The 43,228-nt window shown below is 42.6% G+C and carries 30 protein-coding genes (1 of these 30 cut by a window edge); 18 read left to right on the forward strand and 12 right to left on the reverse strand.

Annotated features, from left to right (window positions below; genetic code table 11):
• Positions 1-274: the beginning of a hypothetical protein gene (locus AC19MX_RS13765; RefSeq protein ID WP_498298780.1), read on the reverse strand. The gene continues 965 nt to the left of window position 1, outside the view; 274 of the gene's 1,239 nt are visible here — the first part of the coding sequence; its start codon is at positions 272-274; the stop codon falls past the left edge of the window.
• 261 nt (positions 275-535) lie between these two features.
• The gene (locus AC19MX_RS13770) at positions 536-1,360 is read right to left on the reverse strand and encodes a FimV/HubP family polar landmark protein (protein WP_498298781.1); all 825 of its coding nucleotides are present in this window, start codon (positions 1,358-1,360) and stop codon (positions 536-538) included.
• An 81-nt stretch (positions 1,361-1,441) separates the two neighbouring features.
• Here AC19MX_RS13770 and priA point away from each other — a divergent pair, with 81 nt between their 5' ends.
• From priA to AC19MX_RS13810, 8 genes are all read left to right on the forward strand, one after another.
• Positions 1,442-3,643: a primosomal protein N' gene (priA, locus tag AC19MX_RS13775; RefSeq protein ID WP_498298783.1), complete on the forward strand. Its 2,202-nt coding sequence runs from the start codon at positions 1,442-1,444 to the stop codon at positions 3,641-3,643.
• 189 nt (positions 3,644-3,832) lie between these two features.
• Positions 3,833-5,578, forward strand: coding sequence for an arginine--tRNA ligase (gene argS, locus AC19MX_RS13780; RefSeq protein ID WP_498298785.1), 1,746 nt, complete (start codon positions 3,833-3,835; stop codon positions 5,576-5,578).
• A gap of 2 nt (positions 5,579-5,580) precedes the next feature.
• On the forward strand, positions 5,581-6,201 hold the full coding sequence (locus AC19MX_RS13785; RefSeq protein ID WP_498298787.1) for an SPOR domain-containing protein: 621 nt from the start codon (positions 5,581-5,583) through the stop codon (positions 6,199-6,201).
• A 158-nt stretch (positions 6,202-6,359) separates the two neighbouring features.
• Positions 6,360-6,884, forward strand: coding sequence for an ATP-dependent protease subunit HslV (gene hslV / locus AC19MX_RS13790; protein ID WP_432400813.1), 525 nt, complete (start codon positions 6,360-6,362; stop codon positions 6,882-6,884).
• A gap of 25 nt (positions 6,885-6,909) precedes the next feature.
• Positions 6,910-8,235, forward strand: coding sequence for an ATP-dependent protease ATPase subunit HslU (gene hslU, locus AC19MX_RS13795; RefSeq protein WP_432400811.1), 1,326 nt, complete (start codon positions 6,910-6,912; stop codon positions 8,233-8,235).
• A gap of 171 nt (positions 8,236-8,406) precedes the next feature.
• Positions 8,407-8,793: a gamma-butyrobetaine hydroxylase family protein gene (locus tag AC19MX_RS13800; RefSeq protein ID WP_432400809.1), complete on the forward strand. Its 387-nt coding sequence runs from the start codon at positions 8,407-8,409 to the stop codon at positions 8,791-8,793.
• Positions 8,794-8,920: 127 nt separating this feature from the next.
• Positions 8,921-9,142 carry a hypothetical protein gene (locus AC19MX_RS13805; RefSeq protein ID WP_498298789.1) on the forward strand — a complete coding sequence of 74 codons (222 nt, stop codon included), beginning with the start codon at positions 8,921-8,923 and terminating at the stop codon, positions 9,140-9,142.
• Positions 9,143-9,629: 487 nt separating this feature from the next.
• Positions 9,630-10,694, forward strand: coding sequence for an AlbA family DNA-binding domain-containing protein (locus AC19MX_RS13810; RefSeq protein ID WP_498298790.1), 1,065 nt, complete (start codon positions 9,630-9,632; stop codon positions 10,692-10,694).
• Positions 10,695-10,838: 144 nt separating this feature from the next.
• Here AC19MX_RS13810 and acnB read toward each other — a convergent pair whose 3' ends face one another.
• Positions 10,839-13,436, reverse strand: coding sequence for a bifunctional aconitate hydratase 2/2-methylisocitrate dehydratase (gene acnB, locus AC19MX_RS13815; RefSeq protein WP_432400803.1), 2,598 nt, complete (start codon positions 13,434-13,436; stop codon positions 10,839-10,841).
• A gap of 404 nt (positions 13,437-13,840) precedes the next feature.
• Between acnB and hxpB the strand changes: the two genes are divergently transcribed.
• Positions 13,841-14,497, forward strand: coding sequence for a hexitol phosphatase HxpB (gene hxpB / locus AC19MX_RS13820; RefSeq protein ID WP_498298791.1), 657 nt, complete (start codon positions 13,841-13,843; stop codon positions 14,495-14,497).
• Positions 14,498-14,653: 156 nt separating this feature from the next.
• Here the strand turns inward: hxpB and AC19MX_RS13825 are convergent, their stop codons facing one another.
• From AC19MX_RS13825 to ampD, 8 genes are all read right to left on the reverse strand, one after another.
• Positions 14,654-16,918, reverse strand: a complete 2,265-nt coding sequence (locus AC19MX_RS13825) for a patatin-like phospholipase family protein (RefSeq protein ID WP_498298793.1) — start codon at positions 16,916-16,918, stop codon at positions 14,654-14,656.
• Positions 16,919-17,036: 118 nt separating this feature from the next.
• The gene (locus AC19MX_RS13830; RefSeq protein WP_498298795.1) at positions 17,037-21,476 is read right to left on the reverse strand and encodes an EAL domain-containing protein; all 4,440 of its coding nucleotides are present in this window, start codon (positions 21,474-21,476) and stop codon (positions 17,037-17,039) included.
• 595 nt (positions 21,477-22,071) lie between these two features.
• Entirely contained in the window at positions 22,072-23,502 is a 1,431-nt protein-coding gene (gene lpdA, locus AC19MX_RS13835) for a dihydrolipoyl dehydrogenase (protein ID WP_498298797.1), read from the reverse strand.
• Between the two features lie 173 nt (positions 23,503-23,675).
• Positions 23,676-25,664: a dihydrolipoyllysine-residue acetyltransferase gene (gene aceF / locus AC19MX_RS13840; protein WP_498298798.1), complete on the reverse strand. Its 1,989-nt coding sequence runs from the start codon at positions 25,662-25,664 to the stop codon at positions 23,676-23,678.
• A gap of 11 nt (positions 25,665-25,675) precedes the next feature.
• Positions 25,676-28,342, reverse strand: coding sequence for a pyruvate dehydrogenase (acetyl-transferring), homodimeric type (aceE, locus tag AC19MX_RS13845; protein WP_432400791.1), 2,667 nt, complete (start codon positions 28,340-28,342; stop codon positions 25,676-25,678).
• 91 nt (positions 28,343-28,433) lie between these two features.
• The gene (gene pdhR, locus AC19MX_RS13850; protein WP_498298800.1) at positions 28,434-29,186 is read right to left on the reverse strand and encodes a pyruvate dehydrogenase complex transcriptional repressor PdhR; all 753 of its coding nucleotides are present in this window, start codon (positions 29,184-29,186) and stop codon (positions 28,434-28,436) included.
• A 650-nt stretch (positions 29,187-29,836) separates the two neighbouring features.
• Positions 29,837-30,688, reverse strand: coding sequence for a beta-lactamase regulator AmpE (gene ampE / locus AC19MX_RS13855; RefSeq protein WP_498298802.1), 852 nt, complete (start codon positions 30,686-30,688; stop codon positions 29,837-29,839).
• Between the two features lie 110 nt (positions 30,689-30,798).
• On the reverse strand, positions 30,799-31,359 hold the full coding sequence (ampD, locus tag AC19MX_RS13860) for a 1,6-anhydro-N-acetylmuramyl-L-alanine amidase AmpD (RefSeq protein ID WP_498298804.1): 561 nt from the start codon (positions 31,357-31,359) through the stop codon (positions 30,799-30,801).
• A 453-nt stretch (positions 31,360-31,812) separates the two neighbouring features.
• On the opposite strand from ampD, the gene nadC reads away from it, so the two are divergent.
• Positions 31,813-32,691 (forward strand): carboxylating nicotinate-nucleotide diphosphorylase, encoded by an 879-nt coding sequence (nadC, locus tag AC19MX_RS13865; RefSeq protein ID WP_432400782.1) that lies wholly within the window; start codon positions 31,813-31,815, stop codon positions 32,689-32,691.
• A 1,319-nt stretch (positions 32,692-34,010) separates the two neighbouring features.
• Positions 34,011-34,451, forward strand: a complete 441-nt coding sequence (locus tag AC19MX_RS13870; protein ID WP_498298806.1) for a pilin — start codon at positions 34,011-34,013, stop codon at positions 34,449-34,451.
• 604 nt (positions 34,452-35,055) lie between these two features.
• Here the strand turns inward: AC19MX_RS13870 and AC19MX_RS13875 are convergent.
• Positions 35,056-36,423, reverse strand: a complete 1,368-nt coding sequence (locus AC19MX_RS13875) for an O-antigen ligase family protein (RefSeq protein WP_498298808.1) — start codon at positions 36,421-36,423, stop codon at positions 35,056-35,058.
• A 382-nt stretch (positions 36,424-36,805) separates the two neighbouring features.
• Here AC19MX_RS13875 and pilB point away from each other — a divergent pair, with 382 nt between their 5' ends.
• From pilB to mutT, 7 genes are all read left to right on the forward strand, one after another.
• On the forward strand, positions 36,806-38,512 hold the full coding sequence (pilB, locus tag AC19MX_RS13880) for a type IV-A pilus assembly ATPase PilB (RefSeq protein WP_498298810.1): 1,707 nt from the start codon (positions 36,806-36,808) through the stop codon (positions 38,510-38,512).
• Between the two features lie 105 nt (positions 38,513-38,617).
• Entirely contained in the window at positions 38,618-39,883 is a 1,266-nt protein-coding gene (locus AC19MX_RS13885) for a type II secretion system F family protein (protein WP_498298812.1), read from the forward strand.
• Between the two features lie 20 nt (positions 39,884-39,903).
• The gene (locus tag AC19MX_RS13890; protein ID WP_498298814.1) at positions 39,904-40,830 is read left to right on the forward strand and encodes a prepilin peptidase; all 927 of its coding nucleotides are present in this window, start codon (positions 39,904-39,906) and stop codon (positions 40,828-40,830) included.
• Positions 40,827-41,456 (forward strand): dephospho-CoA kinase, encoded by a 630-nt coding sequence (gene coaE / locus AC19MX_RS13895; RefSeq protein WP_498298816.1) that lies wholly within the window; start codon positions 40,827-40,829, stop codon positions 41,454-41,456. Before AC19MX_RS13890 ends, coaE begins: the two co-directional genes overlap by 4 nt.
• A complete protein-coding gene (zapD, locus tag AC19MX_RS13900; protein ID WP_498298817.1) occupies positions 41,449-42,183 on the forward strand; it encodes a cell division protein ZapD in 735 nt (244 codons plus the stop codon). The genes coaE and zapD overlap by 8 nt, the downstream gene beginning before the upstream one ends.
• A gap of 77 nt (positions 42,184-42,260) precedes the next feature.
• Positions 42,261-42,470: a DNA gyrase inhibitor YacG gene (gene yacG / locus AC19MX_RS13905; protein WP_432400770.1), complete on the forward strand. Its 210-nt coding sequence runs from the start codon at positions 42,261-42,263 to the stop codon at positions 42,468-42,470.
• 22 nt (positions 42,471-42,492) lie between these two features.
• Positions 42,493-42,888 (forward strand): 8-oxo-dGTP diphosphatase MutT, encoded by a 396-nt coding sequence (gene mutT, locus AC19MX_RS13910; protein ID WP_498298818.1) that lies wholly within the window; start codon positions 42,493-42,495, stop codon positions 42,886-42,888.
• The last annotated feature ends 340 nt before the right edge of the window (positions 42,889-43,228 follow it).

Here is a 43,228-nt window from a genome sequence, read left to right on the forward strand (position 1 = left end):
GCTGTTCTTTACCCGACAAAATAAACACGTCGTTACCTTGGCGTTCTACATCGAGCTTTTCTAATACAATATTATCTTGATAAATCTGGCGTAAATAAAACGTTAGTCGAGACAAATCATGATGTTCAGTCACAACATTAACGGTTAATGTGGGTAATTGACCTTGTTCAAAGGCGGCGGTATCAATACTAATATGGCTGACTTCTGCAATGGCTGCAGGAATATAACCCACAGCGAGTAATGCCATTATGGCTAGCACCTTTACGCCTTTCATCAAATCAATCCCTTACTTAAAACGGCTTCAAAACAACGCAACTGACGTTGTAAATTTACTTAATACAGTCTTTATTATTGTTTATCACTCTCGAGATAATATTGTTGAATTATTTGCACATGGGCTTATTTTTGCTTAAATAACCTGTATTAACGCAAACAACTATATAAATTAACACCCGCGGCTGCAACCAATTACTGACCAATAAGAGTAATTACTCAACACTTTGTGTACCTTAATCACAGTTACAGATTAAATAAGCTATCTCGCAGCATGTTTAGCTTCTATCACTTCAAATACTTTTTTATCGACCGCTTTATTATCGTATTGCGCCAATATTTCTGTCGACGGGCACACTAATAGCGCATCTTTAAGCAATAAATGAATTTTTTGTTTAGAAAAAGCCAACATGTTGGCCTCGAAAATCGCTAGCATTGCACCGTAAACACTGGTGTTCCATTGCTCTTTATAACGATCGGCAATACGCCACAATGTATCTGAATTATCTTTGACAATTTGGCAATTATCGGATGTTCTTGGCTGTAACACGGGTTCGCTAACAGTATTCGTCTTAACCGCTTTTACCGCATTGTTTTTAACCACAGTAACCGCGACGTGATTTGTCACATCTGCTTCTACTGGCCTAGGTGCGTTGGTTGGTTGATTACTCGAACTCGGTAACGGCTGAGCCTCAATAAATGCAGCACTCGTAAATGAAAGTGGCGCATCAAATAAAGCTAATACCGCTAATAATACCGCTTTGTTTTGCTGGTTTTCAGTAATCACTAACTGCGCATAACGGTCTGTGACGAGCTTTTTGCCATTGAGTTGCACTAAAAAACGATTAATCGGTTGTATCGATAACCTTTGTTGTTGCATGTCTCCATCAACTTGTTGGCGTATATAAAAACTAAGTTGTGACAAATCATCATTTTGTGCCACAACATTCACTTTTAATCGCGGTTGCTGGTTCAACTCTGACTGACGACTATTAATGCTGACATGATTGACTTGCGCTAACGCTTGTTGAGCATTAACACATAATCCGAATACCAAGAATAAGACCCTATAAAGTCTTTTACGCATAACACTTACCCTATCTCTTTGATGACACTTAGAGGTAAACTGATCCACAATCCCTAATAGAATTGAAAAATGTGAAACCCTATGCCCGTGTTTGTTGAAGTCGCCTTACCCGTCCCATTACGCCAAAATTTTAGTTACCGCGTAAAAGACGAACAGCAAACAACACTGCAAATTGGGTTGCGCGTTAAAGTGCCGTTTGGGCGCCAACAACTCATAGGGTTAATCACCGCAATCACCGACACTTGTGATTTAGCACCGCAACAAATTAAATCTGTTACAACCGTGCTAGATGATGCCCCATTACTGCCCGACTCGCTATATAAATTAACGCTTTGGGCGGCAAGATATTACTTTACTTCGCAAGGTCAAATGCTCAGCCAGGCCCTTCCCGTCGCCCTGCGTAAAGGCCTCGATGCTACACCACAAGCCATGGTTGAATATCATTTAAGCGAACAAGGTCGCCAAGCAGACTCAAGTGTTCTTAAACGCGCTCCAGCACAAAAAAAACTGTTCGATTTATTGCTGGAAAACCCGCTAACTCAAGATGAATTTACCACCCAAGCATTAAGTAAATCTGCGCTTAAAGCATTGCAAGATAAGCAATGGATTGAACAAAAAAGTGCAGTCATTACTCACGACTTAAGCTGGCGTCAGCACCTCATCATGAACGAGTCGCCACACAAATTAAATAAACAGCAAGCCGTAGCGGTTTCTGTACTCACACAACAACAACAACAAGGGTTTCATTGCACCTTACTAGAAGGGATTACGGGATCAGGTAAAACCGAAGTCTATTTAACCTTACTCGAAACCATTTTAAAACAAGGCAAACAAGCGCTTATTTTAGTGCCCGAAATCGGCTTAACCCCACAAACTATCAATCGCTTTAAACGCCGGTTTGAAGTCAAAGTGGCGGTGATTCATTCAGGATTGACCGACAATCAACGGCTTGAAGCCTGGCGACAAGCACGCGTTGGTGAAGCGGCGATAATTATTGGCACTCGTTCGGCGTTGTTCACCCCCATGGCGTTTCCTGGTCTTATTATTTTAGACGAAGAACACGACAGCAGCTTTAAGCAGCAAGAAGGTGTGCGCTACCACGCCCGAGATCTAGCCGTAATGCGCGGGCATTTAGAAGATATTCAAGTGGTGCTTGGTTCTGCTACACCCTCACTTGAAACCCTACAAAATGCGTTGTCTGGCCGTTATCATCACCTTGAATTAAGCGAGCGCGCGGGAGCTGCACAAAAAGTCAAACAAGGCATCATCGACATTACCTCGCAGCCCTTAAAAGCCGGCATGTCAGCCTCGTTAATTAACGAAATGCGCATGCACCTTGATGCAGGCAACCAAGTATTACTGTTTTTAAACCGTCGCGGCTTTGCCCCTGCGTTGTTGTGCCACGAATGCGGCCATTTACATGAATGTGACCGTTGCGATGCTTTTTTTACTGTGCATCAAGGTTTAAACGAAATTTGCTGTCACCACTGCGGTAATCAATATGCTATCCCTAAACAATGTCACGAATGCGGTAGCACCATGTTAATGGGACATGGTTTAGGCACTGAACAACTCGAGCAAGAGTTAATTAAGCTTTTTCCTAAACATCCGGTTGTGCGTATCGACCGCGACACCACTCGGCGCAAAGGCTCCCTTGAGCAACAATTACAAGGGATTTACATGGGAAAATATAAAATTCTGGTTGGCACCCAAATGCTGGCTAAAGGGCATCACTTTCCCGATGTGACTTTAGTGGGGTTATTGGATGTTGACGGTGCGTTATTCAGTGCCGATTTTCGGGCGCCTGAGCGTTTTGGTCAGCTATACACTCAAGTATCTGGCCGTGCTGGTCGCGCCGACAAGCCTGGCAAAGTCCTGCTGCAAACCCACCAAAGTGACAACCCTATTTTGCGCGATTTGCTACAACGGGGTTACGGCGAATTTGCCCGAAGCCAGTTAACTGAGCGCCAACAAGCACTATTGCCACCCGCATGGCACATGGTGTTAATTAGAGCGGAAGCGCATTTAGCACAAGACGCGGACGCTTTTTTAGCCCAAATAAGTCAACTTATTCCGCAAGATAAAGATCTTGAAATTATAGGCCCCATACCTGCACCATTAGATCGTAAAGCAGGAAAATATCGACGCCAATTAATGCTACAAGCCAAAAGCAGGAATCGATTACAAAGCGTATTTGAACATGTATTAACTCAAATTGAACAACTACCTGAGGGTAAACGCTGCCGCTGGACCATAGATAGAGATCCGCAAGATTTAATGTAAACCACGTTATAACTGGCAATCGACTACACGAATATGGGTAATACACTTCAGATAAATTGCTATTCAAGTTTAATTAAACAAAAAAACCAATATTTCCGCTAAAGCAGATAGCAATTTCACCCCATAAACGGCTAAAATACGCGGTTCCGTCATGTCATTCATTTAACGAATTAGTGCAAGCAAACGCCCATGAAATCACATATTGAATCTTTACTAGAACAAACCCTCGAATCTTTTAAACAGCAAGGTATTGTGCCTGCTGATTTTCAAGCGCGCATTCAGGTCGATCGCACTAAAGATAAAAGTCATGGTGACTTAGCGACTAACCTTGCAATGATGCTGACCAAAGTCGCGAAGAAAAACCCACGCGAATTAGCCCAACTGATTATCGACACCTTACCTGCATCATCTCACGTTGCTAAAGTCGAAATTGCTGGCCCAGGGTTTATTAACTTTTTTATCGACGACAATGCATTAGCAGATCAGCTACAACAAGCATTAAACGATGACCACTTAGGCGTGACCTTACCGACTAAGCAAACTATTGTTGTCGATTATTCATCGCCAAACCTAGCTAAAGAAATGCACGTAGGTCACTTACGCTCAACCATTATTGGTGACAGCGTGGTCCGTGCACTTGAGTTTTTAGGCCATCACGTGATCCGTCAAAATCACGTTGGCGACTGGGGCACGCAATTCGGTATGCTATTGGCATACATGGAAGAGTTACGCGCAGCCAATGGCGAACAAGCCAAAATGGAATTGTCTGACCTAGAAAGTTTTTACCGTGCAGCCAAAGTACGCTTTGACGAATCGACAGAATTTGCCACCCGTTCACGTCAGTTAGTGGTTGCCTTGCAATCGGGCGATGAATACTGCAATAAGCTTTGGCGTGAGTTTAACGACATTTCACTCAACCACTGTCATGATGTCTATAAGCGTTTAGGTGTGAGTCTAACTCGCGCTGATGTTCACGGCGAAAGTGCTTATAACGCAGACCTTGCTCAAGTGGTTAAAGATTTAGATGCCCAAGGTTTATTAACCGAAAGTAACGGCGCTAAAGTGGTATTCCAGGAAGAGTTTCGCACCAAAGAAGGCGAGCCATTACCGGTTATTATTCAAAAAGCAGACGGCGGCTACTTATATGCCACCTCTGATTTAGCCGCCATGCGTTACCGCTCAAACGTACTTAAAGCCGACCGCGCGCTGTACTTTGTCGACTTACGCCAGGCGCTGCATTTCCAACAAGTATTTAATCTTGCCAAACTCGCTAAATTTGTACGTGCAGACATGTCACTAGAGCACACTGGCTTTGGCACTATGAACGGCGAAGATGGTCGTCCATTTAAAACCCGTTCAGGCGGTGTCGTTAAACTAGTCGACTTATTAGATGAAGCTAATGTGCGTGCACTTGAACTTGTTCGCAGCAAAAATCCAGACATGGACGAAGCTACACTCACTGAAATCGCCCGCGTAGTCGGGATCAGCGCAGTTAAATACGCTGATTTATCTAAAAACCGCACCAGCGATTACATTTTCAGCTTTGAGCAAATGCTAAGCTTTGAAGGCAATACCGCCCCATACCTACTGTATGCGTATACTCGCGTAGCCGGTATTTTTAAACGTGCTGAAGACATCGATTTAAGCCAGGCTAAAATCGTTCTTGAACACGAAAAAGAAAAAGATTTAGGCACCAAGTTAGCCCAGTTTGGTGAAGTGCTTACCCGCATGACAGACAAAGGCTTACCACATGTACTGTGTGGTTACCTGTATGAACTTGCGAGCGAGTTTTCAAGCTTTTACGAAGCCTGCCCAGTTTTAGCGGCAGACACGGAAGCGCAAAAACAAAGCCGTTTATTGTTATCGCAATTAACCGCTAATACGCTAAAAACCGGCTTGTCATTGCTTGGCATTGAAACTTTAGAGCGGATGTAATCATGAGTCGCGACTACGCAAACCGCAAACCCAGAGCAAGTAAACCGAACAAAAGCCGTGCGCCAAAGCGTAAAAAAGCACCTGCGCGTAGCTTTCCGTATTTGCCTGTATTTGTTGTGTTAGCGCTTGTTGCCGGCTTTGGCTATTTTTTATGGTCGATAAATGGCAGCTCAGAAACTCAAGTCACTGAACCTGCACAGCAACCAAAAAAGAAAATCGTACAAGCTGAAACTAAAACTAAAGCTGCGCCAACACCGGCAGCCAAAAAAGTGGTTAAGCCAGATCCAAATGCATTACCGCCTAAGCCACAAGAGAAATGGACCTACCTTGAAGAGCTAGAAAACAAAGAAGTTGAAATTGATCTGCCCTCAACCGGTGTGGTGTCCAGTGGTATTTATCAAATGCAGTGCGGCTCGTTTAGACAAGAGTCACAGGCCAATCAAATGAAAGCCCGTATTGCCTTTCAAGGTATGGAAGCACAAGTTCGTCGCAGTGAAGGCACTAATGGTATTTGGTACCGCGTAGTATTAGGTCCGTTCCCGAACAAACGCGAAGCTGAAACCAACCGCCATAAAATGCAAAAGTCAGGCATTAACACCTGCCAAATTTGGTTATGGCAATAGCACTAATCAGGCTCTAAACGCGATAAACATTCATCAGCCCTGTTCACTCGAACGGGGCTTTTTTTATACTGTCCTTGATATCTATCATTTTGACCCCATATCCAATTTAATCATGAATCAACAATTGCATTCGTTGATGCATTTAAAGAGGATTTACCGTGACTACTATCGTATCCGTACGCCGCAACAATCAAGTTGTCATCGCTGGTGATGGCCAAGTTTCTTTAGGCAATACCGTCATGAAAGGCAACGCGCGTAAAGTGCGTCGTTTGTATCATAATAAGGTATTAGCCGGTTTTGCTGGCGGTACTGCCGATGCATTTACTCTTTTTGAGCGCTTTGAAGCCAAGCTCGAAATGCATCAAGGCCATTTATTAAAATCAGCCGTAGAGCTTGCCAAAGATTGGCGCAGTGACAAAATGCTCCGCAAACTCGAAGCGATGTTGGTGGTAGCTGACACTGAATCATCATTAATTATTACCGGTAACGGTGATGTGGTTCAGCCAGAACATGACCTTATTGCCATTGGCTCTGGCGGAAACTATGCCCATGCAGCTGCCTTAGCATTGCTGCAAAATACCGAGTTAAGTGCAGAAGATATTGCCGAAAAATCGTTAACGATTGCTGGCGATATATGTGTGTTTACCAACCAATTTAAAACCATCGAAAAGTTAGACTACTAATTCGAGCGTAAATAAAGGAACCGTTATGTCTGAGATGACACCTCGTGAAATTGTTCACGAACTAGATGCACATATTATCGGCCAACAAAATGCTAAACGCTCGGTTGCAGTCGCACTTCGTAATAGATGGCGTCGTATGCAATTAGAACCTGCACTTCGCCAAGAAGTCACCCCAAAAAATATTTTAATGATTGGCCCAACCGGTGTCGGTAAAACCGAAATTGCCCGTCGTTTAGCTAAGCTAGCGAACGCGCCTTTCATTAAAGTCGAAGCGACTAAATTTACCGAAGTGGGCTATGTCGGTAAAGAAGTTGAGCAAATCATCCGTGATTTAACAGACTCTGCGGTTAAAATGACCCGCGAGCTGCAAATGAAAAAATGCCGTCATCGTGCAGAAGAAATGGCCGAAGAGCGCATTTTAGATGCCTTATTGCCTAAGGTAAAAGATGACTGGGAAACAGAGAAAAAAGATGAGTCGAACACCCGCCAAATTTTCCGTAAAAAACTACGTGAAGGTCAGCTAGACGACAAAGAAATCGAAATTGATATTGCGGCACCGCAAATTGGCGTTGAAATCATGGCTCCTCCAGGCATGGAAGAAATGACCAATCAGCTACAAGGGTTATTCCAAAATTTAGGCCAAAGCACGTCTAAACGCAAAAAGCTTAAAATTAAAGATGCCTACAAGCAGTTAGTTGAAGACGAAGCCGCAAAGCTGGTCAATCAAGAAGACCTAAAAGAGCAAGCTATCGAATTAGTTGAACAAAATGGCATTGTGTTTTTAGACGAAATCGACAAAATCTGTAAGCGCGGCGAAAGCTCAGGCCCAGATGTGTCACGTGAAGGTGTACAACGTGATTTACTGCCTTTAGTTGAAGGTTGTACTGTTACCACTAAACACGGCATGGTAAAAACTGACCATATTTTGTTTATTGCTTCTGGTGCATTCCAGATGTCTAAACCGTCTGATTTAATCCCCGAGCTTCAAGGTCGTTTACCGATCCGTGTTGAATTAGACGCCCTTACAGCAGCCGACTTTAAACGTATTCTAACAGAGCCATTTGCATCACTCACTGAACAGAGTATTGCATTAATGAACACTGAAGGTGTAACCATAGAGTTTACAGAATCTGGCATTGATCGCATTGCAGAAGCCGCATGGCAGGTTAACGAGCGCACTGAAAACATCGGTGCACGTCGTTTACATACTGTGATGGAAAAGCTGATGGAAGAGATTTCTTACGATGCCTCTGAAAAATCAGGCTCTACCTTTGTCATTGACGCACAATACGTTAACGACCACCTTGATACCTTGGTACAAGATGAAGATTTAAGCCGCTTTATTTTATAAGCACGCGGTAAACGGGTGACACTTGTCGGTTTGTTACCAACGAGGGTAACGTGAATGTGTTGATACGAATCGACATCACGAATGCAGGTTCAAACAATAGGATTAACAGCAAAGTCGCGTATGATGATAATCTGCGATTTAGCGTTAATCCTTTTTTTTATAGGTATTCCCATGACCCAATCAACGCCTACTGTTAGCGGCATTAAACTGAAGCGTCAATCTAAGTTATTAGAAGTCACTTTTGATAACGGCCAAACCTACAACATCAGTTGTGAAATGCTCCGCGTATTCTCCCCGTCTGCTGAAGTACAGCGTCATGGTGACCCAATATTGGTCACTCATAAGAAAGCCGTTAATATCAAGGCTCTTGAACCTGTTGGACATTATGCGGTAAAAATCACTTTTGATGATGGCCATGATACAGGTTTATATTCTTGGCAGGTGCTATATAACTTATGCAGTAATCAAACTGAATTATGGCAACAGTATTTAGCCAGATTGCGGGCAGAGAAAGGTTCACGAGAACCACTGATTGATATGAATATTAAGTATTCGTGATGACGGTACGTTTTAACGATAGACGTTTATTTCAACACTATATTTGCATAAATTTACTCATCGCGATCAGCAATTGACACTCAAACGATTATGCTTAGTCATCGTCTTCACTCGTATCGAGGTGTGTATGAAACAGTCAATTCAATTTCCGATGATTAAAGTTATATTGATCGGATTAGCAATTATAAGCTTGAGTGCTTGTGCACCACGAGCTCATCATGGACACGCAAAAGCGCCTACTAATAAAACGACGGTAACTAAAGTGGTCGTTGTTAAACCAGCGGCATATCGCGTCGTTAATGTTAATAACGTTCATCAAAAGGATGTTGTTATCATTCTAAAGCGTTAAATTACTCGACTATAAGTGCCAGCTATTTTGCTGGCATTGTTGAATGATGGGTATGGTTAATTATCGATGAATATTTTTAACAATGGCCTGCGGCCACTAACGTCGTGGCGCTTCGCCCACACCAGACTAAGAGGAAACCAACGGCTGTTCCCTCTTAGAACTCCCAGCCGCCCCGCAACATTTTCAAACTGCGAAAAGGTCGCAATGGGGATTTATCTAACTTTTAACGTCGTTTGTAATCGGCTTCGGCCTTATTCGAAAATGCTAACGCTTCCGATGGTACATCCTGTACCGCGAAAGCTAGCCTGACGTCCTGTCAGGCTCACGCTATTTTCTTCAACGTCCTCAAGTTCAGAGTTGAATTTGTATATTTTCAGTTAAACAAACTCATTTCAACGCCAAAGCTTGTTATCTCTAATTGCCAATATCATAATATATTTAATGATTTAACTCATTGATAGCTTAAAACGGTATTGAAAGGTGTGTTATGGAAACAATGTTAACTAAGGCAGCAAAAAATTTCCTGTCGAAATTCGAAGAATTAATATCAACAAGTAATTGGCCTTATTTTTACTATGAATGGGCGATACTTTTGCGCATCAGGGATAAACAGTTCATTCAATCCAAAATTCATGATGAATCACATAACTACCCAAAGGTGCATCAAATTCTGCAGGCTATAAAAACGTCGATAGAACAACCAAATGAAAAACTCTACCCAGAAGTACTGCAAGAGTGGATCAATGATATGTCTAAGCTTTGTCTTGAGGTTCGAAATAGAAATAATGAGTTTAATATTAAACACTTGATGAAACGGTTAGAGGAAGGAGGACACTACAGTCAAGATGTCCCAAAATACTATCAACTATGTGTGGAGGGGTTCAGAAAGGTGGGTCGTATTTGCGAGATGTATCCGTCAGGATCTTCAATCATAATCAAAGCTGCTGACTTCGGTTCCCACCTATCCGCCAGAGGGGGAATGAGCGATTCACAATACCTACAAAAATTACTTGATATGGATGTAGAAAATCTCACAAAGAAAGCTATTCAGCTCATTCACCTCGCAGCAAATCAAAAAGAGAGTAAGACATTAGAGTTCAAGTCTTCCTTCGTTTATGACATAAAGGAAAATCGACAGAATAAATTACTAAAAAAGGAATGCACCAAGACTATAGCGAGCTTCCTCAACTCACTCGGAGGTATATTGCTCGTGGGTGTCGACGACAAAGGAAAAATACTTGGACTAGCGAAAGACATAGAATACTCGAATAATAATGACGATGAATTTATTCTAAGCTTCAAAGACGCTGTGAAGAATTCTTTAGGTGTTAGTGTGTCAAATAATGTTGATTGGTCATTAGAGGATGTTGGTGGGTGTAAAAAAGTACTTATAGTAGAAGTAAAACCAGCGACCTTCCCCTGCTGGCATGGCAAGGAATTTTTCGTAAGAAATAATCCTTCAAGTGATAGAGTTTTGTCAGAACAAGATTTTAACAAATACACAAGTAGCAGATTTGATAGTTCTAGTGAGTACTTCGGAGTGCTAGATTAAAAAAATCTTTTTACACCATTGCCATATTAATATTTTTTCTTAACGTTTACTCTCCAAAACAAGCTCCCAACTACCTGATTTAATAAAACAAAAATGCCAGCATCTCTGCTGGCATTTTTAATTCAACGATTAACTAGTTCAAGCTTATAGCGCGGTTTGGAAAATCACGCTGTCGGCTTTCTTAGTGTAAGAGTCGATTTGATCGAAGTTCAAGTAACGGTAAGTGTCAGCTGCAGTTGCATCTAACTCTTTAGCGTAGTTTTGATACTCTTCCACTGAAGGTAAACGACCTAACAAGGCTGCTACAGCGGCTAGCTCAGCTGATGCTAAGTAGACGTTTGCGCCAGTACCTAAACGGTTAGGGAAGTTACGTGTTGAAGTAGAAACAACCGTAGCACCTTCAGCAACACGTGCTTGGTTACCCATACATAGAGAACAACCAGGGATCTCGATACGAGCACCGACACGGCCGAAGATTGAATAGTAACCTTCTTCCGTTAACTGGTCGCGGTCCATCTTAGTCGGTGGCGCAATCCATAAACGTGTTGGCAGTGTTTTAGCAAACTTGTCTAACATCTTACCGGTGGCACGGAAGTGACCGATGTTTGTCATACAAGAACCCACGAACACTTCGTCAATCTTAGTTTGAGCAACGCTTGATAATAGTACTGCATCATCAGGATCGTTTGGTGCACAAAGGATTGGCTCTTTGATATCGTTTAAGTCAATTTCGATAATTTCAGCATATTCTGCATCTTTATCGGCTTCCATCAACTCAGGGTTAGCAATCCACTCTTGCATAGCGGTAATACGACGTTCAATCGTACGACGATCGCCATAACCTTCACTGATCATCCACTTTAACATCACGATGTTAGAGTTTAAGTATTCAATGATTGGCTCTTTGTCTAGCTTAATAGTACAGCCAGCTGCGCTACGTTCTGCTGATGCGTCAGACAGTTCGAATGCTTGCTCAACTTTCAGTTTTTCAAGACCTTCGATTTCTAATACGCGACCAGAGAAAGCATTGATTTTGCCTTTTTTCTCAACGGTCAATAAGCCAAGTTCGATAGCTTTAAGCGGAATAGCATGTACAAGATCACGCAAGGTGATGCCTGGCTGCATTGTGCCTTTAAAGCGAACCAAAATTGACTCTGGCATATCAAGAGGCATTACACCTGTTGCAGCAGCAAATGCCACTAGACCAGAACCCGCTGGGAACGAAATACCAATTGGGAAACGAGTATGCGAGTCACCACCAGTACCTACGGTATCAGGCAGTAGCATACGGTTTAACCAAGAGTGAATAACACCATCACCTGGACGTAATGCTACGCCGCCACGGTTCATGATGAAGTCTGGTAATGTGTGGTGCGTGTCAACGTCAACTGGCTTTGGATAAGCCGCTGTGTGACAGAATGACTGCATGGTTAAATCAGCACTAAACCCTAAACAGGCTAAGTCTTTTAACTCATCACGTGTCATTGGACCGGTAGTATCTTGCGAGCCCACTGAGGTCATCTTAGGTTCGCAGTACTGGCCAGGACGAATACCTTTCACGCCACATGCTTTACCCACCATTTTCTGTGCAAGGGTAAAGCCCTTGTTAGTCACAACAACATCTTGTGGACGTACGAATACGTCTGACGCTGGTAACCCTAAGGTTTCACGTGCACGGTCAGTTAAGCCACGACCGATGATCAATGGAATACGACCACCAGCACGAACTTCGTCTAACAATACGTCAGTTTTTAGTTCGAACGTAGAGATAACTTCGTCAGTACCGCCACGCTTAACTTCGCCAGTGTATGGATAAATGTCAATGACATCGCCCATTTCCATTTTATCAACGTTTAGCTCAATCGGTAATGCACCGGCATCTTCCATGGTGTTGAAGAAAATCGGTGCAATTTTATTACCTAAACAGAAACCACCCGCACGCTTGTTAGGCACATTAGGGATATCATCGCCCATGAACCACAATACAGAGTTAGTCGCTGATTTACGTGAAGAACCGGTACCAACAACGTCACCCACGTAAACTAATGGATGACCTTTAGTTTTAAGCGCTTCGATTTCTTTAATTGGACCCACTTCGCCAGACACGTCAGGTACGATACCGTCACGGGCGTTTTTCAGCATAGCAAGTGCATGCAATGGGATATCTGGACGAGACCATGCATCTGGTGCAGGTGACAGGTCATCAGTGTTGGTTTCGCCAGCCACTTTAAATACCGTTAACGTCACTTTGTCAGCAAGCTTTGGACGGTTTAAGAACCAATCTGCATTTGCCCAAGCTTCAACAACTTGTTTAGCCGACTCATTGCCAGCTTGCATTTTCTCTACCACGTCGTGGTAAGAATCAAACATCAACAACGTGTTTGATAATGCTTTTACTGATAAGGCTGCTAATGCTGGGTTGTCTAACTGAGCGATTAACGGCTCGATGTTATAACCGCCCTGCATAGTACCGAGTAATTCAACGGCACGTTCAGCTGATAATATAGGTGATTTTACAGTGCCTTTGGCCACTGCATCTAAGAATGCCGCTTTCACGTAGGCAGCTTCATCAACACCTGGTGGAATACGGTTTTCTAATAAGTCGAGGATTAACGCCTCTTCACCCGCAGGTGGAGTCTCAACTAATTTTACTAATTCAGCCACTTGTTGTGCATCTAATGGCTTAGGGACTACACCCTCTGCAGCACGCTCTGCGACGTGTTTACGATATGCTTCTAGCACGGCAACATTCCTCTTTGTTTGACGCCTGACGGCGAAACTCAACGCACACACTGTTACGCTGATAATTCCACAGGTTCGGGCTTGAAATCCGACATTCAGTATACTACAGCTTTATAAAAGTATGAATCAGCTCACACTGTTAGAGGCATGAAATCAACTCGATTTATCTAGCTAACAATCAATTTAATCGCTTCGTGAATAAATTTAAATTAGACAATAGTTTGAAACGAGCTAAAAAACATTTTAATACATCATGTTATGCCACACCCACCGATTAAACTGTGAGCAAAAAAATATCGACTTTTTATGATGAAATATTTTTTAAAAAGTCTGTTTTGATTGTACCTAAACACTAACATCGCGATAATTAGCCGCAAAGTGAATACCTTTAAGGAGTCAATGCAGTGTCTACCCAAATAAAAGCGGTTATTTTTGATATGGATGGAATTTTAATCGATTCTGAACCCGCTTGGCAGTTAGCCGAACAAACGGTATTAAACAGCTTTGGACTTAACTTGACCCTTGAAGAGGTTGAGCAAACCACAGGACTGCGGATTGACCAGGTTGTAAGTTATTGGTACCAGCGTTATCCATGGCCAAATTATGATAATACTGCCGCAGCAAATAAAATTGTTAATGAAGTCATTGCGCAGATCAATACCACAGGCAAACCAATGCAAGGCGTGATTGAGTCACTCGAAGCGTGCAAACGACTTGGCCTTAAAATCGGTTTAGCAACATCGTCGTCATCGCGAATTATTCACGCCGTGCTCGATAAGCTCGCCATTGGCCATTATTTTGAAGCTCTCGAATCTGCTGAAAATTTAGCTTACGGTAAGCCGCATCCTGAAGTGTATTTAAATTGTGCTAACGCGCTCGGTATTGCGCCAAGCCAATGCATTGCCATTGAAGACTCGTTTAATGGCTTAATTGCAGCCCGAGCAGCAACGATGCAAACCGTTGCTATTCCGGCGCCACATACGGTTAACCAAGCAAAATGGGTAATTGCCCATCATAAGCTAGCTCACGCAGGATTATTACCCGCGCTGCTAGGGGCCTAGGCCGCTTCGCGGAGAGTGCACTTCGCTTCTAGGGCGGACTTCGTCCTGCTAGGAACAACTTCGCTGCTAAGATTTTATAGCCTCTAGCAGCGAAGCGCTCTAGCCACTAGGCTTTTTAGCTCGTAAGCCTCTAGGCTTTTGGCTTAGATAGACAGCTTAAAAGTTTTTGCCTAAAAACAGATAAAATGCGGTATCACCTCGGTCTGACACCCCTAAACCAAGTGCTGCCGGGCCCCAATCAGTATCCGTTCCTAAATACAGACTGCTGGCATAAATAAGATCGTTTATATTCATTTCACTGCGTTCAAACCACACATTACCGCCTTCTAAACTGGCACCTAAATACAAAGGTAAATCGGTAATCAGTACATCACGGCCTAGGTCATATTGGTAAATAACGGCACTGAATATTTTATGCGCGCCCACCAGCGTGTCTTTACGGTAACCCGATAAATTTAAAAAACCACCGAGTTCAGCAACGTGTAGAGTGAAGTTACCGTCATTTTGGGTGGTTGCCAGTTCAATTTTACCCACAATGGCATGATTACCCAGCTTTAACGCGCCTTTCCAGTCGGCTTCAAATTGCCAGGCCAAATCGTCACTAAAAGTATTATCTGAACTTGTAGCGCCACTATACGACTCATCCCTTAGGTAACTGGTAAAGGTAAAGCGATTACCATCTGTAGGGAAACTAATACTGTTTAACGTATCATAAGTGACTTTTAAGTAGGCACCGGTTGAATGGTAATTGATTGAGTTTTGCGCGCCAACTTCACTTTTTACCTGACCATTTTCACCGACAAAACCTAACTCTATCACGCCATCAGAATCATAATTATAACCAAGACCCAGCTCTAATTGAGCCACGTTATTTTCCAGTAATAAATAGCTGCTGTCTTGATCCACTAAGTCCCAGTCACGCATTTGATATTGTAAGCGTGACAGGCTATAAAATGTTTGGTCTCGATCAAGTGGTTGATAAAACTCAGTGGCCACTAACTTACGGTAGCCTAGCTCAATTTCATTACGCCATTCTCCCCCCATTTGGGTTAAATCGGTCATGGTGTAAGCTAAACTCAGAGTAATGGCGGAATCTAAACTAAAGTCATCTTCCCAGTTAAAACCGGCTTGAAAATAATTAGGCCCCCACGACTTGGCGCGAGTAGTAATGGTGATAATCCGGCCTTTTTCAACGTCTTCAAATTCTGCATCAACACGTTCAAATTTATTTAAGGCATAGACTCGATTTAGGGCGGCAGTTAAATCATCTTTAGTCAGTACATCGCCTTTTTTAATGTCTAGACGCTCACGCAATAGTTTTTCACTAACTTTAGATTGGTTATCAAAAGCAATTTTATAAATCGGCTTTTTAAGCGGGTCACGCCACAATAAACTTTGTTGCTGTTTATTGGTTTGATAAGCTAAATATGCGGGTTCTTTTATGCCCAGCGTCTTGAGTTTTTCAAGTTGAATATTGGCAGCATCTTCGCCCAATTTTAATGCTAATGGCATAATTGAAAAATCAGTAGTGCTTAATACATCAATGGCTGGACGAATTAAAATATCACGCTCTGTTAATAAGGTTTTTTGGCGGGCTGTGCTGGCTTGAGTCAAAATGGTCGAGAGTTGTTCTAACACCGCAACGGTACTGTCTAATCTATCTTGGCCAACTAAGGGTGAACCAATATCAACAGCAATGACAATATCAGCGCCCATAGCTTTGACCACATCAACCGGCATGTTGTTTGCGATGCCACCATCAACCAATAAACGACCATCAATAATGGCCGGTTGAAGCGCACCTGGTACGGTTGCCGAGGCTTGCATCGCTTGCACCACACTGCCACTGGATAATACTACCGCCTCGCTTGTGGCTAAGTCGGTTGCCACTGCACGGTAGGGAATAGCGAGATCGTCAAAGTCACCAAATTGTTCCACTAAGTCAGTTGAATGCCTTAACAATAACGACATACTTTGGCCACGCAATAAGCCGCTTGGCGAGGTTAAGCTGTTGTCGTTATAACCCACCGTTAATGGAATATTGAATTGGTCGCGTTGTTGCTTATCGCGGTAGCTTAAACTCTCTCGAGGAATGGTGTCAGAATAGCCTTTTGACCATTCGCCGTTAAGCATGATTTTTTCTATTTGGTCTGCGCTATAGCCTAATGCATACATGCCAGCAACATAGGCACCAATACTGGTTCCAGCAATGTAGTCGACAGGGATATGGTGCTTTTCAAGCACCTTTAACACACCAATATGCGCGGTTCCTTTTGCGCCACCACCACTGAGCACGAGGCCAATAGTGGGTCTTTCTTTTGCTGTTTTAGGTGCTGCGATTGCGGGTTGTAATACCACACTAAAGCAGAGAACACTCAGCAAAAACCAGCTTAGCTGATTAAGGCGCAAAATTGTTTGCATAAATCATTCCGCAATTAAGTAAAAACAACGCATTCTAACAACATTTAACCAATACCCAAACTAATTGACTCTGGCTAAGTCATTAATATGACTTATTGAAATAGGCATCATTCAATGGCTATTGATATTGCTTCATATGTTGTTCAAGTTCGGCTTTGGGCATAGGTTTCGCAAAGTAATACCCCTGAATAATATGGCAGCCACGTTGAACGACTTGAGCGAGTTGCTCAGGCGTTTCAACACCTTCTGCAATAACCTCTAACGATAAGTTGCGAGCCAATTCAATGATACTGCTCACAATCGCCTGGTCGGCCTGATTGTGGTCTATGTGGATTAAAAATGAGCGATCAATTTTAAGTGTGTTGACTTTAAATGAGCGTAAATATGCCAATGACGAATAACCTGTACCAAAATCGTCAATGGCGACATCGATACCGAGTTGTTTTAATGCCAATAAGTGCTGGGTGGCTATGTCGATTTCTTTCATTAACACCCCTTCAGTAATTTCGACCGACAAGCATTTGGCTGGCATACCCGTTTGATGGAGTGTTGCGGTTAAAAAATCAATAAAATCAGGTTGTCTAAAATGCATGGCAGACACGTTAACCGACACCAGCAAATCTTGCTGCACATCACGACACCAGCGCGCACCATCAATACAGGCTTGAGTTAATACCCAGCGGTCAATTTCAACGATTAACCCACACGACTCAGCAATGCCGATAAACACATCAGGACGCACCAAACCATCTACTGGGTGATGCCAACGAATTAACGCCTCTACCCCAGCAAGACGGTTCTGCTCAACATTAACTTGTGGTTGGTAGTGGATTTCAAACTCGTTACAGGCAATGGCTTTATGTAAGTCAGCCTCTAAGCGTAAATGGTAGAGTGCTTCTGCATTTCGCTCAGCCGAGTAATATTGGAAATTACCGCGTCCTTCATCTTTGGCGTGATACATCGCCAAATCAGCATTTTTTATCAGCGTTTCAGGCGTTTGATCATCACCGGACCAGATACTAATGCCAATACTGGTCGAGATAAAAAACTCTCGGCCATAGAGTTTAAACGGCATTTCTATTTGCTGTAGTAGCTGTTTAGCAATGTGGTTTATGGTGTCGATATCTTTAGCATCACGCAGTAAAATGACAAACTCATCGCCACCAAAACGGCACAACAAATGCTCTTCAGATAAACACCCTTGCAACCTGTTAGCCGCCTCTACCAGTAACGCATCGCCCATACTATGGCCATAGGAGTCATTCACATGTTTGAAGCGGTCGAGATCTAAAAATAATAATGCTAGTGTTTCGCTATGCTGTTTTGCGGTGTCAATCACTTGCCCTAGGCGACGAGAGAACATAGACCGATTAGCAAGTCCGGTGAGCATGTCATTATTTGCCAGGCGACGAAGATGCTGCTCATTGTGTTTACGCTCTGTAATATCGGAAAACACCACCACATAATGTAATGATTGAGCATTGGTCATGGTGGATACATTCATCCACACCGGACAACGGCTACCGTCAATACAGTAAAACTCACTTTCACCAGTCCAAAAACGTTCTTTATCAAACACATCTTCCATGTCAAAAGGTTCAACGGTTGTTGCGACCAAATCGACAAAGGGTTTACCGGCTAAATCTCGTTTATGCGCCGCCAAAATTAAGTTTGCCGCCGCATTACTGATTTTAATGTCCTTATTGGCATCTAAAATCAACATACCCTCAGATGTATTTTCAAATGCTTGAGCGAGTAAATTAGCTTCACTTTCAAGCATTTTCTGCTGGGTAATGTCTGTGTACATGCCTGCAGCATGGATTAACTTTTGCCCATTAGAGGAAACCTCAAGTGACCGACCTTTAATGCGTAACCAGTGCCATTGTTTATCCTGTGAGTGTTGATAGCGATATTCGACATCGAGCATGTCGGTTTTACCTGTGACTAAATCACTCCAGGCCTCTTTGAGGTGAGTCATGTCGTCGTGATGCACTGGAATATCTTGCAACTGAATTTTTAAAAACTGCATCGGACCCAGTACACCGCCACGATTATCGAGTGACAATATTTGGGTATTGCTATGCCACTCCCACAGATCAGAATCACTGCCTTTTAAGGCTTGTTGTAAACGCTCGTCACTTTGCACTAATGCAGCATTGATTTGCTTAAAACGGTTAACTTGTCGTTGCCTAATGAGTAACAACATCACGGCTAGCAATAATGCGGCAAATAGTAGCGCACCTTTAAATTGTTGAGACTTCCACCAAAACTGTTTTACCGAAAAAACATACTGAAAAGGTTCACTTGACCATACACCGTTGCGTTTGTATAAAAGTTCTAAGGTGTAATCGCCCGCACTCAAACCGGTCACGTTGATCTGTGATTGTCCCTCCAGTAATACATAATTGCCCGCTTCAGCCCCCTCTTTGACTAATCGATACTGCAATGTCATTGGGGTATCGTCTAAATAATCCGAAATAGAGATATGAAAACTAATCAAGCTAGCGCCAGGGTCGACTTGACGTAACTGGCTAGGGATTAAATACACTGCGGTGGTGTCATCGTAAAAGACTGACACTGATTCAAGAATAACTTTGTCGTTAATTGTTCGAGAGGATAATTTATCTAAATCAATCAGCATGACTCCGTCGGGGGTGCCGATAAAAAAACCTTTGCTAGGATCGTAAAACTTGGCAGCTTCATTAAACTCATCAGAAATAAAACCATCTTTGTGGCTGAACGAACTCACTTTTCCGGTTTCTCTATTGATTTTAATCAGCGCGCTCGCACAACCTACAATATTATCAGTTGCGGACTGCTGTAAAAAATACACCACTTTACAATCAATTTTCCATTGTTGATCAAGTGACTTAATCGCGTTAGTGCGAGTATTGAACTCAATAATGCCTTGTTGCGACGATCCCAACCACAGTATGTCGGGTGAGACTTGTAATAAAGAACTCACCATTGGATCATGCACAAAATCGCTAAATAGATCCATTTTAGAATGGTAGCCACCAGCGACATCAACATAACCAAAATGCTGACTACCGCTAATCCATAATCGATCTTCACTGTCACGTAAAAAGCTACGGAATGACGTTTTTGTCAGCGATTTTTCGCCGTCACTCAATGGCTCTAGCACTAAATCATCATTGCCCTCTTGCCAATAATACAAGCCTTTACCTGTACCGAACCATACACGTTGGGGAATGAGAGCATCATTATAAATACTAAACACCAAGTTATCCTCTAAAGACTTTACTCCCCCACTCCAGGTGGCAAAATTACTGCTTTCATTGGTGTTTTTATTTACGACATAAAGGCCCGTGGTCGTGCCTAATACGATATGGTCTTTATCTAACGATGCTATTGCATATATGCTGTCACTTATTTTCAAACCTGGCGGAATAACCGTTGTCGACGCCTGGTTGCCCTCGATAACAGATAAACTACCATCTGTACCAAGCCATATTGTTTCGCCTTCAACATAAATAGACCATACCATTTCGTTACGAAGCTTATAAGGCGCTTTTTTTGAGTATCGTTCAATTAAAAATGATGGTTTACCCGCAATAACAGCCAAGCCATCACCAGAACCGCCAACCCATATTAACCCATCGCTATCGACTGCAAGGTCGTGAATATAGTCAATGTTAGCGAGTTGTTTTAGCTCATCCCGATAGAGGGTTAACTCATTACTTTGTTGTTCCCAAAAAATTAACCCACTTCGACTCGAAATCCACAAATCACCATTAAGATCCTCAGCCATTTGGTCAACGTAATAAGGGATTTTTTTGATGGCTTTTACTGTTAATGATTGCGTAAAGACCTGATACAAACCTTTAGATGTGAGCAACCAAACACGCTGTTGCTTGTCTTGAAATATTTTTCTTATTGAACCGTTTTTATCGGTCCATGGAAATTGCCCTATAAAGCTGCCATCGGCTTGATGAATTTGCAGTTGATCCTTGGTTGAAAACAGATACTGACCGTCATGCAGTTGCAAGGCATTTAGCCAGACTAAATCACGGTTTAGATTATGCTTTGTAGATAACGTTAACGATTGTGTGTCATCATCAAAATAATAAACCTGGCCAGAAAAGCCGAGCAGTAACAACTTATTATCTAATTGACGTTGGTAGGCCACCACTCGTAGACTTTTATTGATATTGGCAATATCATCGTCTTTGGGCCTAAGCAGCAAACTAAATTGATTGTCGAGAATACTGTATAAATACAGCGAAGATTGGGTGCCAATTAATAAGTGGTCAGTGCCAGAGTTTATCACTGAGGTGATCAGTTCATCGTCTAATACCGAGTCAAAACCAACCTTATCAATACGTCTCACTTTACTGTTGCTAACCCGGTAAAGCCCTTCTTGAGTCGCAAGCCACACATAGCCATAACTATCAAAACTAATATCTTGAATTCTGGCGTTAGCTAAGCCATCTTTAGCGTTAAATACCCGCTGAACAATGTCAGCTCCGTGCGCTGGCACAAGCGCTAAAAGAAGTAGCGTCAAACAACTTAAATAATAAGTGACCGCTCTGATCATAAGTTCCGTCTTACCTTAAATGATAACCACAGGCATTAACGCCCTAAAAATATACCCACACTCACTGAGAAACATAATCCAGCGAGAGCGAATAATAAATCATGCAATAATATTATTTTTATTCCTATCTTATTAATGTTTTATCATTAATAGCTTAGCAAAGTCACCTGTTAAATTGCTTAAATACCTATCTCACTGACTTGTCGCTGATATAGAAAAAACCTTATAGATATTAGTGTTACGTACGGTATTTAAGTAACCAGTTATATTCATTGGGTTATCACTGTACTAAACACTTCCCAAGGTGCAAATGGATATGATTAGCTTGCCTTTATCACATCAAGCTTATACAGCTAACAATGACATCTCATCAGCGATGTAACCTCTAGGGGATTTACAATACCATTGATAAAGCCTAGACCAACCAAGCTTGGATTAACAATAAAATGAATGCCGCTTAATCGGAGTGATTACCCTATGGCATATGTGTCCATATTGTCATTCATACTTATAAGCCTAGTCTAAAACCTAAAAAAAAATCAAAAAAAAGCACCCCATTTATGGAGTGCCTTAATTCGCTTATGATAACGCGATATTACTTCTTCTTAACCGCTTTAGGGTTAGGTAAGTCAGTAATAGAACCTTCATATAATTCAGCGGCTAAACCAACTGATTCATGTAAAGTTGGGTGAGCATGAATCGTTAAAGCTAAATCTTCAGCATCACAACCCATCTCAATGGCTAGGCCAATTTCACCGAGTAATTCACCACCGTTAACGCCAACAATAGCACCACCAATAACACGGTGAGTTTCTTTGTCGAAAATTAACTTGGTCATACCTTCGCTACAATCAGATGCGATTGCGCGGCCACTTGCAGCCCATGGGAAAGTCGCAGTTTCGTAAGCAATACCTTGCTCTTTTGCTTCTTTCTCAGTTAAACCGACCCATGCTACTTCTGGGTCTGTATAAGCAATCGAAGGGATTACTTTTGGATCGAAGTAGTGCTTCATGCCTGCAATCACTTCAGCCGCTACGTGGCCTTCATGCACACCTTTGTGAGCCAACATTGGTTGACCAACGATGTCGCCGATAGCATAAATGTGCGGTACGTTAGTGCGTAATTGCTTGTCTACATTGATAAAGCCACGCTCATCAACATTAACACCTGCTTTTTCAGCAGAAATTAACTTACCGTTTGGTGAACGGCCAATCGCGACTAATACTGCATCGTAACGTACTGGTTCAGCAGGAGCGTTCTTGCCTTCCATTGTCACATAGATGCCGTCTTCTTTAGCTTCAACTGCAGTCACTTTCGTTTCAAGAATAAGGTTAAACTTCTTCTTGATTTGCTTAGTGAATACACGAACGATATCTTTGTCAGCTGCTGGAATAACTTGGTCAAACATTTCAACCACGTCAATCTCACTGCCAAGAGACGAGTACACAGTACCCATTTCTAGACCAATGATACCACCGCCCATTACCAATAACTTACCAGGCACTTCTTTCAATTCTAGTGCGTCAGTCGAATCCCAAATACGTGGATCTTCGTGCGGAATAAATGGCAGCTTAATTGGACGAGAACCGGCAGCAATAATAGCTTGTTCAAACTGAACAACGGTCACTGTACCGTCTTCAGCGGTGACTTCAAGGCTGTTAGGGCCAGTGAACTTACCAAAGCCGTTAACCACATTAACTTTACGCATTTTAGACATTCCACCTAATCCGCCCGTTAACTGACTAACCACTTTTTCTTTAAAGCCACGTAATTTTTCTAAATCGATTGTTGGCTCACCAAATACCACACCGTGACTTGCAGCTGATTTAGCTTCTTCAATCACTTTAGCAATGTGTAGCAATGCTTTAGATGGGATACAACCTACGTTCAAACATACACCACCTAGGGTGCTAAAACGTTCAACGATAATGGTATCTAAACCTAAATCAGCGGCACGGAATGCTGCTGAATAGCCTGCAGGGCCAGATCCTAATACAACTACCTGAGTTTTAATTTCGTTACTCATGTTTTCCTCTATTCTTTTGCATATGTTGGCGGACAAAACCGATTCAACAATCAATGTGGCCAGATTGTGATAGCTGACCGCATTTTACCCTTTGTTTGATGACAATCACAATCAAACATTGGTGATAATCATCGACATAAAAAAGGCCACTCTATTAGAGCGGCCAGATTTGTTTACAAAATGATGGTGCGTATGTCAGATAAAATGCCTGACAAGGTCACACTAAAACGTGCGGCCATGGCGCCATCAATCACACGATGGTCGTATGACAATGACAACGGCAACATCAATTTAGGCTCAAACTCTTTACCGTTCCATTTAGGCTTAATTTCAGATTTAGACACACCTAAAATGGCCACGTCAGGATAATTAACAATCGGCGTAAATGCCGTACCGCCAATGCCACCTAAGCTTGAAATAGTAAAACAGCTACCTTGCATGTCAGCAGACTTAAGTTTGCCGTCACGAGCACGGATAGAAATGTCAGTTAACTCACGCGACAATTCTATAATGCCTTTCTTATCAACATCACGTACAACCGGAACCATTAGGCCGTTTGGTGTATCAACCGCAACACCAATATGGAAGTACTTCTTCTGAATAAGCGACTCACCATCGGCACTTAAGCTTGAGTTAAACACTGGGAATTCAGCCAATGTTTTTGCCACTGCTTTCATCATAAACACAAGTGGAGTGATTTTGTAATCTGCTTTTTTCTTGGCAGCAATATCATTCTGTTGCTTACGGAACGCTTCCATCTCGCTAATGTCAGCTTCATCGAACTGAGTCACGTGTGGAATAGTTACCCAGTTGCGGTGTAAGTTAGGACCAGAAATTTTCTGGATACGGCTTAATGGCACTTCTTCCACTTCACCAAACTTACTGAAATCAACTTTAGGCGCTGCAATCACGTTTAAGCCACCCGCACCACCCGCAACAGACGTTGCAGCAGTTGCTTTAGGACGTGATAACTCATATTTCACAAATGCCTGTACGTCTTCTTTCAAAATACGTGCTTTGCGACCAGTACCTGTAACCTTAGTTAAATCAACACCAAACTCACGCGCCAAGCGACGTACCGCAGGCGATGCATGCACGACGCCTGTTGATGCTGTCACGCCGGCACTTGGATGGTGCGGCACTGGCGGAGTTGATGGACGGCTCGCAGCCATTGCAGGTGTTGGTGCTGCTGGAGCGGCTTCTGTTTGAGCAGGAGCAGCCTGTGCAATAGGTGCTGAGCTTGTGGTTTCAATAGTGGCAATTAAGCTACCTTGAGACACTTTGTCGCCCACTTTAACCGTTAACGACACTAGTTTACCGGCAAACGGTGCTGGCACTTCCATGGTAGCTTTGTCAGTTTCAAGAGTAATTAACCCTTGATCTGCAGTGATTTCATCACCCACTGAAACCAGTACTTCAATAATATCAACGTCATTAGCGTCGCCAATATCAGGTACATGAATTTCTTGCACTTGAGTTGTCACGGCGGCAGGTGCAGCTTGTGCCACTGGCGCAGCAGTTTGAGCGGCTTGAGCAACAGGAGCGGTTGCCTGTGGCGCTGGGGCTGCTGATGCAGAACCTGCAACTTCTAACGTGATAACCAATGAACCTTCAGACACTTTGTCGCCAACGGCCACAGTCACAGATTTAACCACACCGGCTTTCGGTGATGGTACATCCATGGTTGCTTTGTCAGTTTCTAAGGTAATTAACCCTGTATCAACGTCAATGCTATCGCCAACGGCGACTAACACTTCGATGACAGACACATCAGTATCGCCGCCAATATCTGGCACCTTAACGTCAATCACTTGTGAACCACCAGCAGATGCAGCCACTGGGGATACTGGATCCGGAGCTGCAGCTTGGGCAACCGGCGCTTCAGCTTTAGGTGCTGGCGCTTCGGCCTGTGCTGGTGCAGCACTTGCTGCCGTCATCATTGCGATTAACGTACCTTCAGAAACGGTATCGCCTACTGCGATTTTCAGTTCTGTTAACGTACCAGCAAAAGGTGCTGGAATGTCCATGGTCGCTTTATCACTTTCAACGGTAATGATTGATGCTTCTTTTTCAAGAAAATCACCCACTGCGGCACAAATTTCAATAACTTGTACTGCGTCAGTGTCGATATTAGGAACCAAAACTTCCTTTAAATCAGCCATTTTGTATCCCCTTACGCGAACTGTGGGTTGATCTTGTCAGCGTCAATGCCATATTCAGCGATGGTTTTAGTTAACACATCTACAGGCATTTCATTACGCTCAACAAGTGACTTCAGTGCCGCAATAACAATAAACTTAGCATCGACTTCAAAGTGATGACGTAAGTTTGCGCGGCTGTCGCTGCGACCAAAACCATCAGTACCCAATACTTTATAATCAGTCGGTACGAAAGCACGTAATTGCTCACCGTAAATCTTCATGTAGTCAGTAGCCACAATAGCAGGTGCATCAGCAGATAATACCTGGCTAATGTACGCTTGCTTAGGCGTCGCTTCTGGGTGCAACATGTTCCAACGCTCAGCCGCTTGGCCGTCACGCGTTAGCTCGTTAAAGCTGGTAACACTGAACACATCTGAACTTACACCAAAGTCTTTCGCAAGGGCTTGAGCCGCTTTACGCACTTCTTCTAAAATAGTGCCACAGCCCATGAGCTGTACTTTACCTTTTCCACTACCGGCAACAGTTTCAAGCTTGTAAATACCTTTTACGATACCTTCTTCGGCACCGGCTGGCATTTCAGGCTGAACGTAGTTTTCGTTCATGGTGGTTAAGTAGTAGAAGATATCTTCCTGGTTTTCGCCATACATACGACGGATACCGTCTTGTACCACTACCGCAATTTCATAACCGTAAGTTGGGTCGTAAGAGATACAGTTTGGAATCGTGTTAGCCAATACGTGGCTGTGACCATCTTGATGCTGTAAACCTTCGCCGTTCAATGTTGTACGGCCAGAAGTACCACCGACCAAGAAACCACGTGCGCGCATGTCGCCAGCAGCCCATGCCATGTCGCCAATACGTTGGAAACCGAACATTGAGTAGTAGATGTAAAACGGAATCGTTGGCATGTCATTCACTGAGTAGCTGGTTGCAGCTGAAACCCAAGATGACATAGCGCCTAATTCGTTAATCCCTTCTTGTAAAACCTGACCGGTTTTATCTTCACGGTAGTACGCCACTTGATCAGAATCTTGTGGAATATATTTTTGGCCTTCGTGAGCATAAATACCCACTTGACGGAATAAACCTTCCATACCAAAAGTACGCGCTTCGTCAGGAATAATTGGCACAATACGCTTGCCAATGCCTTTGTCTTTTAACAACGCGGTTAACACGCGAACAAATGCCATCGTTGACGAGATTTCACGGCCGTTAGAGCCTTTTAAAATCGAATCAAAAATTTTCAATGAAGGAATTTCTAACTCTTCAGTGAATTTTTCACGACGTTGCGGCAAGTAACCTAATAACGCTTCACGACGACTCTTTAAGTATTTCACTTCTTCAGAGTCTGGACCTGGATGATAAAAAGGTAATTCTTCTAACTTATCGTCAGGGATTGGGATATTGAAACGATCGCGGAAGTAGCGGATAGACTCAGCGCCCATCTTCTTCACGTTGTGAGCGATGTTTTTACCTTCGCCAGCATCACCTAAACCATAACCTTTAACAGTTTTAGCTAAAATAACCGTTGGGCGACCTTTAGTTTTCTGTGCATGTTCTAGTGCAGCGTAAACTTTAACAGGGTCGTGACCACCACGGTTTAAGCGCCAAATGTCATCATCTGACATGTTAGCAACCATTTCCGCCGTTTCAGGATACTTACCAAAGAAATGCTCACGCGTGTACGCGCCGCCTTTGGCTTTACAGTTTTGGTATTCACCGTCTACGGTTTCTTCCATTAACTGTAATAATTTACCGCTAGTGTCACGGGCCAATAATGGATCCCAATAACGTCCCCAAATCACTTTAACCACTTCCCAGCCTGCGCCGCGGAATTCGCCTTCAAGTTCTTGGATAATTTTACCGTTACCACGCACAGGGCCATCAAGACGCTGTAAGTTACAGTTAACAATAAACACTAAGTTGTCTAATTCTTCACGTGCAGCCAAACCAATCGCACCTAATGCTTCTGGCTCATCACACTCACCGTCACCTAAGAAACAGTAAACAGTTTGCTTAGAACAATCTTTTAGGCCGCGGTCAGTTAAATACTTCAAATAACGCGCTTGATAAATAGCCTGAATAGGACCTAGACCCATCGATACCGTCGGGAACTGCCAGTAAGTAGGCATTAACTTAGGGTGTGGGTACGAAGATAGACCTTTGCCATCAACTTCTTGACGGAAGTTAGCCATTTGATCTTCAGTAATACGACCTTCAAGGAACGAACGCGCATAAATACCAGGTGCGATATGGCCTTGGAAGTAAACTAAGTCACCACCATCTTGCTCATTTGGCGCACGGAAGAAGTGGTTAAAACACACATCGTAAATCGTTGCGCTAGACGCGAAACTTGAAATATGACCACCAAGCTCTAAATCTTTCTTAGAACCACGTAACACCATCGCCAGGGCATTCCAACGGATAATCGCACGAATACGACGCTCCATTTCCTGGTTACCAGGCATGTTTGGCTCTTGGCCTGCTGGAATGGTATTCAAATACGCAGTAGTGGCATTGTAAGGTAAGTGAGTACCGTTACGACGCGCTTTGTCGATTAGTTTTTCAAGTAAAAAGTGTGCACGTTCAGGCCCTTCTTGCTCTAACACAGCTTGTAGAGCATCAACCCACTCTTGGGTTTCTGATGGGTCTAAATCTTGAAGCATATCTTCAGACATCTCGCAGTCCTTCTCTATATACGGATTATATTTCGGCTTTTTGCTGCTTGTTGACACAGCAAAAGTGTATTCTCATTCAAAGTAACAAGTACTACACGCCGCTCTTTAAACGGCGCAAACTACGTTGCAACCGACTGTCTTCTTCTCTTACTGACAACATGACTTCTTCGATATAGCTTAAATGCTCGTTCGAAGCTTCACGCGCAGCGTCTGGGTCCCGGCGTATAATCGCAGCCAATAATGCCCGTCTGTGATCATTTGCCTTGGTGGAAGCTTCTTTGCGAATGCTTAAAAGCTCCAGGTTTTGTGCCACATTTTTGTGCAGCACAGGGGTTAAACTTAATACTAGATGCAACATAGCAACATTGTGTGACGCCTCAGCAACCGCGCGATAAAAACGCACAATAGCAGCCGCTTTCGCCTCAAAATCCGTTGCAGCCTCTACGTCAGTAATTTTAGTTTGAATATTTTTCATATCGGCATCAGTGCCACGTAGCGCAGCATAATACGCCATCATGCCTTCAGTGGCGTGACGGAACTCAAGCAAGTCATACTGACTTTCTGAGTCGTTATGCATTAATTCAACGATAGGATCGGCAAGACTTTGCCACAGTTGTTCTTTTACATAGGTGCCACCGCCTTGACGACGCATCAGCAACCCTTTGGCTTCTAACTTTTGAATGGCTTCGCGCAATGAAGGACGAGACACTTCAAATTGCACCGCCAGTTCTCGTTCGGGAGGCAGTTTCTGACCCGGCTGCAAACTGCCTTCGAGGATCATGCGCTCTAATTGCTCCATGATCACATCGGAAATTTTTGGCTGGGTAATCTTACTATAAGCCATCTGGCGCCCTGCTCCCTAAATAAGAGATTGTCAATTGGTCTTACCAATTAATATGAGAGAGCGCACTTTATCAAATCATACAGGCCGTGTCTAGTTATCAGCTTATTGACAACCAAGCACAAGTTTGTTTAAAACGCTCAATCCATGAGCATAACCGATATTTGAATTAAAGGGGTCAGACCATTTACCCTAAAGCGCTAAAAACGAAGAGCTAGGAAGCTAGCAACTAGAGCGCTACGCTGCTAGAAGGCTATAAAATCTCAGCAGCAAAGGGGCAACCCTAAAATCTAGAAACTAGAGCGCTACGCTGCTAGAAGGCTATAAAATCTCAGCAGCGAAGCTGTCCTAGCAGGACGTAGTCCGCCCTAGGATCTAGCAGCAAAAAGCCTAGAGGCTAGAGCGCTACGCTGCTAGAAACGATAAAATCTCAGCAGCGAAGCTGTCCTAGCAGGACGCAGTCCGCTCTAAGATCTAGTAGCAAAAAGCCTAGAAACTAGAGCGCTACGCTGCTAGAAGGCTATAAAGTCTCAGCAGCTAAGCTATCCTAGCAGGACGAAGTCCGCCCTAGTATCTCAGCAGCGAAGCTGTCCTAGAAGCGCAGCGACCTAGCAGGACGCAGTCCGCCCTAGCACCTATCACCTCGTTCCCAACTAACTCACAAATCCAAAAATAGTTAATACCGACACTAAAGTCAGTAACAATACAAAGTTACGCTTACTTAATGCCAGTAGCGCTAAAGTCGACTGCACACTAATAGGTGCATTACCCGCTTCGGGCAACGACTCTGCGGCAACAGCCGTTTGCGTGACAATAGTCTTAGCATCACAACGAATTCTTAACCCATGTTGGCGCCACGCTCGTAAACCACTGCTAAATTGACCACTCAATACATAACCAAAACTAAACAACCGGCTTGGTAACCAATCAAGCAAGGTTTGCAAATCATCTACCAGCGGCATTTTAGTTTGGTTTTTAACATTAAAGTCACTGTAAAAACGCACGGTGCAATACAACACCGCACCAACAGGGCCTAAAAAGATTAAAAACAACGCCACGGCCCCGTAATAACGATAGTTAATCCACGCAACCGTTTGCCCCACTTTTTCGCCTAAGTCTTGTTCATCAACCACATCAAGGCATTCGGTACAATCAAGCTGCCCCGCATATCGATAACACGCCTGCACATCACCACGGCAAGCCGCCTGGATATACTGTTTAAACACAGCACGTAAATGTTGGTGACTAAAACAAATCATCGAAACCACAACCCAAAACAACAAACTGAGTAAATCGAACAACATCCCCTGCAATAAATGGCTCACCACAAACACCACTAACGCCGGCAATATCAGCGCCATTGCCACGCCAAATTCAGTCGCTAACGACTCAGCATCCCAAAATTGTTTATGGTAACGCGTCATTAAGCGATCAAACTGCAACCCATTGGGCAGTAATTTAAGTCGCTCGACTAAAATCGCGACTAATAATGAAAATAACGCCATGAATATCCTTTTAATCGATGATCTACGGTATCAAGAACTATTGTGTAAAACAGTGAACGCCCGATATTGTATAAAACAGTGAACGCACGATAATGAATCTTATAAAGTATTCAAGTTGTTGCCGTTAAAATAGCTTGTTTGTATCGTGGCCAATCAAAGCTATCACCAGGATCGGTTTTACGTCCCGGAGCAATATCACAATGACCAACAATATTGTCTAAGGTAATCATAGGATACTGCGCCATTAAGGCCAATGTTAACAGCGTTAATTGTTGATATTGCTCATCGGTATAACCGCTAACGTCGGTACCTTCCATCTCAATGCCAATGGCAAAGTCATTACAGCCACTTCGATTGTTAAAGCTTGATACGCCAGCATGCCAGGCACGATCATCACAACTGACATATTGCACCACCTCGCCATCACGGCGAATTAAAAAATGTGCCGATACCTGTAAACCCGCCAACTCAGCAAAACTGTCATCCGCGTTAATGTCTAAACAGCCCTGAAACAACCCATCAATGTGCGGCAAACCAAAACAGCCAGCCGGCAAACTGATGTTATGCACCACCAACAAGCTCACTTCGCCCTCAGGCCGTTGATTAAAATGAGGCGACACACACTGACGCGCGCTGTTTAACCAACCCTTGTCTAATACTCCAATAGCCATAACAACCTTAACTTAATGTCGATACTGTAATTTAACAGTTATACCCAAGCGACCTCAAGACGCGTATTGCACGAGAATGGGTTGGCTTTCTGGCGCGGTACTGATTTGATACACCATTATTCTACCTTAAGAATCAGTGGCAAAGCATAAAGCACAACCAAAACCGCACAGAGGGAGCCACTCATTACGTCCATTTTTTGTTAAAAAACTGAGAAAGAGACTGCCATTAGGTCGACTTTTGCCTCAAACAGAATGTAATGACAGGCTCTAAACCGGTATCTTGAAGTAGCTCGGGTATATAAACCCTAGGGCCAATGTTAAAAATTGCCTATGAGTGAGTGTCAGACAGTCGTGTAAATATGATAATCTTGTGCAAATGCTTTTCGGTAAACGACCATCCCATTAATAGGTTATCGTTTTGCCCTATCACGCTCTTTTGCAAGGACTTTGCTTATGTTAGAAAATGACATCCGCCACGCAGTAAAAACAGCACTCGATGAAGACCTAGGTCACAGCGCACATAACACTATCGAACAGATGCTAACGGCAGACATTACTGCACAGCTCATTCCTGCTGACAAACACGTTTCAGGCAGTTTAATCACTCGCGAAGACGGCGTATTTTGCGGTAAAGCCTGGGCCGAGCAAGTATTTAACCAGCTCGGTGGCGAAGTAGTGCTGCATTGGCATGTCGACGACGGCGACTTAGTGGTACCTAATCAAGTCTTATGTGAACTGTCGGGTCCTGCACGCGCCATTTTAACCGGCGAGCGCACCGCAATGAACTTTATTCAAACCTTGTCTGGCACTGCCACACTCACCAAACATTATGTCGACAAACTGTCGGGCACCCATACTCGCTTGCTCGATACCCGCAAAACCATCCCAGGGTTACGTACTGCACAAAAATATGCGGTAACCTGCGGCGGCGGCAAAAATCATCGCATCGGCTTATTTGATGCCTTTTTAATCAAAGAAAATCACATCATGGCCTGTGGCGGAATTTCACAAGCTATTACCGCAGCTCGCGCATTAGACGACCGCAAGCCGGTAGAAGTCGAAGTCGAATCACTTGACGAGCTAACTCAGGCACTCGAAGGCGGTGCAGACATTATTATGCTCGACAACTTTGACGTCACCATGATGGTAGACGCTGTCAGCATTAATAACCGTTATAAAGATAAAGGACAGGGCGCTAAACTAGAAGTATCGGGCAATGTCACCCTAGACACCCTCGCCACCTTTGCACAAACCGGCGTTGACTATATTTCAGTAGGCGCACTCACTAAGCATGTTAAAGCCTTAGACTTATCACTACGGTTGAAAGCGTGATGATCCTAGGTGCTAGGTACTAGGGCGGACTTCGTCCTGCTAGGTCGCTGCGCTTCTAGGACAGCTTCGCTGCTAAGATTTTATAGCTTCTAGCAGCGTAGCGCTCTAGGCTTTTTGCCACTAGATCCTAGGTTCTAGGGCGGACTGCGTCCTGCTAGGTCGCTGCGCTTCTAGAACAGCTTCGCTGCTGAGATTGAGATACTAGGGCAACTTTGCAGCTAAGATTTTATAGCTTCTAGCAGCGTAGCGCTCTAGCCTCTAGGCTTTTTGCCACTAGATCCTAGGGCGGACTCCGTCCTGCTAGGTCGCTGCGCTTCTAGGACAGCTTCGCTGCTGAGATTGAGATACTAGGGCAACTTTGCAGCTGAGCTTTTATAGTCTCTAGCAGCGTAGCGCTCTAGGCTTTTTGCTACTGGTCCTAGATTCTAGGGCGGACTTCGTCCTGCTAGGGTCGCTGCGCTGCTAGAACAGCTTAGCTGCTGAGATTGAGATACTAGGGCAACTTTGCAGCTGATTTTATAGTCTCTAGTAGCGTAGCGCCCTAGAACCTAGTAGCGTAGCGCCCTAGAACCTAGTAGCGTAGCGCCCTAGAACCTAGTAGCGTAGCGACCTAGAACCTAGCAGCGCAGCGACCTAGAACCTAGCAGCGAAGCGCCCAAAACCTAGCAGCGTAGCGCTCTCGAATCTAGGCTTTCTGCAGCCATAAAAAGCGCCAACAAAACAACATTGTTACATTTATGTCAAAAAAATAACGCATAAAGCTAGCATGTCAAAAAAAACTTATCGTATAATGTGCGGAAAATGTGAATTTACAGCAATTTTAGATATTTATTTTTTATTTGTACGGTAAAACTATTCCATTTTGTAACGGTTTATACTAACGTTTACCGTAGGCGAGTTGGCCTTTCGGCCATGCACAGTAACTGCCAAAGTGTAAATACGCGCAAAGATATTAACATTTAGTCTACATTTGTGACGGTCTGTAATAGACTAATTACTCAAATGCACATAGTCTGCATGTTAACATTAGCGTATTTACTCTAGGTTTACTGCTCAGCTGAAATGTCATTAAGTAAATAATCTGCTAGCATTTATTGACGTTACCGTGTGTGTCAATACGCTGATTGCGTATCAACACACAACACAACATAAAATGTTAGCTAAACTAAAACGTGGTTATGTCGATATAACATTGACAACCACACAATGTGCTTAAGGTTTTCGGCAAATGGAATGCCAGCGGACTCACTTCATACTAGAAAATGGGTGCTTCGCCATCGAGGATTGATACTACCCGGCCTAATTTTACGGAGAGAAAAATGAAAGGTATCAACCAAATCAAAAACGCTAAGGGTTTTACTCTTATTGAATTAATGATCGTAGTTGCGATCATCGGTATTCTTGCAGCAATCGCACTGCCTGCTTATCAAGATTACACTGTTAAGTCACAAGTAGGCTCAGCATATTCAGAATTGAGTTCAGTAAAATCACAATATGAAGTCATTATGAACGAAGGTAAAACACCTTCGCTCGCTATTGCTGATGCTGGATATATTGGCCAGACTGCTGGTGGTGGACGTTATTGCACACTTTCGCTAGTAGCTAGCAATGGAGGCATACAGTGCTCTATTATTAATAGTAATGCAACTAAAGCTAATGGTAAGACACTCACTCTTAATAGGGTTGCCGCTACTGGTGTTTGGTCTTGTGCTGCTGACTCCACTCTAGATGCTAAATTCAAACCAGGTAGCTGTAGCTAATTTCTGTTAGGAATAGCTGCCTAGTAGAAAGCTAAGTTATGCTTTTATGCCGTTCATTTACGTGAACGGCATTTTTATTTTAATGACTATTTCATTTATGATGCTTATTATTTAAGCGTTCCACTAAAAGAACCATAAGCTGCTTACGAGTCCCAGCAGAAGTAAATTCCAGAAAGTGTCGAAACATACTTAGTATATTTTTAAAACTATATTGGGTTAGCCCACCACTCATTGCCTAATGATTAGAATTGATCCGGTATTAAAATTCATAGTAATAAAAGTTCACAATCATGAGGTGACCCGGCCAATTCGGCCTAAAATACTGATTTATAGACATAACTACTTGGTCTATGCCTAAGACCGAATTGATTTAGCTCAGTGACTTTAAATGCATGAGCTTACTACCAAATGCTTTTTACTTCTCAGCGTTTAGAGTGGCGATTCTATTAAGAAGCAAGTGGCTCCATTACAGCCTCTTTGAAGCACTCTAGTGATTTTCAACGCGTAGAGAAAATTCCACATTGAGAAAAACGTGGAACTAAAATATTTCTGATGCTTTAATTGATGAAATTATTACTCTGCAACATAAATCGCGTAGCCCTACCTAAAACCCAATGGCACCATTGAGCCAGAAACGAGGATGACCAGTGTCATGCAACCCTTCATGTTCAAAACTACCCAGCAAAATGATTGATGCTACAGTAACAAGTATTATCAATATAAACTTAAGAGCAGTATTGAGTTCACAATGACCAAATTTTGGCTTAGAAGTTAACGCCCAAAAAGCTGCAAGTATAAACGTAAGTATTAACTGAGAAAATGGCATGACGACTACACCACTAAACATCGAATAAATAGCTGCTGCAATAATAGAATACACAATGCAAATTGTTAAACCATCGAACTCTCGTTTAATAATATCAAAAGCGCTTAAAAAAAACTTGATGAGAAAAACTATCACCAATAAGCTAATAATTACACCATATTCATATACTAGTTGCACTATAGCATTATGCGGATGAGCATTCGCTAAAGGTCTACCCTCCGCCCATGCAAAACCCATAGGACCAAAACCCAAAAAAGGTTGTTCCGTAATTTTCCGCATAGCATAAATCCACATATCAACTCTTCCTGAGCTAGTCAATCTAATCGGCGGGCTATTAGTATCAAATAATAAATAGGGGAGAATAACGACAAATACTAACCATAATAACGCGCCTAATAATGCAGATTTTAAAAAGAATCCGCCCACTAATCGTCTCTCTGATACAGGTAAGAAAAGAAGTATCAGACTAAACGCGGTAATTAATGATAGCATTGCTCCTCTTGCTTCTGTTTGCATCAATATTAGCCAATGAAGGGCTACCAATATCAATGAATATTGCTTGTAACCGCTTAGTTTAGAAAAAAATACTGGAATAAATAATACCGGTAAAAAAATCACTTGGATCTGGTTTAGGAAGCGGATATTGTCATAACCCACAACAAGACTGCTGGCATTGAAACTTTTTGAATCAAAAAAATAAAAACTAAGATTAAGCCCATAAACGACAAAGTGGAATACAGAAAATAAAGCAACTGCTAAGAATAGAGTTTTTGTTACTTTTTCTTTTGGTAATCCATAAAGGCAACTTCTAAAAATTATAAAAATAACAACTAGAAGTGAAATATTTATTAGCTCAATCATGCCCCAATATGGATGTTTACTTAGCAAGGTAGAAGCCATTGCTAGAACAAAGCAGCTAAATATGAGTCTCATTGATGATTTTGAAGGAAAATAGATCTTTAAAGATTCAGTAAAACAAGCCAAAATAACTGTAAACCAAATAAAAATAATGACCAAAAAACGCTTTGCGTCATATAAACTACTTATGTCAAATAAGGTCGTAAACAAATTGGCGAATATCGTTCCTAAAATAAGGGTTATAGCAAAAAAAATAAATTGAATGGTTGTGTAAGTCTTCAGCTGCATGTTAAATCTAGTGCCATTTAAAAGTATTCATCACTGGTGTTGTAAGCATATTGTTATTTTTGATAAAAGCAACCAGGAACCAATAGAAATATTAACACGTAAACGTTGCACAGCCAGGGCGAGATCGCGAACGTTTTATGAACAAACCGAAGGTATTTATCAAACTACATTTGTTCGGAATGTTATCACTGAATGAAGATTGGAAGCGATTCTATATTGAAACCATTCATGGTGAGCAAAAAACGCACACTCATGCTGTTGCCCTGGTCACACACCCTTATTTTCTTTAGAATTTCATAATAAGATAGCTAACTGCACAGGCAGAATGACATAATTGTGAAAAGCGGTTAATATTTACTATATTATTCATTTTGGAGTTCTCATGGCATCTACTAGTCTTAATTTAGGGCTTTCAAGCTTATTCGTTAAAAAAAATCTACTTAGCGATCAAGTAATTGCTGATGCCATAACTGAATCAAGAAAAAATAAAAAGACTTTAGTTAGTAGTCTAATCTCTATGAAAGCACTATCTGCTAGAGAAATTGCGGAGGTATGCTACGAAGAGTATGGCACTCCGTTGCTCGATTTTAATGAATTTGAAATTGCATCGATACCCGAAGAACTGTTAAATAAAAAGCTTATCGCTAAGCACAAATGCTTACCCCTGTTTAAGCGCGGTAACCGCCTCTATATTGCAACATCTGACCCTACAAATATTGCTGCCTTAGAAGACTTTCAATTTAGCCTTGGTCTGCATGCTGAAGCAATTCTGGTTGAAGATGACAAACTGCTAAAAGCCTTAGATAAAATACTCGAAGAAGACATAAGTGGCCTGGGTTTAGAAGGTATCGATGAAGAAGCATTAGCTGGTATTGAAGTTGCAGATACCAACAGGGATGATGAGCCATCAACAGATAGTAGTGACGATGCTCCAATTGTCATTTACATTAATAAAATTCTCACTGATGCCATTCGTAAAGGCGCTTCAGATTTACATTTTGAACCTTATGAAAAACGCTACCGCATTCGTTTTCGTATTGACGGCATTTTGCATGAAGTATCCGAACCTCCTGTCAACCTATCCAACCGTATTTCAGCTCGCTTAAAAGTGATGTCCAAGCTCGACATTGCCGAGCGCCGTGTGCCGCAAGATGGTCGCATTAAAATGAAGCTGTCGCGCACTAAGTCTATCGATTTTCGTGTTAGCACCTTGCCCACTATTTGGGGCGAAAAAATCGTAATGCGTATTTTGGATTCATCTTCAGCACAATTGGGTATTGAAAAGCTCGGTTATGAAGATGACCAACGTTTATTATACGAAGAAATGCTCGCAAAACCTCAAGGGATGATTTTAGTCACTGGGCCAACAGGTTCCGGTAAAACCGTCTCCTTATACACTGGGCTTAATATCCTTAATACTGAAGAGCGTAATATCTCTACCGCAGAAGACCCGGTAGAGATTAACCTTGAAGGTGTTAACCAGGTTCACATTAATTTAAAAGCCGGCTTAACCTTCGCATCTGCACTACGCTCATTTTTACGTCAAGACCCCGATGTAGTCATGGTAGGTGAAATCCGCGATCTAGAAACGGCAGAAATTGCCATTAAAGCCGCGCAAACTGGTCACTTAGTATTATCAACCTTGCACACAAACTCAGCAGCCGAAACTTTAACCCGTCTAATTAATATGGGCGTACCAGGTTATAACATTGCCAGCTCGGTAAACTTAATTATTGCTCAACGTCTTGCCAGACGTTTATGCCCTGCCTGTAAACAGGTTGAAGATGTACCCATTACAGAATTACAGCGCCTAGGTTTTCAAGAAGCTGACATTAATAAAGGTATTAGCGTATTTAAACCAGTAGGCTGTGAATTGTGTTCCGGCGGCTATAAAGGCCGTGTCGGTATTTATGAAGTGATGAAAATGAGTGATGAAATTGCTCGCACAATCATGGAAGGTGGTAACTCATTGCTCATAGCTAAACAAGCAAAGCAGCAAGGAATGCGCGATTTACGTCAATCTGGCTTATTAAAAGTCATTCATGGTGTTACCAGTATTGCAGAAATAAACCGTGTCACTAGCTTTTAATTGGTCTAGAGTAGAAAGCTATCGACATTAATTATTCTAGTTTGCAAAATCGCTCTGAACAACCTCGATTATGGACAAGAGCTCGCTAAAAAAAGGACTGGCTAAATGGCCACTGCAACAGCAAAAAGAAAACCTAAAACCAAAAAGAAAACCCAAAAACACCAACCGAAAGTGTTTACTTTTGAGTGGAAAGGGGTCAATCGAGATGGCGCTCGCACTTCGGGCGAATTGCGGGGGTCAAGCATTGCTGAAATTCGCAGTGTATTAAAGGCACAGGGTGTGACGCCTAAAGGGGTTCGAAAAAAGTCAGCGCCTTTATTTAAATCAGAGAAAAAGATCACTGCAATGGACATTGCAATGATCACTCGCCAAATAGCCACTATGCTATCAGCTGGCGTCCCCTTAGTGACAACTATAGAACTATTAGGCCGCGGCCATGAAAAAGCAAAAGTAAGAGAACTTCTAGGAACAATATTATCTGATGTACAATCAGGCATTCCTTTATCTGAAGCTTTGAGGCCACATAGACAATATTTTGATGACCTATATGTCGACTTAGTGGCTGCGGGTGAGCACTCTGGCTCACTTGATGCTGTTTTCGATCGAGTAGCAACGTATCGCGAGAAAGCTGAACAGTTAAAATCTAAAATCAAAAAAGCCATGTTTTACCCTGCTGCAGTTGTCGTTGTCGCTTTTGCAGTAACAACACTCCTACTATTATTTGTTGTACCACAATTTGAAGATATCTTTAACGGCTTTGGTGCTGAGCTTCCCGCATTTACTCAGATGATTATTAATCTTTCTCGTTGGTTACAAGCTTCCTGGTATTATTTCGCTATTGCGATTATTGCTGCAATTTGGTTATTCAGACGTACTCACAGAAACTCTCTAGAGTTTCGAAATAGAATTGATCAACTAGTACTGAAGATTCCTGCTATTGGCGATATTCTTCATAAAGCTGCAATGGCACGTTTTGCACGCACATTAGCGACTACATTTGCTGCAGGTGTACCCTTAATTGACGGCTTAGAGTCTGCTGCCGGTGCTTCAGGAAACTATGTCTACCGCAGCGCCTTGTTAAAAGTACGTCAAGAGGTCATGGCGGGGATGCAAATGAACGTCGCCATGCGAACAACTGGTCTGTTCCCAGATATGTTGATTCAGATGGTGATGATTGGCGAAGAGTCTGGCGGTTTAGACGAAATGCTTAATAAAGTCTCCAATATCTATGAAATGCAAGTCGATGATGCTGTTGACGGTTTGTCAAGCTTAATTGAACCAATTATGATGGTAGTTATTGGTACGGTTGTGGGTGGACTGATCATTGGTATGTACCTACCAATCTTCGAAATGGGCAATATTGTTGGCTAACAATCTAAAAATAAGAAAAAATGACTGAATTTATCTCAACTTTTGTGACAACAATGCACCAATACCCATGGGTGTTTGTTGTTATTAGCTTTATCTTTGCTGCCACCATTGGCAGCTTTCTTAACGTGGTGATTCATCGCTTACCAGTGATGATGAAGCGTGAGTGGCAAAGTGAATGTAATTTTTACTTAAATGAATATCACCCCGATATTGTCAAACAAGTCGGTAATGAACGTTTAAATAAGCCAATCGATGAATTTCCGGCAAAATACAATATCGTGGTGCCAGGCTCTGCCTGCCCTAAATGCAAAAGCGATATTAAACCATGGCATAACCTACCCATTTTGGGTTGGTTATCGTTAAAGGGAAAATGTGCCAATTGCAAAACCGCGATTTCTGCACGCTATCCTATTATTGAGCTGCTAACGGGTTTACTCATCGCCACGTTGGCTTTCTATTTTGGTCCGACATGGCAGTTTGTCTATGCCAGCATATTAACCTTCGTGTTAGTAGCGTTAACCGGTATCGATTTAGATGAAATGCTCTTACCAGACCAACTGACCTTACCGATATTATGGTTAGGGCTAGTCATCAATCTAAAAGGCATTTATGCCAGCCCACAAGATGCCATTATTGGCGCCGCTGCAGGGTATTTGAGCCTGTGGTCTGTATTCTGGTTATTTAAACTCGTTACAGGCAAGGAAGGTATGGGCTACGGTGATTTTAAGCTGTTAGCCGTATTTGGTGCCTGGCTAGGTTGGCAAATGTTGCCCCTGATCATCTTATTGTCGTCGCTTGTAGGCGCAGTGGTCGGCATCATGATGATTATCACTAAAAAGCTTAATAAAGGTAACCCGATCCCTTTTGGACCTTATATTGCCGCCGCAGGTTGGATAGCGCTCGTCTGGGGACAAGATATTCTTAATTGGTATCTGAGCACCTTATGATCCAAAAAAAGTTTATCGTCGGCCTCACAGGTGGTATCGCCAGCGGAAAAACTACCGTTGCTAATCTATTTGCCGAAAACGGCATCGAGCTTGTCGATGCCGATATAATTGCCAGAGAAGTGGTTGAGCCCGGCTCAAAAGGACTACAAGCAATAGCTGAGCATTTTGGTAATAAGATACTGTTACCAAATGGAGAACTCGATAGAGCAGCCTTGCGCAGTCAAGTCTTCGATAATCAACAACAAAGACTCTGGCTTAATAATCTCTTACACCCCATGATCCGTCAAACCATGCTAGAGCAAGTTAATACATCGACTTCGGCTTATGTGATTATGGTTGTGCCCTTGCTATTTGAAAACCAATTAGATAGTTTAGTGACTACAACTTTGGTGGTAGACATTTCCCCAGAATTGCAAATTTCAAGGACGATACAACGTGATGGTGTCAGCCAACAGCAAGTTGAGCATATACTCGCAAGCCAAATGAGCAGACAGCAACGACTCGATAAAGCCGACCACATTATCGATAATCAAGGAGACATTAACCTGTTGCGCAGCCAAGTAAGTCGCCTGCATCAACTCTTTTTACAACAAGCAGCCGAGTTATTAACTAAGCCCAATGACTGATTTAATTTACGAACAACCTTTAAATGAAAAAATACGCAGTTATTTACGCCTAGAAAACCTTGCTCAGCAATTGCAAAGCAATATCCTCCAAGATCAACAAAGCCAATGTTTTTACCCCTTATTTGCGCTAGCAGAGCTAACAGAACGCTGTGATTACCGCTCTGAAGTGCTCAAAGACATTGAAAAACAGATACAACTGCTTAGCCAAATCAATTTATTGCGACTGAGTGATAGCGAACAAATTAACCCTCTCATTGAACAGTTATCTGCATGTAAAGCCTCATTACAAACCCCAGAAAGAATTGGTTGTAGCATTAAACAAGATAAGTTTATTACCGCATTACGACAGCGTTTTAATATGGCTGGGGCATACTGCAATTTTGATTTACCACAGTTACATTTTTGGTTAGGTAAAAGTTGGACACAACGACAGCAAGACATAGAGCATTGGTTACTTCAGTATCAACCGTTATTGGCCCCTATAGCGCTTTTATTACAACTGTATAGACAGACCGCTGAGTTTAATGAGCTACGAGCTGCTGCAGGTTTTTATCAAAGTGAATCATCACAACCGCTTTCACTGATCCGTGTTCGAGTGAATGCAGCTCAAAATTGTTATCCAACCATCAGCGGTCACAAAAACCGTTACGCGATTCATTTTGTCGACTTCAATTTACACCGCCACACAAATACATCGATTGAGTTCTCACTAGCAACCTGCAGCTAAACCCTTTAACATCACATCATAATCACAACTAACACTGGCCGGCTTTAACAGCATTAAGTGGAGTAAGAGATAACAATATGCCATTAACAGTAAAATGCCCCATTTGCAGCACATCAGTGCTATGGAGTGCGGAAGCATTATTTAAGCCCTTTTGTAGCGAAAGATGTAAACTCATCGATTTAGGTGACTGGGCAAGCGAGAAGCACAGCATTCCGGTTAAAGACAATATCGACCCAGATATGATCGACGATATTGGTTACGATGAAGAAGACTTCTTTAAACAATAATGGCGATATCATAAGAGCTAACATGCAAAAGAGAATACATGTCGCCGTTGGCGTAATTATAAATGAACAAAAACAAGTGCTATTGGCTAAACGTCATGATCATCTTCATCAAGGCGGTAAATGGGAGTTTCCCGGTGGCAAGGTAGAGCAGGACGAATCAGTAACACAAGCATTGATCCGTGAGCTAAAAGAGGAAGTGGACCTGGACGTAAATCACACCACTGAATTTATGGATATTAGCCACGATTACCCAGACAAGCATGTGCGATTAGACATTCATTTAGTTACAGACTTCACAGGAAATGCTGTTGGTGTAGAGGGACAACAAGTAAAATGGGTAGATATTGATGCACTTAAAGACTATGAGTTCCCAGAAGCCAATAAACCAATCCTCGATAAGTTGTTAACCTTATACTGAGAGATACCAAAGCCATCAAGATAGATGGCTTTTTAATGATCGGAATATTACCCAGGCAATTATCATATCTGTCATTGAATCCAATGACTAAATTGCAGATTATAAACAAATCGCATTAGCATCGAACTTATCACCCTATTTCAGGGAAAATAAGCGCCTCGAAATGACCTACTCTCGCATGGGCATATCGGCCACACAGCTATCATGCTTCTTTCGTAAGCGTCCGGGCAAGTACGTCTTCAACTGCGCTCATCGAGCCTTTATCTTAACGACTGATAATGACATCAGGAGTTAACATGGCTACACGTTCACATCAAGATTGGGCTGCTTTGATACAACA

Source organism: Shewanella sp. MF05956, from assembly GCF_059758055.1.

Bases quoted from the DNA above. Each gene is read 5' to 3' on its own strand.
- AC19MX_RS13770 (WP_498298781.1), bottom strand. From the start codon at position 1,360: ATGCGTAAAAGACTTTATAGGGTCTTATTCTTGGTATTCGGATTATGT.
- priA (WP_498298783.1), top strand. From the start codon at position 1,442: ATGCCCGTGTTTGTTGAAGTCGCCTTACCCGTCCCATTACGCCAAAAT.
- argS (WP_498298785.1), top strand. From the start codon at position 3,833: ATGAAATCACATATTGAATCTTTACTAGAACAAACCCTCGAATCTTTT.
- AC19MX_RS13785 (WP_498298787.1), top strand. From the start codon at position 5,581: ATGAGTCGCGACTACGCAAACCGCAAACCCAGAGCAAGTAAACCGAAC.
- hslU (WP_432400811.1), top strand. From the start codon at position 6,910: ATGTCTGAGATGACACCTCGTGAAATTGTTCACGAACTAGATGCACAT.
- AC19MX_RS13800 (WP_432400809.1), top strand. From the start codon at position 8,407: ATGACCCAATCAACGCCTACTGTTAGCGGCATTAAACTGAAGCGTCAA.
- AC19MX_RS13805 (WP_498298789.1), top strand. From the start codon at position 8,921: ATGAAACAGTCAATTCAATTTCCGATGATTAAAGTTATATTGATCGGA.
- AC19MX_RS13810 (WP_498298790.1), top strand. From the start codon at position 9,630: ATGGAAACAATGTTAACTAAGGCAGCAAAAAATTTCCTGTCGAAATTC.
- AC19MX_RS13825 (WP_498298793.1), bottom strand. From the start codon at position 16,918: ATGCAAACAATTTTGCGCCTTAATCAGCTAAGCTGGTTTTTGCTGAGT.
- AC19MX_RS13830 (WP_498298795.1), bottom strand. From the start codon at position 21,476: ATGATCAGAGCGGTCACTTATTATTTAAGTTGTTTGACGCTACTTCTT.
- lpdA (WP_498298797.1), bottom strand. From the start codon at position 23,502: ATGAGTAACGAAATTAAAACTCAGGTAGTTGTATTAGGATCTGGCCCT.
- aceF (WP_498298798.1), bottom strand. From the start codon at position 25,664: ATGGCTGATTTAAAGGAAGTTTTGGTTCCTAATATCGACACTGACGCA.
- aceE (WP_432400791.1), bottom strand. From the start codon at position 28,342: ATGTCTGAAGATATGCTTCAAGATTTAGACCCATCAGAAACCCAAGAG.
- pdhR (WP_498298800.1), bottom strand. From the start codon at position 29,186: ATGGCTTATAGTAAGATTACCCAGCCAAAAATTTCCGATGTGATCATG.
- ampE (WP_498298802.1), bottom strand. From the start codon at position 30,688: ATGGCGTTATTTTCATTATTAGTCGCGATTTTAGTCGAGCGACTTAAA.
- ampD (WP_498298804.1), bottom strand. From the start codon at position 31,359: ATGGCTATTGGAGTATTAGACAAGGGTTGGTTAAACAGCGCGCGTCAG.
- nadC (WP_432400782.1), top strand. From the start codon at position 31,813: ATGTTAGAAAATGACATCCGCCACGCAGTAAAAACAGCACTCGATGAA.
- AC19MX_RS13870 (WP_498298806.1), top strand. From the start codon at position 34,011: ATGAAAGGTATCAACCAAATCAAAAACGCTAAGGGTTTTACTCTTATT.
- AC19MX_RS13875 (WP_498298808.1), bottom strand. From the start codon at position 36,423: ATGCAGCTGAAGACTTACACAACCATTCAATTTATTTTTTTTGCTATA.
- pilB (WP_498298810.1), top strand. From the start codon at position 36,806: ATGGCATCTACTAGTCTTAATTTAGGGCTTTCAAGCTTATTCGTTAAA.
- AC19MX_RS13885 (WP_498298812.1), top strand. From the start codon at position 38,618: ATGGCCACTGCAACAGCAAAAAGAAAACCTAAAACCAAAAAGAAAACC.
- AC19MX_RS13890 (WP_498298814.1), top strand. From the start codon at position 39,904: ATGACTGAATTTATCTCAACTTTTGTGACAACAATGCACCAATACCCA.
- coaE (WP_498298816.1), top strand. From the start codon at position 40,827: ATGATCCAAAAAAAGTTTATCGTCGGCCTCACAGGTGGTATCGCCAGC.
- zapD (WP_498298817.1), top strand. From the start codon at position 41,449: ATGACTGATTTAATTTACGAACAACCTTTAAATGAAAAAATACGCAGT.
- yacG (WP_432400770.1), top strand. From the start codon at position 42,261: ATGCCATTAACAGTAAAATGCCCCATTTGCAGCACATCAGTGCTATGG.
- mutT (WP_498298818.1), top strand. From the start codon at position 42,493: ATGCAAAAGAGAATACATGTCGCCGTTGGCGTAATTATAAATGAACAA.